At 40.8% G+C, this 57,671-nt stretch carries 52 protein-coding genes (1 of these 52 running past the window's edge); 27 read left to right on the forward strand and 25 right to left on the reverse strand.

Annotation, left to right across the window (positions count from 1 at the left end):
* Positions 1-99: 99 nt before the first annotated feature.
* Positions 100-444 (reverse strand): rhodanese-like domain-containing protein, encoded by a 345-nt coding sequence (locus Q1A31_RS10795; protein WP_299876214.1) that lies wholly within the window; start codon positions 442-444, stop codon positions 100-102.
* Positions 445-643: 199 nt separating this feature from the next.
* Between Q1A31_RS10795 and Q1A31_RS10800 the strand changes: the two genes are divergently transcribed.
* Both Q1A31_RS10800 and Q1A31_RS10805 read left to right on the forward strand, forming a co-directional pair.
* Complete coding sequence (locus Q1A31_RS10800; protein ID WP_299876215.1) at positions 644-2,068, forward strand: M48 family metalloprotease; 1,425 nt, start codon at positions 644-646, stop codon at positions 2,066-2,068.
* 282 nt (positions 2,069-2,350) lie between these two features.
* Entirely contained in the window at positions 2,351-3,001 is a 651-nt protein-coding gene (locus tag Q1A31_RS10805) for a protein-L-isoaspartate O-methyltransferase (protein WP_299876216.1), read from the forward strand.
* A 29-nt stretch (positions 3,002-3,030) separates the two neighbouring features.
* Here Q1A31_RS10805 and Q1A31_RS10810 read toward each other — a convergent pair whose 3' ends face one another.
* From Q1A31_RS10810 to hemC, 4 genes are read right to left on the reverse strand one after another with little or no spacing between them, the layout of a single operon-like run.
* Positions 3,031-4,344 (reverse strand): heme biosynthesis HemY N-terminal domain-containing protein, encoded by a 1,314-nt coding sequence (locus Q1A31_RS10810; protein WP_299876217.1) that lies wholly within the window; start codon positions 4,342-4,344, stop codon positions 3,031-3,033.
* Entirely contained in the window at positions 4,344-5,507 is a 1,164-nt protein-coding gene (locus Q1A31_RS10815) for a uroporphyrinogen-III C-methyltransferase (protein ID WP_299876218.1), read from the reverse strand. The genes Q1A31_RS10810 and Q1A31_RS10815 overlap by 1 nt, the downstream gene beginning before the upstream one ends.
* A 2-nt stretch (positions 5,508-5,509) precedes the next feature.
* Entirely contained in the window at positions 5,510-6,295 is a 786-nt protein-coding gene (locus tag Q1A31_RS10820; protein ID WP_299876219.1) for a uroporphyrinogen-III synthase, read from the reverse strand.
* A gap of 7 nt (positions 6,296-6,302) precedes the next feature.
* On the reverse strand, positions 6,303-7,232 hold the full coding sequence (gene hemC, locus Q1A31_RS10825; RefSeq protein ID WP_299876220.1) for a hydroxymethylbilane synthase: 930 nt from the start codon (positions 7,230-7,232) through the stop codon (positions 6,303-6,305).
* Positions 7,233-7,443: 211 nt separating this feature from the next.
* Between hemC and Q1A31_RS10830 the strand changes: the two genes are divergently transcribed.
* On the forward strand, positions 7,444-7,947 hold the full coding sequence (locus Q1A31_RS10830) for a thioredoxin fold domain-containing protein (RefSeq protein ID WP_299876221.1): 504 nt from the start codon (positions 7,444-7,446) through the stop codon (positions 7,945-7,947).
* A gap of 60 nt (positions 7,948-8,007) precedes the next feature.
* On the opposite strand, the gene Q1A31_RS10835 is transcribed toward Q1A31_RS10830, so the two are convergent.
* Together Q1A31_RS10835 and Q1A31_RS10840 are read right to left on the reverse strand one after the other, a co-directional pair.
* Positions 8,008-8,751, reverse strand: coding sequence for a LytTR family DNA-binding domain-containing protein (locus Q1A31_RS10835; RefSeq protein ID WP_299876222.1), 744 nt, complete (start codon positions 8,749-8,751; stop codon positions 8,008-8,010).
* A gap of 2 nt (positions 8,752-8,753) precedes the next feature.
* Entirely contained in the window at positions 8,754-9,806 is a 1,053-nt protein-coding gene (locus Q1A31_RS10840; protein ID WP_299876223.1) for a sensor histidine kinase, read from the reverse strand.
* Positions 9,807-10,018: 212 nt separating this feature from the next.
* On the opposite strand from Q1A31_RS10840, the gene argH reads away from it, so the two are divergent.
* The gene (argH, locus tag Q1A31_RS10845; protein WP_299876224.1) at positions 10,019-11,443 is read left to right on the forward strand and encodes an argininosuccinate lyase; all 1,425 of its coding nucleotides are present in this window, start codon (positions 10,019-10,021) and stop codon (positions 11,441-11,443) included.
* A 313-nt stretch (positions 11,444-11,756) separates the two neighbouring features.
* Positions 11,757-12,488: an SDR family NAD(P)-dependent oxidoreductase gene (locus tag Q1A31_RS10850; RefSeq protein WP_299876225.1), complete on the forward strand. Its 732-nt coding sequence runs from the start codon at positions 11,757-11,759 to the stop codon at positions 12,486-12,488.
* A 197-nt stretch (positions 12,489-12,685) separates the two neighbouring features.
* Here Q1A31_RS10850 and Q1A31_RS10855 read toward each other — a convergent pair whose 3' ends face one another.
* On the reverse strand, positions 12,686-13,696 hold the full coding sequence (locus Q1A31_RS10855) for a thioredoxin fold domain-containing protein (RefSeq protein WP_299876226.1): 1,011 nt from the start codon (positions 13,694-13,696) through the stop codon (positions 12,686-12,688).
* 223 nt (positions 13,697-13,919) lie between these two features.
* Here Q1A31_RS10855 and ftsE point away from each other — a divergent pair, with 223 nt between their 5' ends.
* The 4 genes from ftsE (at position 13,920) to clpB (ending at position 19,318) form a co-directional block, all read left to right on the forward strand.
* A complete protein-coding gene (gene ftsE / locus Q1A31_RS10860) occupies positions 13,920-14,600 on the forward strand; it encodes a cell division ATP-binding protein FtsE (RefSeq protein WP_299876228.1) in 681 nt (226 codons plus the stop codon).
* Positions 14,590-15,546 carry a permease-like cell division protein FtsX gene (ftsX, locus tag Q1A31_RS10865; RefSeq protein ID WP_299876230.1) on the forward strand — a complete coding sequence of 319 codons (957 nt, stop codon included), beginning with the start codon at positions 14,590-14,592 and terminating at the stop codon, positions 15,544-15,546. The genes ftsE and ftsX overlap by 11 nt, the downstream gene beginning before the upstream one ends.
* Positions 15,547-15,559: 13 nt before the next feature.
* A complete protein-coding gene (locus Q1A31_RS10870) occupies positions 15,560-16,312 on the forward strand; it encodes a sulfite exporter TauE/SafE family protein (protein WP_299876233.1) in 753 nt (250 codons plus the stop codon).
* A 402-nt stretch (positions 16,313-16,714) separates the two neighbouring features.
* Positions 16,715-19,318, forward strand: a complete 2,604-nt coding sequence (clpB, locus tag Q1A31_RS10875) for an ATP-dependent chaperone ClpB (protein ID WP_299876235.1) — start codon at positions 16,715-16,717, stop codon at positions 19,316-19,318.
* A gap of 144 nt (positions 19,319-19,462) precedes the next feature.
* Here clpB and Q1A31_RS10880 read toward each other — a convergent pair whose 3' ends face one another.
* From Q1A31_RS10880 to Q1A31_RS10905, 6 genes are all read right to left on the reverse strand, one after another.
* A complete protein-coding gene (locus Q1A31_RS10880; RefSeq protein ID WP_299876237.1) occupies positions 19,463-20,224 on the reverse strand; it encodes a cell division protein ZapD in 762 nt (253 codons plus the stop codon).
* Between the two features lie 113 nt (positions 20,225-20,337).
* Complete coding sequence (coaE, locus tag Q1A31_RS10885) at positions 20,338-20,952, reverse strand: dephospho-CoA kinase (protein WP_299876239.1); 615 nt, start codon at positions 20,950-20,952, stop codon at positions 20,338-20,340.
* Between the two features lie 30 nt (positions 20,953-20,982).
* The gene (locus Q1A31_RS10890) at positions 20,983-21,306 is read right to left on the reverse strand and encodes a DUF2853 family protein (RefSeq protein WP_299876241.1); all 324 of its coding nucleotides are present in this window, start codon (positions 21,304-21,306) and stop codon (positions 20,983-20,985) included.
* Between the two features lie 94 nt (positions 21,307-21,400).
* Positions 21,401-23,368, reverse strand: a complete 1,968-nt coding sequence (locus Q1A31_RS10895) for an acetoacetate--CoA ligase (RefSeq protein WP_299876243.1) — start codon at positions 23,366-23,368, stop codon at positions 21,401-21,403.
* Positions 23,368-24,183, reverse strand: a complete 816-nt coding sequence (locus Q1A31_RS10900) for a 3-keto-5-aminohexanoate cleavage protein (RefSeq protein ID WP_299876245.1) — start codon at positions 24,181-24,183, stop codon at positions 23,368-23,370. The genes Q1A31_RS10895 and Q1A31_RS10900 overlap by 1 nt, the downstream gene beginning before the upstream one ends.
* A 53-nt stretch (positions 24,184-24,236) precedes the next feature.
* Positions 24,237-25,589 carry an aspartate aminotransferase family protein gene (locus Q1A31_RS10905; protein WP_299876247.1) on the reverse strand — a complete coding sequence of 451 codons (1,353 nt, stop codon included), beginning with the start codon at positions 25,587-25,589 and terminating at the stop codon, positions 24,237-24,239.
* Between the two features lie 156 nt (positions 25,590-25,745).
* Here Q1A31_RS10905 and Q1A31_RS10910 point away from each other — a divergent pair, with 156 nt between their 5' ends.
* Both Q1A31_RS10910 and Q1A31_RS10915 read left to right on the forward strand, forming a co-directional pair.
* A complete protein-coding gene (locus Q1A31_RS10910; RefSeq protein ID WP_299876248.1) occupies positions 25,746-26,648 on the forward strand; it encodes a LysR substrate-binding domain-containing protein in 903 nt (300 codons plus the stop codon).
* A gap of 135 nt (positions 26,649-26,783) precedes the next feature.
* Entirely contained in the window at positions 26,784-27,218 is a 435-nt protein-coding gene (locus Q1A31_RS10915; protein ID WP_299876250.1) for a GFA family protein, read from the forward strand.
* 24 nt (positions 27,219-27,242) lie between these two features.
* On the opposite strand, the gene folE2 is transcribed toward Q1A31_RS10915, so the two are convergent.
* A complete protein-coding gene (folE2, locus tag Q1A31_RS10920; RefSeq protein ID WP_299876252.1) occupies positions 27,243-28,217 on the reverse strand; it encodes a GTP cyclohydrolase FolE2 in 975 nt (324 codons plus the stop codon).
* Positions 28,218-28,455: 238 nt separating this feature from the next.
* Here folE2 and Q1A31_RS10925 point away from each other — a divergent pair, with 238 nt between their 5' ends.
* Genes Q1A31_RS10925 through Q1A31_RS10950 form a run of 6 tightly spaced genes read left to right on the forward strand, consistent with a single transcriptional unit; the run spans position 28,456 to position 36,010 of the window.
* Positions 28,456-29,460: a MoxR family ATPase gene (locus tag Q1A31_RS10925; protein WP_299876254.1), complete on the forward strand. Its 1,005-nt coding sequence runs from the start codon at positions 28,456-28,458 to the stop codon at positions 29,458-29,460.
* A 2-nt stretch (positions 29,461-29,462) separates the two neighbouring features.
* The gene (locus Q1A31_RS10930) at positions 29,463-30,575 is read left to right on the forward strand and encodes a DUF58 domain-containing protein (protein WP_299876256.1); all 1,113 of its coding nucleotides are present in this window, start codon (positions 29,463-29,465) and stop codon (positions 30,573-30,575) included.
* The gene (locus Q1A31_RS10935; protein ID WP_299876257.1) at positions 30,576-31,073 is read left to right on the forward strand and encodes a DUF4381 domain-containing protein; all 498 of its coding nucleotides are present in this window, start codon (positions 30,576-30,578) and stop codon (positions 31,071-31,073) included.
* Position 31,074: 1 nt separating this feature from the next.
* Positions 31,075-32,112 carry a VWA domain-containing protein gene (locus Q1A31_RS10940; protein WP_299876259.1) on the forward strand — a complete coding sequence of 346 codons (1,038 nt, stop codon included), beginning with the start codon at positions 31,075-31,077 and terminating at the stop codon, positions 32,110-32,112.
* Positions 32,112-34,184 carry a VWA domain-containing protein gene (locus Q1A31_RS10945; protein ID WP_299876260.1) on the forward strand — a complete coding sequence of 691 codons (2,073 nt, stop codon included), beginning with the start codon at positions 32,112-32,114 and terminating at the stop codon, positions 34,182-34,184. The genes Q1A31_RS10940 and Q1A31_RS10945 overlap by 1 nt, the downstream gene beginning before the upstream one ends.
* 11 nt (positions 34,185-34,195) lie before the next feature.
* A complete protein-coding gene (locus Q1A31_RS10950; protein WP_299876262.1) occupies positions 34,196-36,010 on the forward strand; it encodes a BatD family protein in 1,815 nt (604 codons plus the stop codon).
* Between the two features lie 145 nt (positions 36,011-36,155).
* Here the strand turns inward: Q1A31_RS10950 and Q1A31_RS10955 are convergent, their stop codons facing one another.
* The 3 genes from Q1A31_RS10955 to Q1A31_RS10965 form a co-directional block, all read right to left on the reverse strand.
* The gene (locus Q1A31_RS10955) at positions 36,156-36,851 is read right to left on the reverse strand and encodes a sulfite exporter TauE/SafE family protein (RefSeq protein ID WP_299876264.1); all 696 of its coding nucleotides are present in this window, start codon (positions 36,849-36,851) and stop codon (positions 36,156-36,158) included.
* A gap of 12 nt (positions 36,852-36,863) precedes the next feature.
* Positions 36,864-37,184: a heat shock protein HspQ gene (hspQ, locus tag Q1A31_RS10960; protein ID WP_299876266.1), complete on the reverse strand. Its 321-nt coding sequence runs from the start codon at positions 37,182-37,184 to the stop codon at positions 36,864-36,866.
* Positions 37,185-37,418: 234 nt separating this feature from the next.
* Positions 37,419-38,651 (reverse strand): multifunctional CCA addition/repair protein, encoded by a 1,233-nt coding sequence (locus tag Q1A31_RS10965; RefSeq protein ID WP_299876268.1) that lies wholly within the window; start codon positions 38,649-38,651, stop codon positions 37,419-37,421.
* 272 nt (positions 38,652-38,923) lie between these two features.
* On the opposite strand from Q1A31_RS10965, the gene Q1A31_RS10970 reads away from it, so the two are divergent.
* On the forward strand, positions 38,924-40,195 hold the full coding sequence (locus tag Q1A31_RS10970; protein ID WP_299876270.1) for an NAD(P)/FAD-dependent oxidoreductase: 1,272 nt from the start codon (positions 38,924-38,926) through the stop codon (positions 40,193-40,195).
* Positions 40,196-40,338: 143 nt separating this feature from the next.
* Complete coding sequence (gene nadC, locus Q1A31_RS10975; protein WP_299876272.1) at positions 40,339-41,169, forward strand: carboxylating nicotinate-nucleotide diphosphorylase; 831 nt, start codon at positions 40,339-40,341, stop codon at positions 41,167-41,169.
* Between the two features lie 78 nt (positions 41,170-41,247).
* Here the strand turns inward: nadC and Q1A31_RS10980 are convergent, their stop codons facing one another.
* On the reverse strand, positions 41,248-45,549 hold the full coding sequence (locus Q1A31_RS10980; protein WP_299876274.1) for a DEAD/DEAH box helicase: 4,302 nt from the start codon (positions 45,547-45,549) through the stop codon (positions 41,248-41,250).
* A gap of 131 nt (positions 45,550-45,680) precedes the next feature.
* Between Q1A31_RS10980 and Q1A31_RS10985 the strand changes: the two genes are divergently transcribed.
* The 3 genes from Q1A31_RS10985 (at position 45,681) to Q1A31_RS10995 (ending at position 47,684) form a co-directional block, all read left to right on the forward strand.
* On the forward strand, positions 45,681-46,697 hold the full coding sequence (locus Q1A31_RS10985) for an ion transporter (RefSeq protein WP_299876276.1): 1,017 nt from the start codon (positions 45,681-45,683) through the stop codon (positions 46,695-46,697).
* Positions 46,672-47,136 (forward strand): hemerythrin domain-containing protein, encoded by a 465-nt coding sequence (locus Q1A31_RS10990; RefSeq protein ID WP_299876278.1) that lies wholly within the window; start codon positions 46,672-46,674, stop codon positions 47,134-47,136. Before Q1A31_RS10985 ends, Q1A31_RS10990 begins: the two co-directional genes overlap by 26 nt.
* A 125-nt stretch (positions 47,137-47,261) precedes the next feature.
* Positions 47,262-47,684, forward strand: coding sequence for a cytochrome c (locus Q1A31_RS10995; protein ID WP_299876280.1), 423 nt, complete (start codon positions 47,262-47,264; stop codon positions 47,682-47,684).
* Between the two features lie 112 nt (positions 47,685-47,796).
* Here the strand turns inward: Q1A31_RS10995 and Q1A31_RS11000 are convergent, their stop codons facing one another.
* Positions 47,797-48,369 (reverse strand): alkylphosphonate utilization protein, encoded by a 573-nt coding sequence (locus Q1A31_RS11000; RefSeq protein ID WP_299876282.1) that lies wholly within the window; start codon positions 48,367-48,369, stop codon positions 47,797-47,799.
* 80 nt (positions 48,370-48,449) lie between these two features.
* Entirely contained in the window at positions 48,450-49,064 is a 615-nt protein-coding gene (locus Q1A31_RS11005) for a DUF1131 family protein (protein WP_299876284.1), read from the reverse strand.
* Positions 49,065-49,393: 329 nt separating this feature from the next.
* On the opposite strand from Q1A31_RS11005, the gene Q1A31_RS11010 reads away from it, so the two are divergent.
* Positions 49,394-49,996 (forward strand): 3D domain-containing protein, encoded by a 603-nt coding sequence (locus tag Q1A31_RS11010; protein ID WP_299876286.1) that lies wholly within the window; start codon positions 49,394-49,396, stop codon positions 49,994-49,996.
* Between the two features lie 117 nt (positions 49,997-50,113).
* Here Q1A31_RS11010 and Q1A31_RS11015 read toward each other — a convergent pair whose 3' ends face one another.
* The 3 genes from Q1A31_RS11015 to Q1A31_RS11025 all read right to left on the reverse strand — a co-directional run bounded on the left by Q1A31_RS11015 (position 50,114) and on the right by Q1A31_RS11025 (position 52,296).
* Complete coding sequence (locus Q1A31_RS11015) at positions 50,114-50,686, reverse strand: YggT family protein (RefSeq protein ID WP_299876288.1); 573 nt, start codon at positions 50,684-50,686, stop codon at positions 50,114-50,116.
* 74 nt (positions 50,687-50,760) lie between these two features.
* Positions 50,761-51,576, reverse strand: coding sequence for a pyrroline-5-carboxylate reductase (gene proC / locus Q1A31_RS11020; protein ID WP_299876290.1), 816 nt, complete (start codon positions 51,574-51,576; stop codon positions 50,761-50,763).
* Positions 51,577-51,606: 30 nt separating this feature from the next.
* The gene (locus Q1A31_RS11025) at positions 51,607-52,296 is read right to left on the reverse strand and encodes a YggS family pyridoxal phosphate-dependent enzyme (RefSeq protein ID WP_299876292.1); all 690 of its coding nucleotides are present in this window, start codon (positions 52,294-52,296) and stop codon (positions 51,607-51,609) included.
* A 161-nt stretch (positions 52,297-52,457) separates the two neighbouring features.
* Here Q1A31_RS11025 and Q1A31_RS11030 point away from each other — a divergent pair, with 161 nt between their 5' ends.
* From Q1A31_RS11030 to Q1A31_RS11045, 4 genes are all read left to right on the forward strand, one after another.
* A complete protein-coding gene (locus Q1A31_RS11030; RefSeq protein WP_299876294.1) occupies positions 52,458-53,504 on the forward strand; it encodes a type IV pilus twitching motility protein PilT in 1,047 nt (348 codons plus the stop codon).
* Positions 53,505-53,620: 116 nt separating this feature from the next.
* Positions 53,621-54,784 (forward strand): PilT/PilU family type 4a pilus ATPase, encoded by a 1,164-nt coding sequence (locus tag Q1A31_RS11035; protein WP_299876296.1) that lies wholly within the window; start codon positions 53,621-53,623, stop codon positions 54,782-54,784.
* Between the two features lie 65 nt (positions 54,785-54,849).
* Positions 54,850-55,980 (forward strand): PilT/PilU family type 4a pilus ATPase, encoded by a 1,131-nt coding sequence (locus Q1A31_RS11040; protein WP_131904930.1) that lies wholly within the window; start codon positions 54,850-54,852, stop codon positions 55,978-55,980.
* Between the two features lie 206 nt (positions 55,981-56,186).
* On the forward strand, positions 56,187-56,732 hold the full coding sequence (locus tag Q1A31_RS11045) for a DUF937 domain-containing protein (protein ID WP_299876299.1): 546 nt from the start codon (positions 56,187-56,189) through the stop codon (positions 56,730-56,732).
* A gap of 189 nt (positions 56,733-56,921) precedes the next feature.
* On the opposite strand, the gene hemW is transcribed toward Q1A31_RS11045, so the two are convergent.
* A protein-coding gene (gene hemW, locus Q1A31_RS11050; protein WP_299876301.1) for a radical SAM family heme chaperone HemW crosses the window boundary here: on the reverse strand, positions 56,922-57,671 show its 3' portion. 390 nt of this gene lie beyond the right edge of the window; 750 of the gene's 1,140 nt are visible here — the last part of the coding sequence; the start codon falls outside the window, past its right edge — the gene reads right to left on this strand; its stop codon occupies positions 56,922-56,924.

The following is a 57,671-nucleotide window of genomic DNA, read 5'->3' on the forward strand; positions in this document are numbered from 1 at the left end:
TGACATACTCCTGATATAAAAATCAGGAATATCTCATAAGTTATTTGAAATTAACAATTTTTAATGCGTTTGCCCTGGGGGGTGACCTTAATTATAGAATTAACCGTTCGCTTGCATCTCATCAGGACGGATAATTTCATTACCTGATTGGTACCAGGAAATAATACCACCACGAAGATTCAAAGCTTCGATGCCTGCATTTTCGGCAACATACATACATGCCTGAGCAGATCTTGCGCCACTGCGACAATAAAAAACGATTGTTTTATCTTTTGGTAAGTCGTGCATTTTTACTGGAATTGTATGAAGCGGAGTAAATTCGCCGCCTTTAATGATGCCTTGTGCATATTCAGCTTGTGAACGAATATCATAAAGACAAATGTCTTCACCATTATCCATCATTTCTTTTAGAGCAGTTGCGTCGATTTCTTTTATAGACATCATTATTGAAAATACCAATATAAGTTAATACTAATTTACTTATATTACAATTACCTCGTATATTAGTCAAGATCATTGTCTTTTTGGGGGTGTTTTTTAGAGCTTTTTCAGATATCAAATCGGTAATTAATCAAAATATTTAGTCGGGTTTTTTAATCAAAGCCTTAACGGAACTAACTAACTGCGTTAATATCTTAAGAGTATGAATAAAATAAATGCATTGTTATTTTGCTTGTTGTTAACTGCTCCCGCCTTGATGAGCACATCAGTTAAGGCAGATTTAAACTTAGAGTTACCCGATTTTAATTTGCCTCAGCTTGGAGGGAATACAGGCGGTATCGCCGCGTCCATCAAGGAGCGGGAAACGGGTCTTGATGTTTTACGTAATCTCAGGGCGCGTGGACTATTGATCGAAGATCCTGAAGTAAATTTATGGATTCGTTCCCTAGGAAACCGTTTAACTGCACGCGCACCAACATCGCCCAACCCTTTCTATTTTGTTGCCGCAAGAAATTCTGACATCAATGCATTTGCTACTTTAGGTGGTGTGATCGTTATCAATTCCGGATTAATTTTAAGCACCAGTACGGAAAGTGAATTAGCTGCAGTTTTAGCGCACGAGATTGCACATGTTACGCAGCGACATATTCCTCGAATGATAGCAAAAGCCGAGAGTAATAAATTTGCTACTGGTGCGGCTTTGTTGGCAGGTGTAATAGCGGCCACTAAGGATGCTGAAGCAGGTAGTGCGATTATTAATGCAACCTTGGCGACGACTGCTCATCAGCAATTAGCATTTGGGCGTGAAGCGGAGTCTGAAGCAGATCGTGTAGGGCTTAGAATACTCGCAAGTTCGGGGTTAAACCCTCAAGGAATGCCACGATTTTTACAGAAACTAGAAGAGTATGGTGATAGTAAAACCGCAGAAATCAGAGAGTTTTTGCAAAACCATCCGCTTACCATAAAGCGTGTCAGCGATACCTCTGTCAGGGCCAGTCAACTAGGTGTTTTTAGAGGCAAAGAAAATATCAGTTATCAGTACATGCGAGAAAAAGTAAGAGCGCTTATTAATTCTAATTCGCATGCACCGGTGTCAGTGCCACCACAGATTAAAAACTATTCGAAAATTCTTCAACTCAAAAAGCAAGGCGCTTTCCAGCAGGCTTACAATCTAGCTAGCAGTCAACTATCGAGTAATAAAATATCTGAAGCTATTTTACTGGCAGAATTAGCCATTAAACAAAGACAATTTAATAAAGCGATTTCAGTGCTCACTCCATTATCTAAAATATACCCAGGAAATGAATCAATAGCGATTCCCATGTCACAAGCCTATATATCTTTGGGACAGATTGAGCCTGCCTGGAAAATAATCAACGAAGTACATACCTCTGAACAAACCACTCTAGAGTTCTTTGAAGTACAGCAAGAGTTATCAAGGCTTCGTGGAAATACATCTTATGCCTATCGCGCAGTAGCAGAACGAAATATACGTACTGGTCATTATCAAGCGGCGAGAATTCAACTAGCTAAAGCGATGAAGTTACCTGGTTCAAACGTCAATGAACTGCAGGAAATGCGACAAATGCTTGATCAAATAAAGAATAAAAAAGTTAAGAAAGGTTAGTTTAAAAACGCATAGATCGGCATAAATTCTATTTACGTTTTTAACAAACAAAAAAGATTCAAACAGAGTAAGACAACAATCTGGTTTTTTGAAGTTGATCCAAAGGGAAGGCAAAGCCGCATAAAAGTGACTTAAAGTAGGGGGGTGACTTAAATGAATTGTTGTCTTGTATTTATTGGAAGGGCATTAGAGCTCTCGCTTCAATTTTAAATACTTGCAATTAATTTACCGTACCTTAAGATAAATCCAGATTTTCTTATCTCTTAAACTTGGGGTACTACCATGAATATGGAACAAGCACGTTTCAATATGATCGAGCAACAAATTCGTACGTGGGAGGTTCTGGATGACACTGTCTTAAGAACCATGGGTAGCGTACCTCGTGATATTTTTGTTCCTGAATCATTAAGCACACTTGCTTACGCCGATATCGAAGTACCCTTGGGTCATGATGAAGCGATGATGTTTCCGCGTGTTGAGGGACGTATGCTTCAAGAACTTGAGATAGATATTGATGATAATTGCCTTGAGATAGGTACCGGCAGTGGCTATGTCACAGCGTGTATGGCGAATATGTCTAATCATGTACATAGTATCGATATTTATGATGATTTTCTGGAAGCTGCCCACAAGAATCTGGCTGAAGTGAATGTGCCGAATGTTCAATTAGAAAAGAAAGATGCCTTCTCGAGTTGGGAAGAAAGTAAAAAGTATGATGTGATTGCCATTACCGGTTCTATTCCTGAATATCTACCGATGTTTGAAAACTTGCTAAAGCCAGATGGACGCCTATTTGTCGTCGTGGGGAGCAATCAAGTTGCGCATGCCATGAAGGTAGTCAGGGAGGATGACGAATTTATCCGCTCGAGCTTATTCGAAACGGAGCTCAAGCCTCTAGTAGGTAAAGAGGCTAAACCTACGTTTCATTTCTAATATTTTCCTATTATTTTTAAATAAAAATATTAAATAGGATAAGTATCGTTTTCGTCAGTTTCAGGGACAATTGATAATTTAGGATTATCTGCTGAACGCTGTCGTGATTGACTATGATTCATATGTTGCTTCAGGGTTAGTATTTCCCCTTTCTTATGAATGCTGTAGTTTAATCCCATTTTATAACAAGTCTGCGCGTTTTCATCTTCCTTAAGCTCTTCCAGAAGACCAGCCAGTTCCAGATAAACTGCGGCTGATGGCGAGAAGTTTAAACTCGTATTGTAGAAGGTTTTACTCTTGCCCCAAAGTTGGTATTTTCTATTTAAACGTGCCAAAGCTAATAACAGCATAGGGCTTCTTTCGTTGCTTACTAGCCACTTTTCAGCCTGTTTGATGGCATCACCTATAACAGGGTGTTCAATTAGCCCGTAACGCTCTATCAGCTTTTCATCAAATTCTTTATTCAGATGCGAAATCAATAGTTTGTTGCTGGTATTCTCATCCCCAGCATCTGCAAGTGCTTCGCAATATAAAAGTACTGCTTGCGGGTTTTCTCGCAAATTTCCTGGTAATTTCTTCCATAAAGCGTTGAGACTTGAAATGTCTTTCTTGTGCGAAAGTGTATGAAAAATACCGGATAATGCGGTTGTTTGATATTTTTTCTGATCTTTCTCTTTAATTAATGAGAGTTTCTCAAGATCAGGTAATAACTCGAATAAGTTAGCCCAGTCTTCTTGTTGATAATAAACCTTGGCTAATAATTTAATCGCATACGGATGCTTTGGTGAAACCTCGAGTACATGAATTAAAGTAGCTCTACATTGTTCCAATTGATCACTGGTGAATTGCATTTCAGCTTGCGAAACGGATACCGCAATCTGTGCATCTTCGCCTTGCTCACTAGCCACTTTTAAATAGCGATCTCTTCTGTCATAAGCACCCTGCATATGCGCCGCTCTTGCCGCAGCCAGGTAATTGATTAGTGGTGATTCAGAATGATCAACATTATTCAATAAAGTGTCTTCAGACTCTGCCCAATGCCCCTCGGTAAAAGAGACAAGTCCTTTGGTGAGTTCTTGATTCGCTTTAGCCGCTAGTTTCGCTGCTTTTCTTTGTTTTAAACGCTTGCGTAATCCAAACAGGAATTTAGATACCGAAAATAGAATGTATAAACCAATCAAGCCAACAATACCCGCTATAAGCAGAGTTGTGCTCGTCAAACTTACGCTAATCGGGTTTTTATCCCATTGGTAGTTTATGGTGACATCCGATGAATGTTGAACCGCGAAAATACCTAACCAGAATGCAGCAACAACCATAAAGAAGAACAGTATATATTTCATTATTCAGTGCCTTTTTTAACCGTTTCGGCTGGCTGATTGTTTTTCGTCGAATTTACTTCGACCATCAGCTTTTCGAGTAATTTTAATGACGATGAGATATCCGGGACACTTGGTGCTAAATTCACATCTGCAAGCGCATCCAGTTGTTTGTTGTATTCAAGTGCATCCGATTCAGAATAGTATTTTTCTAATAAGATTTTTATTCTATCAACTTGTTTATGGAAATTTTCATCGTCACCTTGAAGCAACATAATGCGTAATGTTTCAAGGCGTAAAGAAAATAGCTGGAATAAATTTTCTTTGGCTTCTGCGTTCATTTCTTCTTGCAGTGGTTTATCAAATTTCTTGATAATGACTGCATTATTTATGCTGTTTTTAACTCTGGTAACGATTGAAGGTTTTTCTTTTTTCGTGACTGCGTTGGTGCCAGGTTGATCTTTGTCGTTTTCATTATTTGTATCAGTTGGAAGTAACTCAACCTTTTCGCCAGCCTCCACGATCTTATCTTCAACGGGTTTTAACTTTAGCATTAAGTCATCAATTTTTTGAGAGAGTAAACTCACATCAGCAATCTCGAATTGATTCACTGTAGCTATATCGTTACTTATTTGTTTACGCACAGGCAGCAGATCTATCGACCCTCTTTCCAGGAGTAAATTATCTGCAAGTTTGAGTGCAGCAATTGCACCCGACTTATCTTTTTTCAATTCAAAGTTTTGTACAGCGGTTTGCAGAAGAAAGTGGACCTCGCCTAATGACCAGTCATTTATCGTCGGTGTTTGTACTTTTAATGGGGCCTGTTGCTTAGTAAGTTGTTCAACTTGAACATAAACGGTTTCAGCGATGTGTTGTGTACTGTCTTGAATGCTGCGTAGCTCATGTAACGCTTCATCAAGATGCGTTTTATTTTCTTTAATATTCTCGTTAATTTCTTTTTCGAGAAACTGGACCTTGGATTTCTGAGCGAAATCAGGTATTTCACCTCTGATTTCTACGATCTGTTTCAAGCTTAATTTCGCTTTATCGTGAATACGAAGCCAGTTTTTATAACCCGCAGCAATACCTACAGCAGTAAAAAATAGCGCTAGCCATGCTAAAAATTGAGTAAATCGAGTTCGTCGATTGATCTTTTTCAGTAATTTTATTTGTTCTTCGTCGTTCATAGTTAATTATCAATCGTTAACTCTTTTAAGAGTGTGTCGTCATTCGGGTCTTCGGCAAATATTACTTTGCCTTTAAAATTATCGGGTATGTGTTTTTTCAATCTGTCACTACCCAGTAACACAGTGAGTGAATTCATCCAGCTATTTTTGGTAACAGCAGACTCAGAATTTTCATCGGCTAGTGTAAAAAAGTTATCAACACTAAAACCGCTCGTAAGAATGATTATATCAAGCTCTTGGTGTTGTTGGTGAGTTTTCAAAAGATCTAAATTATGTTGCGGGCAAGTTCTGCGATAAACAGCAATACTACTAACCTCACCCCCCCACTTTTGAAGGCTTTTTTCGAGTAGATCTCTGCCACCTTCGCCTTTGATCAGTGCTATTTTTTTACCGGGTATAAATTGTTGGAATTCGTCTAATGCCAACAGTGCTTCACTGTTAAAAAAACGCTCAGGACAAAAATCAATATCAAGTCCAAATTGCTTTAGAGCGAGCCCCGTCTTTTTCCCCACACAAGCTAATTTGATATTTTTAAAAACACTCGGATCTATTTTATTAAATGTTTGCTCTACCGCATTGGTGCTAATAAAAATAGCGAGATCATAATCTGCTAAAGAGGCCAATTGCTGCTCAACTTTCACTAAGTTCTCTGGTGCTTCAATATTCAGTAATGGAAAACGAATAACGTGAGCACCAGCGGCAATCAGCTTTTCATTTAACGGCTGAGCTTGATGCTCAGCTCTGGTATTCACCACCCACTTATTTTGTAACGGCAGAGACTTTTCCATTTGAGGGCTAGGTATCTATTCCAAGCTGTTTCAAAATCTCATCACCACCTTGAGCCAGTAAGTCTTCAGCAACAGCAATTCCAAGGCTTTCAGGATCACTTTGTGGCCCTGTTTTTTCACAGCGATAAATTTTTGATCCATCCGGGAAGCCGATCAAGCCACTTAAGTGGATATTGTCATCTTGTAGGGTTGCAAAGCCCCCAATCGGTGCCTGACAGCCTCCATTTAAACGAGTATTTAGTGCTCTTTCAGCATAGATTCGGGTAGCTGTTTCTTCATCATGGAGTGGTGCGAGCAGCGCATTCACTTCATCATCATCGCTGCGGCACTCAATACCTACAGCGCCTTGTCCAGCGGCGGGTAAACTTTGTTCAACCGAAATTCCATGCTTGATGCGATCTTTAAAACCTAATCTGATCAATCCTGCTGAAGCGAGAATGATTGCATCGTAGTCGCCATTATCCAGCTTAGCCAAACGTGAATTCACATTGCCACGCAAGTTGAGAATTTTGATATCAGGTCTTTTTTCGACGAGTTGCGTTTGACGTCTTAGACTGCAAGTACCCACTTTTGCGTATTGTGGTAACTCATCTAAAGAAGCTACAGTATTGGAGACGAAAGCATCAGTAGGATCTTCACGTTGCATAATGACTGATAAGTGCAATCCATCTGGCAGTTGCATAGGTACATCTTTCATCGAATGCACGGCGATATCTGCGCGACCTTCGAGCATGCCTGTTTCAAGCTCTTTTACGAATAGGCCTTTGCCACCAATTTTGGCTAAAGGTGTGTCTAAGATGATATCTCCCTGAGTAGTCATTGTGACTAATTCAACGTCAAGATCAGCGTGATGGAGTTTTAATTGTCGTGCAACTTCCTCTGCTTGCCATAGGGCGAGTGGGCTTTTTCTGGTTGCTATACGTATTGTTTTCGTCATATATTAATTCTGTAATTAGGCAATAATTTTTACTAGGTCATTGCTAGTTTAAGGCGAGATACGACTCATGTTGCATCTGGCTCAAATTAAATAATGCAACTAAAGTTGCGACATTCTACCCCCGAACTTTACGTCAATTAGACTGTATAGGCAAAACTAGAGAAATAAATCTAGACAAATAAACAGGGGAAAACCGAGGAAAAAACAGTCGATGAAATTCTTTATCTCTTTTTTACTTTTTTTTATATCCGTAAACAGTTTTGCAGAAAATGACAGCGTTGTCATAGAAGAAAACGATTTTCAAAAGCTTGCCCAACAAATGAAGCAAGAAAATCGCGGGTTAGTCTTGATGCTGCATGCGGAACATTGCCCCTATTGTAAGCAAATGGACGAAGAGATTTTGTCGCCGATGGTATTAAGTGGTGAATACGATAAACGTGTTTTTATCAGAAAGTTACAGATTGATGAAGCGAGGGATGTGATCAATTTTTCCGGTAAGGAAGTAGAACCTTCGGATATTTCAGACGAATACAATGCGATGTTGACGCCTACTTTGGTCTTTCTGGATTATAACGGTAAGGAAATGGCAAAGCAGATGGTAGGCATTAATACTATCGAATTATTTGGTGCTTATCTGGATAATGAAATTGATGACATGATGAAGAATTTGCGTGGTGATGATTCTAAACAAGCCAAACAAGAAACGACCCAATAATTTGGGTCGTTAGCGGATAAACAAATTTCGTTTTAACTAACGAAAATCCGTTTAACAGTTTTAACGATTTCGTACAAAGCGACGAATTTCCGCCACGTGACGACGACTTACTTCTAGTTGATCGTCAATCTTTTCGATTTTAACTTGTACTCGACCGATATTATTCTTAGCTAAACCAGTAATACGGCTCTTAGCTACTAATGCATTTCTGTGAATGCGAATAAACTTATCCGCTAAATCCGTTTCCAAAGATTTAAGTGATTCTTCAATGATCACCTCTCCCGACTTGTGTCTAACCGTTACATACTTCTGATCAGCCTGGAAATAGTAAACATCTTCAATCGGAATTAATTCCAGATTGCCGCGCATTCTTGCACAAATATGTTTACGTCCTGCGCCTGTTACTTCGTTATCATCCAGTACTTTCGATCGTTGTGCTCGGTTAAGTGAGCGGGCCGATTGCAGACTTTTTAATAGTTGTTCTTGTCTTATTGGTTTCATGAGGTACCCTGTTGCTTTGGTTGAAAAGGCTTCTAATGCATACTCCCCATATGCAGTAGTAAAAATCACGGCTGGTGGATTTGGCATTCCTGATAGGTGTTTTGCCACTTCTAAGCCATCCATCACAGGCATAGAAATGTCCAGCAAAATTAAATCAGGTTGATGGCGCTCAACCATCATCAGTGCTTCAGCTCCGTTTTCTGCTTCGGCACAAATATTGTATTCAGAATTTTCCTGAAGTAAGCTTTGTATTCTTTGTCGCGCAAGTTCTTCATCGTCAACGACTAGGATGTTCATTGTCATTATTATGTCTCCTTTGGTATAGAAAATGAGACTCGGTATTGGTGTTCGCTTTTTGTTATTTTTAGATTGGCGCGATCACCGTAAGCAAGTCTCAGACGATTCTTTAAATTTTCCTGGGCGATGTGATTGCCCTTTTGGTGTGAATTTGTTCCTACAGGTGGCACAGGATTCGTTACTACCACGTCTAAACGAGGTCCTGCGTCATATAAACTGATTCCTAATGTACCGCCATCTTTACAAGGTTGAATGCCGTGATAGATAGCATTTTCAACTAATGGTTGTAATAACAGTGGTGGTATTTCCATATTGAAAGGAAGTGTTTGACGATCCATATCCCAAACAATGTTTAATCTGCGTTTTCCTAATCGTAAACCTTCCATACGTAAGTAACGCAATGTCACATCAAGCTCTTCGCCTAATGAAATACGGTTACGGGTATCAAGGGTCGATCGGAAAATATCAGCGAGGTCTAACAAAGCATCTTCAGCTTTATTTTGGTCAACTTGAATCAGTTGAGCGATACTGTTTAAGCTATTAAAAAGAAAATGAGGACGCATTCTAGATTGAAGTGCATCGTATTTAGCGCCTGAATCAGCACTTAAAAGCTCAGCTCTTTGGCTATGCACATAAAAATAATGCAAGGTCATAAGAGTGATAACCAGAGCCACAAATACATTTCTAAAGATGAAAGGTGTATCCCAAAAGTACATCACGTTAACTTTCTGGTAACTATCCATCATAATGGCAAGAATAGAAGCACCAATCGTAAATATAACTACGATTCCACTTACCGCTGCTGCAAATTTAATAACAGGTAATTTTTTGATCTTATTAGATAAAAGACAAATACTTAAGGTTGAGCTTAATGCAACCCATTGAACAAATAATGACGTTAAACCGAGACGTAATATTGACGCTTGATAAGTCGCCGAAGAACTCGTTAAAGCTAACACTAATGCCAACACTTCAGCACCAACCATAACGCGAAGCACTGCCTGTGGCGTGCAAAGCTCTGGTAGGAAACCAATAGAGTTTTCAGTAGTGGTTATATTCATTTATTATTATTAACTTATTTATTAGATCTAACGGCTACAGGCTTTGCTATAATGCTGAGCTTGAAATAAACACCTTAAATCTTATTTTTATATTAAGTAGCTATTCAAAACTAAAGACGCTACGACTATCTTATTTTTTATTATTTTCGTCGCTATTTTTGTAGCGTTCGTCATATTGTATGTAAACCTTACTGACTGGAAACTGAACAACCATGCCTGATAGCAAAAATTCTTCAAATGATCCACAAAATGATGGAAACAAAGCCGCAGATAAACTCTGGGGCGGGCGCTTTACCGAATCAACTGATGCGTTTGTAGAAGCATTTACGGCATCTATCAATTTTGATCAACGTTTATACAAGCACGATATCGCAGGATCAAAAGCACATTCTCAAATGCTGAATAAAGTCGGTATCCTGACTGATGAAGAGATGAATGATATCCATCAAGGTCTTGCAGAGATTCAGGCAGATATCGAATCAGGCAATCTAGAATGGTCAATACAGTTAGAAGATATTCACATGAATATCGAAGCACGCCTCACTGATAAAATTGGTATTACGGGTAAAAAATTACATACTGGGCGTTCAAGAAACGATCAAATCGCCACAGATATTCGTCTATGGTTGCGTGAAGAAATTGATGGAATCTCATCTGAATTAAAGCGATTACAAAACGGCTTACTGAAATTAGCAGAACAAGAAGCAGAAACAATCCTTCCAGGATTTACCCATTTACAAGTCGCACAGCCGATTACCTTTGGACATCACATGCTGGCTTGGTACGAGATGCTAGTAAGAGATTACGAGCGTCTACAGGATTGCCGTAAGCGCGTAAATATCATGCCACTAGGTTCAGCAGCATTGGCAGGTACAACGTATCCTATCGACAGAAACTACACAGCTGAACTACTAGGTTTTGATAGACCGTGCAACAACTCACTAGATGGCGTGAGTGATCGTGACTTCGCGATAGAGTTTCTATCAGCGTCGTCATTAATCATGATGCACCTGTCACGATTTTCAGAAGAATTAGTACTGTGGACATCGGCGCAGTTTAACTTTATCAATCTACCAGATCGTTTTTGTACCGGCTCATCCATCATGCCGCAAAAGAAAAATCCAGACGTACCAGAGCTGGTACGTGGCAAAAGTGGAAGAGTGTTCGGCAGCTTATTCTCACTACTCACATTAATGAAAAGCCAGCCATTGGCTTATAACAAAGACAACCAAGAAGATAAAGAGCCACTGTTCGATACAGTAGATACCTTATTAGGCAGCTTGCGAGCATTTGCCGACATGATGCCAAACATCACCACCAACAAAGACGCAATGCGAGCAGCAGCGATGCAAGGCTTCTCAACAGCGACTGACCTGGCAGATTACCTCGTAGGCAAAGACATGCCATTCCGCGACGCACACGAAGTCGTAGGTAGTGCAGTAGCTTTTGGCGTAGAGCAAGGTAGAGACCTTAGCGAAATGAGTCTCGAAGAATTACAAAAATTCTCAACAGTCATCAATCAAGACGTATTTGAAGTATTAACGCTAGAAGGTTCAGTCGCAGCGCGTAATCACTTAGGTGGGACTGCACCAGAGCAAGTTAAAGCGAGAGTGGCTGAAGCGAAAAAGAATGGATAACCTGAGCTATATCGTTGCAGCGATTATGTTAATTGCTACGTTTGCGATTAGTTATCTTTGGCTGTTTGATTAGATCATTAGGCACTTTTAAAAAAAGTGCCTAAAAGTAGGGGGGTGACTTTTAGTTATTTAATTAACACTTAATCTATTTTGACTATTGTACATCGATGGTTACTTATGCAATCTACGATGGTCTTTTCTGGCTCTTGGTGAGCTTAGAAAAGTCACCCCCCTACTTATAGAAGGTTTTTTGCCTAAATCTGTTTAAACATTTATAACAAACTCACCTAAATGTATTTAACAGGATAGTCCTTTGGAAGAGCCAACTAATTTTCTCATCGCTGGTGCTACAGGCGGAATCGGTAAAGCATTGTGTGAAGCAATCGCGATTCGTTATCCAGATGCGACCTTGATTAGAATGGCGCGTGACCCAGAAAAATTAATGGGGTTGAATTGTAAAACAATCGATTTTTCGTTTGATCTCGCTGATGCACATTCTTTACAGCAAGCAATGGAAAAAGTACCCACGGATATCAATATAGACTGGGCGTTTATCGCTACAGGTTGGTTGCACGATGAAACCACACAGCCAGAGAAAACCTATAAAAGCCTGTCGGCTGAGCAACTTGCTCAGTCATTTAACTTAAATACCATCGGCCCGTCACTACTCGTTAAACATTTATTAGAAAGAAACGATAGGAAACACCCGCTCAAAATAGGCGTGTTATCCGCACGAGTAGGCAGTATCAGTGATAATCGTCTGGGTGGTTGGCATTCGTATCGCGCCAGTAAAGCGGCTTTGAATATGCTGATAAAAAATTACGCGATAGAACTTACTCGGATGAAAAGGCCAGTAGTGATTGTTGGCTTGCAACCCGGAACCACCGATACCTCGTTATCCGCGCCTTTCCAACAAGGTGTTCCAGAAGGGCATTTACAGACACCTGAATATACTGCCAATAAACTTGTCGATGTTCTTGGCGATTTACAGTTAGATGATAGCGGTTATCTTTTTGATTTTCTGGGTGAGAAATTCGAGCCTTGAAGTTAGTGCACTCTTTTTATATATGTAAGTAGCGTAAATATAACTTTCAAAATTAGTTAGGTCACCCCCCTACTTTAAGGCAGTTTTTTAAACATCTGGGTTAATGCAAAAAGTACCTAGCTCTGCATAAATTCTATTTAGGCTTTTACAAAACAAAAACACAATATCATTCAAAAGTATGGGGTGTGTGAATTCATTTAATAAGCAAAGATATCGACATCCTTACCTTCTTCCCTAATTTTCTCCGCTCGGGCTGATATATATCGCTGAAAATTTTCTTCCGTTTTAAAAGCTCCAGAAATTACGTAATCAAAAACGGATTGAATATGAAAAGTTCGAAGTTGAGCATCAACCCGCATAACTTCTTGGCCTTTGTTATCAAAGAACAGAATAGATGGAAGATATGATATTCCTAACTGGTCTGCCCAGTCCTTCGATGAGAGTTTTACGTTTGAAGGCGTTGTTATTTTATCTTCAGAAAATCTATCTAATTGAATTGATGTGAATTTTTTAGCTAATTCTCGGGTTGCTTGATCTTTGAGTGTTTTGTTATGTAATAGATCGCAGTTGGGACAATTCGCTTTTTCAAAATATACCGCTAGATAGCTACCTTCCTTTGAAGTTTTCTGGCTTAAATCCATGCCTGTTTTATCAAAGAAGTCTTCTGCAATAAGTCCCCTGGAATGACCACTGTTTTCTGATTCTTCTTTATCTGCATTCGCTGAAACATATTCACCAAATGTTTGTGAGGTTTCTTTTTTATCAGCCACGTAGCTCATGCTTTGCTGGAATTCTTTTGCAGGAATATAGCCATTAAGTCGATGCACGAGTTTCTTGTTTTCATTAAAAAACAAGAGTGTTGGGGTATATTTAATTTTTAATGCAGAAGCAAATGACTTCTCGGTGTAATCCTTTCCAGCGACACTAATAACTTCTCTGTCTCCCCACATATTCATCGCAACAATGTCGAAGTTATCTCTAAATTCTTTAACAATTTCCTGTTTAGAAAAATTTTCTTCCCAAAGTTGATTACAATAGGGGCATCCAGGTTGCCAAAAATATAGCACAAGGCGCTTATTGTTCTCTGTTGCGTCGTTTATATCTTCTTCAAAATCAAGAAAACTTTCTTTAAACCATTCAGGGTGGGTTGCTGTTTTAGCGCCAAAATATTCACCTAGCTTCTTTTCTTCTGCGTGTATTGAAAACATAAGGAAAGTGCCACATAGCAGCAAATAACAGGTAATTTTACTCATTTTCATCATAGTATTTTCCAACAAATAATTGTTCTTATTTGAAAAAGCACCAATTGCGTTCATCACTAAAATAGGTACACTGTATCGTTAAAGGAATTTATGAACAATCTAGTAGATTTTAACAAGGTTATTCGAAACTTTCTGAAATGGGCCACTAATCTAATAAAAACTATATTCAATGATTGAATTTAACGCGGTAAGTAAACAATACCCTACTGGGCAGTTGGCGCTTTATAACGTCAATTTGAAGCTGAATCAGGGAGAAATGGCATTTCTAACTGGGCATTCAGGTGCGGGAAAAAGTACCTTGTTAAAGCTAATTGCTTTGTTAGATGAGCCTTCGTCTGGTGAAGTTATTGTAGCAGGCCAGAATACTAAAACCATAAAGCATAGAAAGACGCCTGCCTTCAGACGTAATATTGGTATGATCTTTCAGGATCATCACTTGCTGCTCGATCGAAGTGTTTTCGACAATATTGCGCTTCCTCTAAAAATTGAAGGCATGCGCCATCAGGATATTAAGCGAAGAGTTAGAGCGGCTCTGGATAAAGTAAATCTATTATCCAAAGAAGATCAATTTCCAATGATGCTGTCTGCCGGTGAAAAACAACGTGTCGGTATTGCGCGTGCGGTGGTAAATAAGCCAGCAATTATTCTGGCCGATGAACCAACGGGTAATTTAGACCCTGATTTGGCGAGTGATATCATGCACACGTTCAAGCAGTTTAATGAATATGGCTCTACGGTGTTAATAGCCAGCCATGATCATGCACTTATCAAAGAAATGAAAAAGCGAATCATTGTTTTACGTAAAGTGAAGACAACGAATACAACAGCTGGATTAAAAAATGGGCGCTAAATACCACCATTCAGGCTCATTCTTAGGAAGCTTGATGGGTCATCATAAAGAGGCAATTGTATATAGCCTTGCGAAACTCTGGCAATCTAACTTATCTACCTGGATAACCTTGGCAGCGATTGCGATTGCTCTATGTTTGCCAGCGAGTCTGCATCTGTTACTACAAAATCTAAAATCATTGACTGACGATAAACGTGAAGTACCGACGATTTCGTTGTTTATCAAACAGGATATCTCAGAGCAGCGTGCGCGTGATCGTGGTGAACTTTTAGAAGAATTATCGCAAATTGATAAAGTCGTATTAGTACCGCGTGATGAAGCGCTAAAAGATTTTCGCAAGATAACAGGCTTCGCTGAAACCTTAGAGACGCTCGACGAAAACCCTTTACCGCATGTGTTAGTAGTAACTCCTCATATTAATCTTATCGGCAATCCTGAAGAGGATATGGAAAAGCTCGCCGCTAAGCTCAACACCTATCCTGAAATCGATTTAGTCCAGATGGATATAGAATGGGTAAGACGTTTGCGAAGTATTTTGCGCATTGCAGAAAGGGCTATATTTGTAATTTCGGCATTACTGGCATTAACCGTTCTGTTAGTTATTGGAAATACCATAAGACTGAATATTGAAAACCGAAAAGAAGAAATTAAGGTCTCTAAATTAATCGGTGCAACAGCAGCTTATATTCGACGGCCATTTTTGTATACGGGTGTTTGGTACGGCTTGTTTGGCGGAGTCATGAGTTTGGTTCTGGTTCATCTCGCACTTTTATGGTTTGTTGGGCCCGTGAATGAATTGGCTCGGTTATACGGAAGTACCTTTGTTATTAGTGGCTTAAGTGTCGCTACAACGTTCTTTATTTTATTCGCCAGTAGTTTACTCGGACTTGTTGGTGCCTGGATTGCTGTAGGTAGTCATCTTAGAAGTACTAAACTAGAAGAGTAAAGCAGTTTTTCTGATGATATTTTCTGATCCTGTAAGCTTTATTATTTTAGCTGTCGTAGGTGCCGTGGCTGGTTTTTTAAATGTACTGGCTGGTGGTGGTTCTGCGCTAACGATTCCTTTAATGATCTTTTTAGGATACGACGCAACCGTTGCGAATGGTTCTAATAGAATCGCGATTCAGGTAGAAGCTTTAACGGCAGTGGCTGCCTATAAAAAGAATAAGCATTCCGATTTCCCCCTAAGTTTAAAACTATCGTTGATGACACTTCCCGGTGGCATTCTGGGTGCATTTTATGCGGTAAAAATTGATGATGCACTATTCACTAAAGTGCTCGGTGTAGTGATGGTGCTAATCATTTTCACCTTAATGTTTCCCAAATCAGAAGTCATAGCACACGCTAAAAATCATAAGTGGAAAAAATGGCTCGCATGGCCAGTGATGTTCGCCGTAGGCTTTTATGGAGGATTTATTCAGGCTGGCGTGGGCTTCATCATTATGTCGGCTTTATTGCACTTGTATGGCATGGACCTAATAAAGGTCAATATGCACAAAGTATTTATCGTGATGGTTTTTACTGTGCCAGCAGTCATTGTTTTTATTGTAACGGGTAATGTTGATTGGTTTGCTGCGGTGGCGCTATCTGTGGGAATGGTTCTGGGTACTTTTATTGCGGTGAAAGTTTCTTTGAAAAAAGGCGAGAAATTTGTTCGTCTTATTTTGGGTATTTCACTATTGATTATCGCGACAAAACTATTTTTGATTTAGTGCAAAATGGCTTTATAGATAAAAGCTTCATGCAAAAAATCAAATAAAAACCCAAGCATTCGAATCAATCAAATGCTTGGGTATATGACGACCTGCAGACATCTAATTATCAACTACGTGAGGTTAAAATAAACGGATGCTATTTATCTGCTTTTTCTGATTATTTCCTCAAATTATTTCTTCAAAGCCAATCAGGCTTTACACCCCCCTACTTTAAGTGACTTTTTATTTTGTTGTTTATAATGAGCCAAGTCTTTTTTTAAGAGTTATATCCTGACTTGATATATGTCACTAACTAGTATAAGAATCTTGAATATAACTAATGTAGTCCACATGATGTTTGCATCAAGTGAGTAATTTAAAGAAATTAATGCCCACATAAATTTAAAAGTAGGTACGACTATGAGAACAGATAAATTAACCAGTAAATTTCAACTGGCACTACAAGATGCTCAGTCTCTAGCATTAGGGCGTGATCATCAGTTTATAGAACCCAATCATTTAATGCTGGCATTGCTCGACCAGGAAGGCGGCAGTGCACGCGGATTATTAATGCAAGCAGGAGTGAATGTAAATTTACTTCGATCACAATTAGGCGAAGCGATTGATCGCATGCCGAGTGTGTCTGGCGGTGACGCTGGAGATGTGCATATATCAAATGATCTTTCGCGCGTATTAAATGTGACGGACAAGCTGGCGCAGAAGAGAAATGATCAATACATTTCGTCTGAGCTTTTTATTCTAGCGGCGTTAGAAGATAAGGGTGAGCTTGGCACAATATTAAAGAACAATGGCGCAACCAAAGCCGCCATAGAGCAAGCCATTGATGCAATGCGTGGTGGTCAATCTGTGGACGATCCAAATGCAGAAGATCAGCGTGAAGCTTTGAAAAAATACACAATCGATCTAACCGAACGTGCGGAACAAGGCAAGATAGATCCAATTATTGGTCGCGATGAAGAAATTCGCCGCATGGTGCAAATATTACAGCGCCGAACTAAAAACAACCCCGTAATAATCGGTGAGCCAGGTGTAGGTAAAACTGCATTGGTAGAGGGTTTAGCTCAGCGTATCGTAAATGGTGAAGTGCCTGATAGCGTTAAGAATAAGCGCCTATTATCTTTGGATTTGGCTGCGTTATTAGCGGGTGCAAAATTCCGAGGTGATTTCGAAGAGCGTTTGAAAGCCGTGCTTAGCGATATCGCAAAATCAGAAGGCAATGTCATTCTGTTTATCGATGAGCTTCATACTATGGTTGGCGCAGGTGCGTCGGAAGGCTCTATGGATGCCGGTAATATGTTGAAGCCTGCTCTAGCACGTGGGGAACTTCACTGTGTGGGTGCTACAACGCTGGATGAGTACCGTAAATACATTGAAAAAGATGCGGCCCTCGAGCGTCGTTTCCAGAAAATTATTGTTGATGAACCAACCGTTGAAGACACGATTGCAATTCTTCGTGGTTTGAAAGAAAAGTACGAAGCGCATCATGGTGTAGAAATTACCGACCCTGCGATTGTGAGTGCTGCGGTACTGTCACATCGTTATATTGCGGATCGTCAACTACCGGATAAGGCAATCGACTTGATTGATGAAGCTGCATCACGTATTCGTCTTGAAATTGACTCTAAACCAGAGGCAATGGATAAGCTTGAACGTAAGCTGATTCAATACAAAATCGAAAGAGAAGCGTTGAAGAAAGAATCTGACGATGCATCGAAAAAACGCCTCGATGAGTTACAAGAAAAAATCGATGATCAGGAAAAAGAATTTTCTGATCTGGAAGAAATCTGGAAGTCTGAAAAGGCAGCCGTTCAGGGAACCGCGCACATCAAAGAAGCACTCGATCAAGCGCGTATTGAGCTTGAAACAGCACATCGTGCGGGTGATCTACAGCGTATGTCTGAGTTGCAATATGGACGTATTCCTGAGTTAGAAAAGCAGATTCAAGAAGCCGGCGATGCGGATGTCACAAAAGAATTCCAGTTACTTCGAAATAAAGTAACGGAAGAAGAAATTGCTGAAATCGTGGCACATTGGACAGGAATTCCTGTGTCTAAAATGCTCGAAGGTGAACGCGATAAATTGCTCCGTATGGAAGATGAGTTGCGCAAACAGGTTATCGGGCAGGAAGAAGCAGTGATTGCGGTATCGAATGCAATAAGACGTTCACGTGCCGGACTTTCAGATCCTAATCGTCCGAATGGTTCTTTCTTATTCCTCGGCCCAACAGGTGTCGGTAAGACAGAGTTAACCAAGGCATTGGCAACATTCTTGTTTGATACGCCAGATGCGATGGTTCGTATTGATATGTCTGAGTTCATGGAGAAGCATTCTGTGGCTCGTTTGATCGGTGCGCCTCCAGGTTACGTTGGCTATGAAGAAGGTGGTTACTTAACGGAGCTCGTTCGTCGCAAGCCATACTCAGTTGTATTGCTGGATGAGGTTGAGAAGGCGCATCCTGATGTGTTCAATATCCTGCTTCAAGTGTTGGATGATGGTCGATTGACGGATGGTCAAGGTCGTACTGTAGACTTTAAAAATACTGTTATTGTCATGACTTCAAACATGGGTTCTGATGTAATCCAGAGAATGGCGGGTGAAGAAGGTTACGCTGAAAATTACGACGAGATGAAAAATGCCGTAATGGAAGTCGTTGGAACACACTTCCGTCCTGAGTTCATCAACCGTATCGATGATAGCGTAGTATTCAGACCATTAGGCAAAGCTGAGATTCGTCAAATAGCAACGCTACAACTTGGTATTTTGAACAAGCGTTTGGAAGAGAACGAATTGCATATTGAGTTTACTGATAGCGCGCTTGATTTACTCGGCGAAGAAGGATTTGATCCAGTTTATGGTGCTCGTCCTCTTAAACGTGCGATTCAAAGTGAACTTGAAAATCCATTGGCGCAAAAATTATTGGCAGGCGAGTTTGTTGCTGGAGATACAATTTATGTAGATACCAAGGATGGCAAGCTAGTGTTTGGAAATCAAACGCTGCACTAAGTTTGATTGATAAGCAATTTAGTCACTTTGTAAAAAAAAGCCCTATAAGTAGGGGGGTGACTTTAATAAAAAAAAGGCCGGTTTAGTTTTCTAAATCGGCCTTTTTTTATCTTTAATGTAAGCAATAAGAGATCTATAAAGTCTTTAGAAGCTATATAGCTTTAATTTGAAGTTCACATCTTCAATGATTTGTTTGCCTTTTTCTTCAAGGGTACTGGCATCAACAAATCGAACGGAAAAACGTTGTTTGCCTGCACTGATTTCTGGATAAATTTCGGCACTTTCATCTAGTTCGATGCTGAGTATTTGATAGTCAGTGTTTGGGCTTAGCGTTGCCTGAAAGAAGCCACCTTTTGCAACAGCTTCGCTTTCTTCTTTGCCTTGATAGATTAAGTCCATCAATAGTTCGATTGCTTCAAATGCAATCTCATAGGGTCTGCCCCAACCTTTTAAATCTCTAACTCTTTCTTCTTCGCCTTTGTTAAGCCAGTAATTAAACAGCGGAACGTCAATATCATTGATGCCGCCGGCGATAGAGGCGCGCTGTTTTAAAATATTGAGAAAGTTGTGTGATTTAAGTTGCTGACCGAGTTGTCCACGAAAGCTATATAGGCGTTTGCTTTTTTCATCGAGTTTCTCGAGTATTCTTTGTGCGCGGGAACTATCCACGCCTTGCATGCCTTCAACCTGTCTGACAGCCTGTGTTTGAATATCTAATACATGAAGCGCCGCATTTTTTACATCTAAGCGAGATGACAAGTTATAGAGTTCTAGCAGCACCATGATGGCTGCCTGACAATTTGCAGGTGTTGGGTCTTCTAAATGTGTATTAAACCGCTCGATAAGATAACTTAACCTCATAAACAGGCGAATTTTTTCATTTAAAGGTTGTTGATAAACGGCCATAGTTGTTAGTAATTAAAACCCACTCGATTTAATTTTAGAATTGTTGCAATAGGACATCTCTGTTTTGATTTAGTTGTTTAAAGTTTCCTAAATCAAGTAACTTTTTTAGTATATCAGAGCTGAGGTTTGGATAAACCGAGAAAATTTTTATGCAGTGATTTTATTTGTTCTTGTAAAAAGTCGGGTGATTCAGAATTATCCAGTATATGCGTTGCATGTTTGATGCGTTCTTCTCGACTGGCTTGTGCTTTTATGATGTTTTTTATCTGTTCATTGCTGAGATTGTCGCGTTTACTCACTCTTTTTATTTGTTGCTCTGGCAAAATATCTACAACAATGACTTTATCGAACATTTCCTGATAGTTTTTTTCAACGAGTAATGGAATGTCTACGATTACATAAGCAGCTTCAGAGGTTTCTGTCGCTTCGACAATTTGTTTCTGGATTTCTTGTTTAATGCGTGGGTGAAGAATATCTTCTACTTTTTGCAACGCAGTTTCATCTTCAAAGATTATATTTTTTAGTTGTTGCCGATCTAGTGCACCCAGATCAGTCAGTACTTTGTCGCCAAAATGTTCTGCCAACTCGTCAAGAGCTTTACTGCCAACTTCTACCATGTCTTTAGCGATTTTATCGGCATCGATAATGGGAATGCCCAAAACGCAAAAGGCATCGACAGCTGTACTTTTGCCACTGCCGATGCCTCCTGTAAGACCTACTATTAGCATTTTAAAAACTAAGCGTTAACAACGTTAGGTTTATGCATATACAGATTCTTTTTTAAACTTTTTACAAAGAAGGTAATAGAAAGTTACACGCGACTTGATGCGGTCCTCTTTCATCGTCTCACAGACTTCTTTGATTGCTGCATCTAGCTCTGGTCCGTCTTTAAGACCTAGCTTTTTCATTAAGTAATTCTTTTTAACTGTTGCTAATTCTTTAGGGTCCGAACAAGCTACTGAGCTTGAGTCTCTATTGTGAACAGATGGGCCTAAGCCCTTAAATACTGCAGTTATTAATTTATCATCAGCACCTTTGTCGAATTTTTTTACGTTTTCGATAGCGCTTTCTACATCTGCCATTTTGTATCTCCTTAGATATACCCGGAAAATCCGAGCGAATAAAATCCAAACAACACCTTGATTTTAAATGGGTGATAATTATTAATCAAGGCACTTAGCTTTGCAGCTCTTCCCTTGATTTGTAGAGCTCAAGCGCTTCTGGGTTCGCTAAAGATTCAATATTTTTTACACTATCTCCATGGACGATATTGCGTACTGCCAATTCTACAATTTTTCCACTTTTGGTGCGCGGAATATCTGTCACTTGAAGGACTTTTGCAGGTACGTGACGAGGCGTGGTGTTACTTCGGATTTGCTTTTTGATCTTGTCGATTAACTCGTCGTCTAAGCTTAAGTCGCCCGTAAGTTTTACAAACAATACAACACGAACATCATCTTGCCAGTTTTGTCCTATAACAATAGATTCCTGAACTTCATCCAGTTTTTCAACTTGACGATAGATTTCAGCCGTTCCTATTCTGACACCGCCCGGGTTTAATACCGTATCTGAGCGACCGTAGAAAATTAATCCGCCGTTTTCGGTCTCGGTTACATAATCGCCATGACACCAGGTGTTTTCATAAGTAGCAAAATAAGCATCGAAATATTTTTTACCATCGGTATCATTCCAGAAGCCAATAGGCATACAAGGGAAAGGCTTGGCACAAACCAGCTCGCCTTTTTCATTGATGACGGGTTGGCCTTTGTCATCCCAGATTTCTACCTGCATGCCGAGACCCTTGCACTGAAGTTCTCCGCGGTAAACAGGTAACACAGCGCAACCGAGTGCAAAACAGGACACAATGTCAGTGCCACCTGATATGGATGATAAGCATACGTCAGTTTTCACTTTTTCATAAATATAGTCATAACTTTCAGGGGCTAATACAGAGCCCGTCGATAAAATGCTATTCAGGCTTTTAAGTGAATGAGAGCTTTTTAAATCGACATCATCTTTGCGCAATACATCGATATATTTTGCAGATGTGCCAAATACATTGATCTCTTCCTGATCGACATAATCCCATAGAATATTTTCATCAGGATAGAATGGTGAACCGTCATAAAGCATGAGAGTCGCACCTGTAGATAAAGCGCTAACTAGCCAGTTCCACATCATCCAGCCACAAGTAGTGAAGTAGAAGATCTTATCTTTTGGCTTCAGGTTAACGTGCAATAAATGTTCTTTTAAATGCTGGAGTAAAGTTCCGCCAACGCCATGTACAATACATTTTGGAACACCTGTCGTGCCTGAAGAGTACATAATGTAAAGGGGTTCGTTAAAACCAACGCGAGTGTATTCAAGCTCTGCATTCGCATGTGTTTCTAGAATATCAGGGTAATTAACAGCATTTTCTAATGTTGTTGAATCCGCATAGGGAATCGTGATTAACTGTTCAACAGAGGTTAGCTTTTCTGAAATCTCTTTCACCTTGTCCAGGCAGTTATGCGTTTTCCCATTATAGAAATAAGCATTAGCGGCAATAAATATCTTAGGTTCTACTTGTCCGAAGCGGTCTACTACACCTTGAACGCCAAAATCAGGTGAGCAAGACGTCCACACTCCACCTATGCTGGTTGTCGCCAGCATGCAAATCACCGTTTCTGGTACGTTTGGCATAAAGCCTGCGACCACATCACCTTGTTTAAGACCGATGCTTTTCAGGTATGCTGCCATGCTGGCAACTTGAGATTTTAGATTAGCGAAACTTAAGCTTCTTTTGACTTGATCTTCGCCCCAGAAAACAATCGCGGTTTGATCAGGGTCGTTGTTATTGCTTCGTTCAAAATTATTAAGAAGATTTTCAGCAAAATTTAACGAAGAATCAGAGAACCAGACAGCACCTGGCATTTTGTCTTTATTTTCAAGTACAAATTCGCCACGGTCTGCGATGACATGTGAGTAATCCCAAATTTGTGACCAGAAATTTTCCGGGTGTTGTATAGACCAGGCATGCAACTCTGCAAAATTTGTAACGGATGCCAGATAGTTTTTATTCACTAGCCCGATGAATTCTGTCACATTAGCGGAATCTACTGTGTCTTGACTAGGTGTCCATAGTGCTTTTTTACTTGTTGTCATTACCAATCTGGCCTCATTATTTCTATCGCTTGTTGATAGTTGGCAACAGCGATGTTTTCAGAAGCCAAGTAATTTACCATTTGTGAGATCAGTTCTGCATTGTTTTTTGCAATACTTCCGTTAGCTAGTTCACAATTGTTCTCAAAACCGAGTCTTATGTGGCCCCCTAATTTAGTCGCTAATTGTCCTGCAGGGTATTCATTAGGACCAAATGCACAAATCATCCAGCTTGATGCAGGTAGCTTGTCAGTAATTTCAGCGCTAAGTACGCCGTTGTCAAAAGACCCTTCAGGGGTTTCTTTACCGATGACTAAAAGAATAGGGTAAGCCTTTCCAGGAATGACTTTTCTTTTTACCCAATCGTAATACATGTTTAAATCATGGTCGTTATAGAGAATCAACTGGGGAAATGTGTCAGCTTCTCGCATTTTATGAAAATGATCGGTAATGATGTGTTCGTCTAAATCTCGTATCTCCCTGAGCCCAATCGATACCGCATTAGGTTTGAGTACGTGAATCATTTCAAATTGATGTTCGGCAGAGTAAATGCCAACGGCTTCAGAAGTAACTTGTATGAAGATATCAGGTTCTGCTTTTTGGATTTCTTGTATCGCTTCTTTGTAGGCACCGACAGATAGGCTGTGTCGATTGTTTTCATCTCTTACGTGTAAATGAATCATCGAAGCGCCAACCGCAGCACAATTTAGTGCTGTTTCAGATAGCTCTTCTGCATTTAACGGAATCTGCGGATGATCTGTTTTTAGTTTTCTTGCGCCATTCGGAGCAACCGCTATAAGTAGGGGGGTGTCTTTCATTTTATTGGTTCTAATTATTGAGATGTTTTGTCCGTTATGGGCTTAAGTTTAGGTTATTTCACAGAGAGAATCGCTTCTCTAACAGCCTTATTTAAGCGTTCGGCAATTTGAGCCACGTTTTCTTCATCGATAATAAAAGGAGGTGCGATGAGGATATGGTCCCCATTGACGCCATCTAGTGTTCCGCCCATTGGATAAACCATTAATAAATTTTCCATGGCTTTCTTTTTGATGTGTTTATGTAGCTTAAGTGCCGGGTCAAAAGGTTGTTTCGAAGCTTTGTCAGCAACTAATTCAACGCCTAAAAAGAGCCCTCGACCACGGATATCACCAATATGTTCACTCACTAAGGCATCTGTATCAAAGCTTTCTTTAAGGGCTTTTTTGAGATTAGACCCTTGTCGTTTGACATTATCCAGTAAATTTTGCTCTTGAATTTCTAATTGCGTGGCGTAGCCTGCGGCACACCCTGTAGGATGCCCAATATAAGTGTGACCATGCTGGAAGAAGCCAGTACCATTATCAATTGCATCAACAATTTTTTTGCTGATGAGCACAGCGCCAAGTGCCTGATAACCTGCCGCTATACCTTTTGCAATCGTTTGTAAGTCACCTTGCACGCCTTCTTGTTCACACGCATGCAATGTGCCTGTTCTGCCCATTCCGCACATAACTTCATCAAGAATTAAAAGCACATCATATTGATCGCAGATTTCCCGGATACGTTTAAAGTAACCTTCGGGTGGAGTTAATGCCCCAGCTGTTGCTCCTACGACTGTCTCTGCCACAAAGGCGGCTACATTCTCTTCGCCAAGGTCCAGGATCATGGTTTCTAATTCATTGGCAATACGTTGGCCATATTCGAAATTCGTTTCTGATTCTCGTTGCTCTCGATATTCATAACAGGCTGAAATATGATGGCCTTCAGCAAGTAGTGGATCAAAAGGTTTACGTCTCCATAGATTGCCGCCAATTGCTAATGCGCCTAGCGTATTACCATGATAGCTTTGCTTTCTGGCTATAAAATATTTTTTATCGGTTTTTCCTTTTTCCAGAAAATATTGTCTGGCGAGCTTCAATGAGGTTTCCACAGCTTCAGACCCACCAGAAACAAAATACACCTGAGAAAAATCACCTTCAGAATGTGCAATCAAGTGTTCGGCGAGTAATTCTTGAGAATCATTGGTGAAAAAACTGGTGTGTGCATAAGGCACAGCATTAATCTGATCGATTATTGCTTGTTTGACACGTTGATTGGAGTGTCCTAGGCAAGAAACTGCAGCACCACCGCAAGCATCAAGGTAGCGATTATTTTGCTTGTCTATTAAATAAACCCCTTCACCCTTTGCAATCGTCGACAGTTGGGGGTTGCTGGTTCGTTGCATGATGTTGGAATGCTTGTTCATGGTGATTTCCTGGTTAATACATCAGTTATTATCAGTAGAGAGTTTTTGACTATTACATTGTTTTTGCATTGATGAATTTGTCTAGATTAAATTTACACCGATTCCTATTGGGTGGATAATATAATTTTCTACGCTATCCATGCCTAAAAGTCATATATGATTTATCACCAATTGCCGCCATTAAATTCTGTCAAAGCCTTTGAGGCAGTCGTAAGAGAAGGTTCTATCAGTGAAGCGGCTAGAGTGTTGTTCGTTAGTCAGAGCGCCGTGAGTCGCCATATCGCCAAGCTGGAAGCCTTTTTGGATTGCAGGTTGTTTAAACGAGGTAAGTCAGGAAGCGTGCCTACTGAAGCGGGCAAAGAGTTTTATATTCACATTAGCCCTGCGTTGAATAGTATTCTGGAAGCGACTAATAAAATCCGTGCTACACAATCGGGTGTCAATATTATAAAAGTAAGTTCTCTATCGAGCTTTGCGTTGAAGTGGTTAGTGCCTCGTTTGAAACAGTTTCAAGAGGCTCATCCAGGCATTATTCTGGATTTGTCCATATCCGACGATCGTCCGGACTTTGAATATACCCAAATTGATTGTGCAATTGTTTCTGAAGTATCGCCTTTATTTGAAGAAGGTGACGATATGCTTTTTTCGGAACAGCTTATTGTAGTGGCTTCGCCGAGTATTCTGAGTGGGCAAACATTCAAAGACCCGACTGATATCAAAGCTTTCCCCTTAATTCACACCAAAACTCGAATAGAGTTATGGAAAGAGTGGTGCACTGAATTTGAGGTAGACAATACTCATGGATTATTTGCCGGATTAAATTTTCAGGATTTTTATATCTCGATCGCTGCTTGTATATCAGGTAACGGAATAGCGCTTGTTCCCTCATTTCTAGTTAGACAAGAGCTGGCAGATGGGAGTTTAGTGCAACCTGTTCCTCAAACTTTACTATCCGGGAAAAAATATAGATTCGTTACGCCGCAACTTAAGAGGCAAAATAAATCAGTGATAGCGCTCAGAGATTGGCTGATGCATGAAACAAAAAATGAAAATCTGTAAAAATTGATTAGCCTGCTCTGAAATACCAGGCTGGAATTATTTTTAGAAACATACTGACGGTTTAATATCGAATCAAATTTTTTTTCTCAGCTTTATTCATTGATATGTACTAAGTTTTTAGCTGAGGAGTGATTGATGTCTAAAACCAAAGTAAAGAAAACTAAGGGTAGTTGTCTGTGTGGGGAAGTGAAATATGAAATCGCCGGAAGTTTAGGTGTATTTCAATATTGTCACTGCTCGCGTTGCAGAAAATTCACTGGCAGTGCTTATGCAGCCAATATCATCGTTGCACCAGACCAGTTTAAGTGGATATCTGGTGAAGAGTTATTAGGCCGTTTTGAATTTCCCGAAGCAAGACATTTTGCCACATCCTTTTGTAGAAGCTGCGGCTCATCGTTACCGTGGAAGACAAATAGTGAGAAAGCAGTAGTGATACCCGCAGGTACCTTAGACGGTGATCCTGAATTGAGACCATTTCAAAATATTTATTATGGATCTAGAGCAGACTGGTACGAAGATGCCAGTGATCTCATTCGCTATGATGAGCTGCCCTTAAAGAAAAAGGGCTAGCTTAGTTTCATCTTTGCAAAAAATTTAATGCGGAAACTCTCGCGGATCATCGCGGTAACCATCTTTCAGTCCTTTAGTCACAATTGCAACCGCATCGTGTGGGTGTAAGCTTTCCATGTGATTCACGCGAATCCAGAAGTCTTCGAGGGTATTGTCAGATTCTAATGCTGCCTGGACACGTCTTGCCGCATCTTCACAAAACATCAGATTAGCCGCATTTAAGCGTGCAAATTCCTGCTCATCTTCACGTTTTACTGCTGCTTGCACAGGTGTTGATAGCGCATCTTCAATCTGATCAATCAAACGCGAGATTGGCATGTCTTTAACTTGATCTGTCAGTTTTACTCTGACTTGAGCAATGCTTCTTTGGCTATGTGGGGTCGCTGAAATGCCTTCTGTCGTGCCTAACCACTGGTGAACCTGACTGGCATCAATTTGACCGTTATTCCCAAACTTGGTTTGGAAACCTTGCTGAATAATATCGCGTGCTAGTGCCGCTGAGCATGGGCAGGTAGATGAATAAGGGACTTCAATGCTTAATTCGGTGGTTAATTCACCTTGGCGAAGTGAAGAAATTGCCCTTACCGGGTAACTTTTCCAGCCAGTATTATCGCTTTTTAGGGAGTCTCTGCGCTCAAAGAAGTTAAAGCGACACTCAAGATAAGCACTGTCACTCTTGCCATCTTGAGAGTTAGCAAACTGCTCTACAACGGTGTGTAGAAGATCTGGAGTGATTGTGTGGTCACTTAGGATCTGGTCAACCGCTAAATATAAGCGCGACATATGAATGCCTTTGCTCTCTGGGTCGATCAAATTCACATACGCCTGTACACTGGCAACTGTCTGAATTTCTTTGCCTTTTCCGGTTAACATGTGCACGGGCAATTCTATCTCACTCATGCCCACCCAATTTAATGTGGCATTAGGTCCAGAATGTGGTTCATTCGTAACATCCGGTAAATTGCAGCTGTTGTCGTTACAGCCTTCGCTTGCACTCATGGCAAATCCATATATATGATAAAACAGACGCGCGATTATACAGAAACCTACGCACAATAGAATAGATACCCTATTACTGTTGTTAGAATGCAATAATCCCTGCATACATAGCTATATATAGCCATGCACAGTGAGTTGGGGTGTTTAGATTAACTATAATTAATTTTTTCCTGGGTGCTTATAGGTGTAATATATTCATCAATCATTATTAAAAAACAATTCAAAATAGAACACAGATATGAGCGTAGATACCCTTCCAGAAGAAGTTCAAAGTGTAAGTTGTTACGATGCTTTTAGTAAAGTGCGTAAGCATCTGCAAACCAAAATAATTGGGCAGACTTTATTAGTGGATCGATTGTTGATTGCACTATTGGCCGATGGGCACTTACTCGTTGAAGGGGCTCCGGGCTTAGCTAAAACAACAGCAATCAAAGAGCTATCTGCTGTATTAGAGGGGGATTTCCATCGTTTGCAGTTTACCCCTGACCTTTTGCCCGGTGACTTGACAGGTAGTGATGTCTATCGACCAGAAACAGGCGAATTCGTGTTCCAGAAAGGCCCTTTATTTCATAATCTGGTTTTAGCCGATGAAATCAATCGTGCGCCTGCAAAAGTACAGTCAGCATTATTAGAAGCGATGGGTGAGCATCAGATTACAGTGGGTGGAACAACCTATAAATTACCTAGACCTTTTCTGGTGATGGCAACTCAAAACCCGATTGAGCAAGAAGGAACTTATCCTTTACCAGAAGCACAATTAGACCGCTTCCTGATGCATGTTTTCATCGATTACCCCGATGCTAAATCAGAAAAATTAATACTCGAACTGGCGCGTCAACAAGCACGACAAGAATATAAAAAAGTCGCTAAAACCTCATTCAATTTGAGTAAGGCGGATGTTGAGGAAGCTCAACAAGCTGTGTTATCTATTCACATGGCAGAGCCTGTTCAAGAGTATCTGGTTCAGTTGATTCTTGCGAGTCGCAAACCAGCGGCTTATAGTCAGGAATTAGCACGCTGGATTAGTTACGGTGGAAGTCCACGTGCGACTATCTCCTTAGATCGATGTGCGCGTGCGCATGCGTGGCTACAAGGTCGTGATTATGTTTCACCTGAAGATGTTCAGGCAGTGGCTTATGATGTATTACGTCATCGCTTACTTATTTCATACGAAGCCGAAGCCGAGGGTATTACTGCTGATAACGTTATTGAGGAACTGATTCAGCAAGTACCGGTCTCATAACTATGAGTATGCTTAAGCGCTGGTTTCAAGGTCTGAAACGTTCTGAAACAGAGCCCGTTGAGATCGCGCCTGTAGGCACAGGAACGCATATTACTGCCAAAGAACTGATTAGTTTACAGCAACAGGCACATAAACTGGACATGAGTCGTCGAAGTTTCGCGCGATCATCAACCACCGGAACACATCACTCTTCATTTCGCGGTCGTGGAATGGATTATCAAGAATCCAGAATCTATCAGGCGGGAGATGATATCCGCAATATGGATTGGCGTGTGACTGCGCGTGCTGGTCAGCCACATACAAAGTTGTACCAAGAAGAACGAGAACGTCCAGTAGTGCTGTTGGTAGATTTTAATCCCGGCATGTTTTTTGGCTCGATCAAATCTTTAAAGTCGGTAGTTGCTGCTAAAGCAGCGACCCTGATTGCCTGGTCTGTCGCTTCTCGTGGAGATAGAATTGGTGCATTAATCATCAATTCCAGTCATCACGAATTACCGCCAAAAACAGGTAAGCGCGGTGTTTTGCAGCTCATTCGTGAATTGGTAATACATAGCGATCCAGTGCAAGGTTTGGCAACAGAGCAAAGTCACACCAGTTTGAATGACGAACTTAAACGCTTAAGGCGAATTGCTCGTCCCGGTTCGCTGGTTTTTTTGATCAGTGACTTTTACGATATCGATCAGGATACTGCGAATCATATTCAGTTTATTTCGCGCCATAGCGATATTCAGGTGATCCAGATTGTAGATCCTTTGGAAATGGTTCCACCGCCACCCGCTCGTTATGTAATGACTAACGGAGAAGACACGGGAGTGTTAAACACTCGAACGAAAAAAGGCAGAGATGATTTTCGTGAATTTATCAATCAGCACCATCAGGATATTCAGCAGCTCACGCGCAAATATAATATTCCACTGATTCAGCTATCAACTGCGGATGATGTGTTACTGGAACTACAGCGCAATTTTGGCAACAGCAAAAGAAGATCGCCGATAAGCACATCTATTAATACACAAAATGATTCGCAGAATAAGACAGCAGAAAAACCGCCTAAAAGTAGGGGGGTGACCTCCACTAAATCCTCCAACGCATCAATTAGTAATAAGGTTGCGTAAATGGATCCTCAAGAAGCTTTACAACTGAAAGATATTCATCTTCCTGGGAGTCCAGATTTCTGGCCTCCGGCAATCGGTTGGTGGTTATTATTAACGATTATCTTTTTAGCGTTATTCTGGATATTTACGGTTTTAAAAAAACGAAAACGTTTAAGAAAAAGACGAAGAGAATTACTTGAAACGTTAAGAGATCTGGAAGACAAGTTGAGAAAAGATCCAAGCAGCGAAGCACTGGCTGAGGTGAATATTTTATTGCGCCAACTAGCCGTTAATTATTATCCTCGTTCAGAGATAGCGAGTCTTACGGGTGGCGATTGGCTGCATTTTCTGGATCAGTCTGGGGAAACGCATGGATTCAGTCGAGGGGCAGGTCGAGTATTGATCGAAGCGCCTTATCAAACAGGCAAAGTCCAAAATTTCAATATCGATGAATTTATTCCTCTGGTAAGACATTGGGTCAAAAAAACGGCTCAAAGTGGGGGGGTGTCATTTGATTAATATGTTATCAAATATTGAATTCGCATCATTGTGGGTTTTCTGGTTATTACCATTGCCTTTAATCGCGCGATTTCTATTGCCGGCGGCACCGGTAAATAGCACTGCTGCTCTCAGGGTTCCGTTTTATAAGCATTTATCACCCAATCTACAAGCGAGTAAAAAAGGGCCGTCATGGTTGCGAGTGTTTCTGGCTGTTATTTGCTGGATACTTTTAGTCACCGCAGCTGCGAGACCACAGTTAGTTGGCGATACAGTACGTCAGCCTGTAACAGGACGCAGTTTGATGATGTCTGTAGATATTTCGATGTCGATGGATGAACCAGATATGATTATTTCTGGCAGACGAATGACGCGAATTTCTGCCGTAAAAGCGGTGGCCAGCGACTTTATTCAGAATCGTGAAGGTGACCGAATTGGTCTCATTTTGTTTGGCAGTCAGGCATATTTACAAGCGCCATTAACTTTTGATCGAAAGACCGTTTCAACACTACTCGAAGAATCCTTTCTGGGTTTGGCAGGAAGAGCTACTGCGATTGGCGATGCGATCGGTCTTGCGGTTAAACGATTAAGAAATGAAGATGAAAAAAATCGAGTACTTATTCTTCTTACGGATGGTGCAAACACCGCAGGAAATGTAGAACCACTTAAAGCTGCTGATTTGGCAGCTCAGGAAAAAGTGAAAATTTACACCATCGGTGTAGGTTCAATGAGAAGTCGAGATCTGGATGAGCCAACGCTTCAAGCCATAGCAGAAAAGACGGGTGGCAAATATTTTAGAGCGCATGATGTTGAAGGTTTACTGAAAATCTACAAGGCATTAGACGAGATAGAGCCAGTATCAAAAGATGAATTGAGTTACCGTCCAGTGGAAGAGCTTTTTTACTATCCTCTGGCAATCGCATTAGGATTAAGCAGTTTAATTGTCTTGTTTAGTAGCAGTTTTATGGGTGGTTTAATCGCACCATTGCTGGCTTTATTACCCGGGTTTAGAAAGAGAAAATCTGTGCAATCTTCTGTGAAGCGAAGGGAAGTGAGCTGATGCTAGAACAGTTCCATTTTACTCAACCACTTTGGCTATTCGCACTGATTCCACTATTGCTTTTATTGCGACTATGTTTTAACGCTGCCTCGTCCTCAAAGACCTGGGATAAAATTATTGATCCCAATCTGCTGCCGGTTTTACTCCAAGGTAAGCAATCGGGGTCTGGAAGATTTGCCAAATCATTGCTCGCCCTAGGCTGGATGATTGCTGTCGTTGCACTCGCCGATCCGGTTTGGGAGAAAATACCCCGTCCTATTTTTCAAACCAATGCTGCCAGAGTCATAGTGCTGGATTTATCAAACTCGATGTTGGTCGATGACCTCAAACCCAATCGTTTAGCTAGAGCAAAATTTAAAATAGAAGACATTCTTTCTATGGATGAAGAAGGCCAGACAGGGCTGGTACTTTTTGCTGGTGATGCGTTTACAGCGTCGCCACTTACACGTGATGTTGAAACGATTCGTTCTTTGTTAAAAATATTAACGCCGCAGTTAATGCCAGCACAGGGTAGTCGTGCTGATTTAGGTTTGGTAAAGGCTCACGAACTGTTCAAGCAATCGGGAATCGCAAATGGTCACGTGTTGTTGATTGCTGATGGTGTAAGTAAAAGCGCGGCTGCGATAGATGCTGTAAAAGATCTTAAAAAGGATGGCCACACAATCTCTGTATTAGGCGTTGGGACTGAGGCAGGCGGTGAATTGAGATTTAGAAATAATCAGAATGTATCAGTAAAGCTGGAAGCGGATAAACTCGCTGAAATAGCTAAACAAGGTGGCGGCAAGTACCATTTGATAAGCACTAGTAGTGCTGATTTGTCTCAAGTCTTAATCGCACATGAAGCAGGCAATGACGCCACAGAAAATACTTTACAAGAACAAGATATTAACAATGAGGAATGGTATTCAACCGGTCCGTTAATAATATTGTTATTGCTACCTTTAGCGGCATTAGCCTTTCGACGTGGTTGGTTACTGAATATTGCATTTGTGGCGATAAGTGGGGGGGTGTTATTACAACCTCAGCCAGTCATGGCTTTCAGTCTGGATGACCTGTGGACGACCTTGTCTCAGAATAAAGAGCAACAGGCAGATGCTGCGCTTCGAACTCAGCAATATGAAAAAGCAAGCAAACTGAGTCAGGAGCCATTGCGCCGAGGAACGGCCGATTACAAGCAAGGTAAGTTTGAAGATGCGCTAAAGAGCTTTAAAAAAGCAGAGGGTGCTGATGCGCGTTATAACGAAGGTAATTCACTCGCTAAGTTAAAAAAGTATGAAGAGGCGATTAAATCCTACGAACAAGCACTCTCGTTAAATCCAGATATGGAAGATGCAAAGGAAAATAAAAAAGCCATTGAAGACTTATTGAAAAAGCAAAAAGAGCAGAACCACTCTGAAAATGAATCTAAGCAGGATTCAAAAGAGAATCAGCAAGAAAATTCTGACAGCGATTCTAAGTCTAAAGATAAAAAAGATCAGCAGAACTCAGAGGGTAAAGAAGGCGAGAACAAAGGTGAGCAAGGCGAAGAATCATCGGACAAAAGCCAGAGTGGTGAAGATCAACAGGAAAGCAAACAAAAGTCGGATAAACCGAGCGAAGATGGCAAACAAAAAGGGAATGAAAAAAATCAGTTCTCAGATGCCAATAAAGCGTTAGACGAAAAACAAGATAAAGAGGAACAAACTCCAGATTCGGAAAGTAAGCAACAAGACAATGCTGACAATGAGAAAAAATCCGAGCAAGAAGGCAATCAATCAGGCGAGAAAAAAGATGAGCAAATGAGCGCTGATCAGGACGCTAAAAAAGATGGAGAGCAATCCACTCCAGAGGAAGCTGAATCACTTGCAGAACAAGAAAAGGCTCAAAAAGAACTCGGTGAAGAAGCTAAGCAAGCTGTTTTAAAACAAACAGGTGAGAAAAAAGCGGATGACCTCACAGAAGAAGAAAAAATGGCGGCGGAGCAATGGTTAAGGCGTATCCCCGATGATCCCGGTGGATTGTTAAGAAGAAAGTTTAGAAGTCAGTATCAACAGCGTAGAGGAAACGCCGATAATTCGGAGCAACCTTGGTAATGAACTTGGCCATGAAATTTAGAATATTCATAAAATCACTTTTACTAGCTTTAGTGGTGGTAGTTTTAATTCCTGCTCATGCAGCGGTAAAAGCCACTTTGAATCAGTCTACAGTATTTGAGGGTGATCCGATCACCCTGATTATTCAGAGTGACCAGAATGATAATGCTCAGCCTGATTTAAGCTCGCTTCAACAAGATTTTGAGGTGCAAGGCAGCAGTACCAGTTCTCAGATCAATATTCTCAATGGCACTCGTAGTTTCAAGAAAACCTGGACCATTGAGTTGATGCCAAAGTCTGTGGGTAAGCTGGAGATTCCAGAGATTACCGTTGGCAATGAAAAAACCAATTCCCTGACTGTCACCATTGCTAATCTACCACCAGAAGTTGCGGCAGAAACCAGTAAACATATTTTTGTAGAATCTTCAGTTGATCTGGATAATGAAGAGACCTATGTCCAACAGCAGATTCCCTACACGGTAAAGCTTTATTATGATTCTGCGATGCAGACCGGTGAAGTCTTTTCGCCGCAAATCAAAAATGCCAATATCAGGGCATTAGGCAATGATAAAAAATATCAGGTGGTGCGTGCGGGTAAGAAGTATGTCGTCGTAGAAAAGCGCTTTGTAATATCGCCAGAAAAAAGTGGCGTGTTGCATATTCCACCAACCATTGTTAGAGGCCGCATCGCGCTCTCAGGCGGAGACTCTCCAAACCTCAGAAAACGCATGGATGAGACTGATATGCTCAATCAGTTTTTTGGTGGGCAAAACAAGAATCCATTCTTTAATACGCCATTTGATGAGTTTTTTGGGCGTCGTTCAATAGGCCCGAGTCGTCCGTTTAGTATTAGCGGCGAAGCAATGGATGTAAACGTATTACCCGTTCCGGAAAGCTTTAAAGGTGCCGCGTGGTTACCTGCTGAAGAATTGATCATGACTGATAGCTGGACCGAAGCTCCTCCTGAACTAAAAGTAGGCGAACCCGTTACCAGAAAATTAATACTGCAAGCGAAAGGTCTTGCAAGTTCGCAGATACCGGATATCAATATCTCAAAGCCTGAGGGGATGAAGGTTTATACCGATCAAGCTAAATCTGAAACGCCCAACGACGGTAGTACGATTTATGGTATTCGCCAAATTGATATCAATTACATTCCCAGCAAAGCAGGCAAAGTGATTATTCCGGAGATTAATGTCGATTGGTGGGATGTGAATAACAAAGAGCAGAAGACGTTTACTCTGCCAGAATGGAATTTAAACGTCACTGGAAATCCGATAGCTGCGATTGAAAATAATAACCCACTACCAGCTGTAACTAAAAACACCGATACAACGAATAGCATTTCTGATCAGATCGAAACGATTAAGATGCCGATGTCCTGGGGCTGGAAAACGCTGGTATTATTATTCCTTGGCATTGGGGTAATACTGTTTGTCATGTTTGGTTTTAAACAGCGTAGAAAAAAGACTAAAAATTCAGCCGTGAAGCCTCAAAAAGCAGTTCAATTAGTCGATATGGAAGCGTTAAAAAATGCGCTTGCAGAAGCTTGCAAATCGAATGATAAACATATGGCTGCAAGGACATTGCTTAAGTTAGTTAGGGCGCAATGGAATGATCAATTAATACAGAACCTGGGTATTCTTGCGCAAGAATTAGGTAATGGAAGTGAAGTGATAGAAGAGTTAGAAAAAAGCTTGTATTCGGCGGATTCGAGCGACTGGGATGGAAATGAGTTGGAAAAATTAGTTACTCAGGGATTCTATAGAAAGTCTGTGCCTTTACCTCAAAAACAAAATGGTTTGGAGCCTTTGTATCCTGTTTAGTTTTTTGTTTAATCTAATTCAATTAGGTGATGTTTTAATAAAAAGTGCCTAGCTCTGCATAAATTCTATTTACGTTTTTTAAAAACAAAAACGGAATATCATTTAAAAGTAGGGGGGTGACCTTTTAGATATAACGTTTTACATTTTAAAAGATTAAAGCTCTTTGCAATGTATAAAGGCCCATCGCGATAACTAATAAGCCCGCACCTATTCTAACGGCGGGTAGTTTTACCCATCTGGATAATCGAGCGGCAATAACACCCATCGCGAGTAAATTAGGTAATGTGCCTAAGCCAAAAAACAACATGATTAAAGCGCCCTCTAATGCGCTACCTGCTGATAATGTCCAGATCAGTGCCGTGTACACTAAGCCACAGGGTAACCATCCCCAGATAAAGCCTAACGGCACTGCTTGCCTAAAATTGGTGACAGGGATAAACCGTTTACCAATCGGTTGCAGATGCTTCCAGAATTTTTGGCCGATGATTTCAATTTTGGCGAGGCCGCTCCAGAATCCTGCCAGATATAAACCTAAAGCCACCATAAACACAGCGGCGATGGTTGCGAGTACTTTTTGAGCTGTTTGTAAGCCGGTTAATTCAATAAGAGATGAGCCGATAAAAGCAACGATTGCCCCGGCAAGGGTGTAACTGGTGATGCGGCCAAAGTTGTAGCCGAGTGAAATGATAAATGCAGATTTTTGTGAGGCGTTATTATTGCCTACATTGCCTAAGCTGAGGGCTCCGACAATACCCCCACACATGCCAAAACAGTGAACGCCACCCAGCAACCCAGTAATAAAAGCAACCAGGTACTGGGAGTGGTTTAGCCATTCTGGCATGTATGGCTAGGATTAATTGATGGTTTGGCGTGGCATGTAATGCCCAGCTTCATAGTCTTCGAAGATGTCATCCACCATAGGGTGCTCAACTTCCATATTCGAAGAATCTGTATAAATATTCTGTTCTGAAACGTAAGCCATGGAGCCTTCTTCGTCGACAAGAATATGGTACCAAGGTGCATCTTTTGAAGGTTGGTTGGTTGTGTATTGATCGTACCAATCATCAGAACCCTGGAAATCGGCATCGACGTCTACGATGACCCCACGGAATTTCTGATTTCTATGAATGATTACATCACCAATATTGAATCCTGCTGTTGTTAATATGCTCATGTCATGCCCCTGTTGTTGATGTGTTATTAATCTACCGTTATGTGTACAGTTTTTTTGTTGGTTTAATCTAATCTCACAACTACTTACACAGTTAGTTATTAATACTAACGTATGGTTCTTTTATTTGGTTTCAAGTAGGCCTTATGTAAATGCCTAAGGAACCTTTTCTTATAAATTGATTATCAACTAATTGTAATTATTTTTAGAGAGATCATTGTTTGCATAATTCTAGCGTTATGTCTGTTCGACACTCTCTCTTAAGCATTTTAACGCATTTAGCCTGCGTTTATAAAGCTCTTCCTTGATTTTTTCTCCACTATAGCCTTCTTTGATTATTTCTTGTACGTCCACATCAGCGGCAGTTTTGCGGGCTAAACTAAAAAAAGGAGCTTGTTGATAGTCATAGTCTTCATAGCCTGGGCGGCCATGACTATCTGCAGTACAGGCGAGTAAAAATTGTTCGAAGCGCTCTGGTCTGCGAAATGCATCCGTGTTATTCAGCACTTTCAGTAATGTTTTAGCTTTTACTTCAAAGGCTCTATGTACATGTGTGTGATAGCGTGATGTTATCTCTGCTAACTGCCTGAACTCATTTGGTATGCGGTAACGCTCACAAAGTTCTTTAACTAAGTAAAAGCCTCTTTCTTCATGATCATAGTGATGTGGCAATATATCTTTGGGTGTTGTGCCTTTGCCTAAGTCGTGTGTCAATGCAGCAAACCGAACCACGGGATCATCACTAAGAATGCATGATTGTTGCAGAACCATCATCGTATGAACCCCAGTGTCAATTTCTGGATGATGCTCCACAGGTTGAGGCACACCAAAAAGTCGGTCAATTTCCGGGAATAAAACCTTAAGTGCGCCACATTCTCTCAAGACTTCAATAAAAACGTCTGGGGAAGGTTCGGCTAATGCCCTCACAGTTTCTTGCCAGACACGCTCGGCAACCAAAGAATCTACTTCGCCTTCTTTTACCATTTCACTCATGAGTTTCATGGTTTCGTCAGCAACGGTGAATCCCAGTGTTGAAAAGCGTGCAGCAAAGCGAGCTATTCTGAGTATTCTTACAGGATCTTCCTTAAAAGCGGGAGAAACATGCCGAAGTATTTTATTTTCAATGTCAGCCAAACCATTTACATAATCAATGACTTTGCCGTTTTCATCTTCAACCAAGGCATTGATGGTTAAGTCTCGTCTTAAAATATCATCTTCTAGGGTGACGTTTTTATCAGCGTGGAATTGAAAGCCAGTATAACCGGCTGCTGTTTTTCTTTCGGTACGTGCAAGGGCGTATTCTTCAGCTGTTTTGGGGTGCAAAAAAACAGGGAAGTCTTTGCCTACAGGAGTAAAATTTTGCTCTATCATTTCTTCTGGGCTCGAGCCGACAACAACCCAGTCACGATCTTTGACGGGAAGTCCTAATAATTTGTCTCTTACGGCGCCGCCGACTAAATAGGTGTTCATAACGAAATTATACCCGAAAAAATTAACTCGCCTCACGATGTTTATTTAGGGTGATTTTTTAATTGCCTAAGTACTAATACCTATTAAGTAATTCTCACGTTGTTTTAAATTGACTGTCAGAGTTTATTGTGATTTTATTGATAAATCCCCTAGGATTTGTGGGTAATCTCCATTTCAATGAACAAAGCTTTGTAAAAGCTGATATACCCTTTGTCAATTACCATGAGTTCTTAGATAAACTATCTATTGAAAATAATAAGGAGCATAAAACTATGGCGCATATTGTTGTGTTAGGAGCTGGAACAGGTGGAATGCCAGCAGCTTACGAATTAAAAGATGAGTTAGGTGAAGGCCATGAAATAACTCTCATTAACGAAAGAGATTATTTTCAGTTTACACCTTCAAATCCATGGGTAGGAGTAGGTTGGCGAACGAGAAACGATATCACCTTCTCTATTGAAAAATATGTAAGTAAAAAAGGCATCAAATTTATCGCAGGTCGAGTGGATAAAATTGATGCTGCAAATAGCGCAGTAACGATGGAAGGTGGCGATACCATTAATTATGACTACATAATTATTGCGACTGGCCCGAAATTATACTTTGACGAAGTTGAAGGCAGTGGTCCAAAAGGGTTTACTCATTCTGTATGTACCGTTGACCACGCTGAAGCATTTTATGTGGACTACCAAAAGCAAATCGAAAAAGGTAGCGGTCATATTATTGTTGGTGCGATGCCATTCGCAAGTTGTTTTGGTCCCGCTTATGAGTTTGCCTTAATTGTAGATACAGATTTACGTAAGCGTAAAATTCGCGATAAATTTAATATTACGATGGTTACATCTGAGCCTTATATCGGTCATTTAGGTCTTGGTGGTGTTGGAGATTCTAAAGGTATGCTTGAGTCTGAATTAAGAAGCAAGCACATTAAATGGGTAGTTAACGCTAAGACGACTAAGGTTGAAGAAGGCAAAATGTTCGTTGAAGAACTTGATGCCAAAGGTGAGATTTACGAGAACCATGAGATTGATTTTGATCTCGCCATGATGCTTCCATCATTCTTCGGTGTTGATGCAGTTGCAGCTGTTGAAGGTCTTTGTAATCCACGTGGTTTTGTTATGGTTGATGAGTTCCATCGTAACCCAACGTATCAGAATATTTATTCAGCGGGTGTATGTATTGCTATTCCTCCTGTTGAATCGACGCCAGTGCCAACAGGCGCACCTAAGACGGGATATATGATTGAGTCTATGGTGACTTCTGCCGTACACAATATTAAGGCATCTTTAGAAGGTAAAGAGCCTTACGCGAAAGGTACATGGACGGCATTATGTTTAGCTGACATGGGTGATACTGGTGCTGCATTCCTTGCTATACCTCAAATACCACCACGTAATGTGGCTTGGTTTAAGAAAGGTAAGTGGGTACATCTAGCGAAGATCGCATTTGAGAAATACTTCATCCGTAAAATGAAGAAGGGTAGTTCAGAGCCTTTCTATGAGAAGTCTGTACTTAAAATGATGGGAGTTACGCGTTTAAAGTAACTAATTCAAACAACGAAAAGTTGTTAAATGTACAAAACTTATCCTAGTTTATAGGAAAAGTAATTTGGTAGAATAGACGGGGAGCTTTGCTTCCCGTTTTTTGTGGAACAAAACAGATATTCTGATTAACAAAAAGGATCTTAATGAAACTTCCTGAAAATATTTCTTCTCATGTAAATCTCGCATTGCAAGAAGATATTGGTAGTGGCGATGTGACTGCTGACTTAATTCCCAGAGAAAACCAATCCAAAGCCAATGTTGTTTGCCGTGATGATGCGACACTTTCGGGAATTCCCTGGTTTAACGAAGTATTTCATCAGATCGATCCTGATGTGGAAATCACATGGAATTATAAGGATGGTGAAAAAGTTGATGCTAATGAGATCATTTGCTCACTATCAGGCAATTCCAGATCAATCCTTAGCGGTGAGCGTGCAGCATTAAATTTTCTGCAAACTCTATCTGCTACAGCAACGCAAACACAAAAATTTGTATCGGCAGTAAAGGGTACGAATGCTCGAATATTAGATACTCGCAAAACTATACCAAATCTGCGTGATGCTCAGAAATATGCGGTACTTTGTGGTGGTGGTAAAAATCACCGTATAGGTTTATACGACATGATTCTGATTAAAGAGAATCATATTATGGCTGCAGGTTCGATTACAGAAGCAGTAAAGCAGGCGAAACAGTTACATCCAGATATCAAAATTGAAGTCGAAACTGAAAATTTTGAAGAATTCAGAGAAGCAACTAAAGCAGGCGCAGATGTCATAATGCTAGATAATTTTGATTTGAAAACGATGCGAGAAGCAGTACTGGAGAATGACGGGCGAATCTCTCTAGAGGCTTCTGGTGGAGTTAATCTGGACACTGTAAGGGGAATCGCCGAGACAGGCGTAGACTTTATTTCCGTTGGTCAGATTACAAAGGATATCGCAGCCGTTGATCTTTCAATGAGATTTGAATTGTAATATAGGTAGGCAATTCAATGAAAAAGTAAAATTCATTTTCCAGAGAAAAACACTTCATTCTGATTGCTCTAAAAACTGTCAATTAGCTATTTTGAAGTTTGATGTAGCTTCCGGAACTCCATTTGTAAATGATATTTTGCTTAGTGGTGTCACTGGAATTTTATCCCCAGGTAGAAGAATGCCGACCAGATTTAACGGGTCCGCCGAAGAAATCGTAATCGATTGATCTGTTTTATTCTTTTTGCGGGATTTTCGCAGTACATTGAGCGCTTCGGGTAAAGCGAACTGCTCGCCACTGACACCGTTTACAAAACGTCCGCCACGAATTTCACCGCGCGCTTCCATACGCCAGTAAACGCGTAATAAATCACGCCATTGCGGTAGGTTATTTTCGCGTTCTAACACTTTGCGGAAGATGACGCCGTAACGATTCAGTAGCGTCCATGCGATGAATTCTATTTCATCCTGATTCAGTGAGGCTTGAGTTGTTTCTGTGTTGTTGATTTGTCTGATCAAACTCCAGCGGCCGGCATTATCGAAAGGTGACACTTTGGCGGTGCTTCTTCCACGCCGTGCGTGAAACTTAGGACGTTTGGCTGAAGGCGTAATCAATGCGCGCAAACCTACGTAGGCGTCTGACGTGACTAATCCCCAGTTGACTAATTCACCCAAAGCATCTTCGACTTGAGTGCGCAAAATACCTGTGTGTTGAACAATGTCGAAGAAGAATAACGCACCATGATTGCTTAACGCTTCAGCGACTTTTTCTGCATAGGGGCTGAGTTTGTATTCGTCGGGTTTTCCTGCGAGTTGCTTCCATTGGGGAAGATGGCTTCGTTGCAATAAGGCAATGGGAGTATTCTTCACGGGTGATTTCTTCTTGGTAAGTTTTTTACTTGAAGAGGCGACATTCAAGCGTAGCCAGTTAATTCTTCCAGAAATACACAGGCTATCTAACATATCGATACTGAAATTTTTGATGCGCGCTGGCAATACGCCTTCTTGCCACGCAGCCGCGGAAAGCGAAATACCCTCCAGCTGTTCGAGTACATGAGCAAGGGATTCAGTACCTTCGCCTTTATCCACCAAGCCCTGCCATTCAAATAAGAATGACATATAGTTGGCCAGCGAAACGGGTTCAATTTCACGGCGTAGTCGAGAAATAGTGTAGCGATGGATGCGTGCGAGCAGTCTGCGCTCACACCATTCAACTTCGCTATTTTGTCGGGTGAAGTGACCTTGAATAACGAAGCCTTCCTGTTCAAGCGCGAGTAAAACCTGATTGGTTTTATTTGCATCGATTCCTAATGGTTGACCTAGTTGCTCGGCAGTGACAGGACCGAGCCCTTCCAGCCTACTGCGTAAAATTTCCAGTAATGGGTTCTCTGTAGAAAAAGTGCCTGTAAGTGGGGGGGTGACATTTTGTTTGTTATTAGTAGATTCGAGGCTAGTTATTTCGCGGTTTGATTCAGGAATAACCGCCAGAAACTCGTGTAACCGTTCTGCAGCAACCCATAATATATCTGCATTACTATCAGAGTGGATTATCTTAATTTTATGCGCACGACTTTCATTGGCGAGCTCATCAAACATGTGTTGCCAGCCACAATTGCTAATCACATCGACAGCGCTATTCGATAATACTTTGCCTTGCTCAGTTTCGAGAATAAAACCCAATACCATCAGTGCATCGTGTAATTCATCGGCAGTGCGCACAATCGGCCAGGCTTCTTCGCGTACTTTCTCTATCGCTGCATTATCTAATTTGCGTAATGAGGCGGCATCCTCAGTGCTCATAAATGGCTGAGATTTAATCGCCATGGTGCGGCGTTCTTCAGCCTCGCCATCGTCGAGGAATGCGTAAGGTTTTGCGGTAATCACTTCTTGAGAAAGCGGTGATGGTGAAGTTAAATCACAACAGGTGATATTGATTTTGCCCGTTTCGATCTTCTGTAAGACTTCGATTAAACCATCGATATCCATGGTTTCATTCAGGCAGTCTTTGATGGTTTGTTCTACCAAAGGATGATCAGGAATTTCGCGTTCGCCAGCGATATTCTCCAGACAGGCAATCTGATCGGGAAACACCACGGCCATTAAATCTTCGGCATCAGAGCGCTGAAAGTAGGGGGGTGACCTACGGCCAAAACGATTGCGCAAAACGGCCAGTGAAATCGTCGCATTCCAGCGCCAGCGTGTCGGGAATACAGGAGCATCTAACATCGCCTGAATTAACACTTCACGCACCGTTTTCGAATTTAGGTAGCGGGCGACTTCCTCCATGGGAAAACTATGGGTGGATGACAATGACAGCACAATACTGTCTTCCAGCGCGGCTGCTTGTAATTCGAAATTAAACTTACGGCAAAAGCGTTTTCGTAAAGCCAGACCCCACGCTTTGTTGATGCGTGATCCAAAAGTGGAGTGAATCACGAAATGCATATCGCCCACTTCATCAAAGAAGCGTTCGAAAAGAACATTGCTTTGTGTCGGCAGTAAACCTAACGCCGCTTTGGCAGCAGCCAGATAAGCAACCAATTGTTCGGCAGCACTTCGTGATAAGTGATATTCAGCACGCAAAAAAGCAATTGCGCATTCTTCGCTTTCGTCGAGTAATTCATCGACCGTTTCACGTAGGGCGGATACGGTTCCTGATAATTCATCGGTACGCCCCAATGCATCACCCACCCAGAAAGGAATGTTAGGTGGTTGACCATCCGCGTCTTCGACAAACACTTTGCCGATTTCTGATTTTAATATTCGATAAGAGCGATTACCCAATTGGAAAATATCTCCGGGCAGGCTTTCAAAGGCAAAATCTTCGCCCACGCTTCCAATACGATAACCCTCAGGTTGCAATACCACATCGCAATCGAATTGATCGGGAATTGCACCGCCATTGGTTAGCGAAATAATGCGCGCGCTTTTGCGGGGACGAGCAAGACGGTTGATACCATCATAATGTATGTAGGCACCGCGTCTTCCGCGTCGTGTAGAAAAACCATCCGCTAGCATCTTTATAATGTCATCGAAGGTTTTTTGCGTAAGCTCAGCGTAGGGTAATGCTTTTTTAAATGTCTGATAGAGTTCATCGACGTTCCATTCGCGCGCACTAACTTCAGCAACGATTTGTTGTGAGAGAACATCCAGCGGTTGTTTGGGAATAATAACCCGATCTAAATCATCCTGATTTGCGGCATGTAATAATGCCGTGGTTTCAACTAGCTCATCGCGACTTAATGGGAAAATGCGCCCCTTAGGCGTTGCCCCAACAGCATGACCTGAACGTCCAACGCGTTGTAAAAATGCGGCAATCGACCGAGGTGAACCGAGTTGCACAACCAGATCAATATCACCAATATCGATACCTAATTCTAATGACGCTGTGGCGACTAAGCATTTAAGATTACCTGCTTTCAGGCGTTGCTCAGCTTCGAGTCGTTTTTCTTTTGCCATACTGCCATGGTGCGCCATGACGTTTTCTTCGCCAATTCGATCAGCCATGCTTTTGGCAACGCGTTCGGCTAAGCGTCGAGTATTTACAAAGATCAGCACCGATTTATGCGTATTGGAAAAGTATTCAAGGCGCGCGTAAATCTCTTCCCAGATCTCATTCGACATGATTGCGCTAAGTGGTGAGGCAGGCATTTCAATGGCAAGATCGCGCTCGCGAGAATGACCTGTGTCGATAATCGCACACTCCTCATCACGATCACCGACTAGAAACTTAGCCATGGTCTCGATGGGTTTTTGTGTAGCGGATAAACCGATGCGTTGCAGATGAGATTCTGGATTGTGTTCCTTGGTGAGCGCTTCCAGTCTTTCTAATGAGAGCGTTAGGTGGGAACCACGTTTACTCCCTGCGATGGCGTGAATTTCATCGATGATGACGGTTTGCACGGTGCTTAACATCTTTCTGCCAGACTCAGAAGTCAGCAGAATGTAGATCGACTCTGGGGTGGTGACAAGGATATGCGGCGGTGTGCGAATTGCTTTGGCGCGCTCTGCTTGAGGTGTGTCACCGGTTCTCACCCAGGCGCGCGCATCGACATCGTGCAAACCTAATTCTAATAGTGAATCACGGACGCCTTGCAACGGTTGTTGTAAGTTGATTTGAATATCATTGGAAAGGGCTTTTAATGGTGAGATGTAAAGTACGCGGGTTTCATTTTCCAGCCCGCGTTCGAGCCCTTCTTTTATTAGCTGATCAATCGCAGATAAAAATGCGGCGAGCGTTTTACCCGAACCTGTTGGCGCTGCGAGTAATGTGTGTTTTCCCTGATTTATTGCAGACCACGATTGCTCCTGAACATCCGTTGCTGCTTTAAAGTTAGAATTAAACCAGCGGGTGATGGCCGGATGGAAACTAGGAGAACTCATCTTATGATAATACGCTTTTTGTTCGCTTTTCTCCAGTCTGTAATTAGTTAACACTTCTAAGAGGTATTTAGCTGATCTATGTTTTGAAAAAAACTCGCTAAAAGTGGGGGGGTGTATTGTAGAATAAAGATATGAGCGAACCCCGTCGAAAATGGCTGTATCAAGTATTAGAACAAAATCATAAAGGCGCTTATGGTAATGTCATAAATATTGGCTTGATGGTGTTGATTTTTTTGAATGTGTTCAGCATTGTTGCGGCGTCTGAGCAGAGTATCCATGATAAGTACACTGTATTTTTTCGCTGGATGGATCTGTTTACATTGGTGGTTTTTACCGTTGAATACTTTATGCGTGTCTGGGTTTCTATTGAAAGAGAAACGCACGAAGAACGTCATCCGTTTATGACTCGTTTACGCTATATGTTTACCCCAATGGCAATGGTGGATTTATTGGCGATATTACCTTCTTATTTACTTTTCCTCGGTCATGATTTTCTTATTTTAAGAGCATTGCGTTTAATTAGAATATTTAAATTGACGCGTTATTCCCGCTCGATGGAGTTACTCACAACGGTTTTTAAGCAAGAAGCTGAGACAATTCTCTCGGCAATATTTGTTTTGATGATTCTTATTGTTATTTCAGCTGCGGGTATTCATATTGTTGAAGGAAAAATTCAACCTGAAGAATTTGGGAGTATTCCCAGAGCCTTGTGGTGGGCTACGGTTACTTTGACGACTGTAGGTTATGGTGATGTCGTCCCGGTTACCGGAATAGGGCGTGCGCTTGGAATTGTAATAGTGATCACGGGTATTGGTATGGCGGCGTTACCAGCTGGTATATTGGCTTCTGGTTTTACATCAGAAGTGACGCGTAGGAGAGAGCATTTTAAGACCGCGCTGATGGTTTGGGTAGAAGACGGCACTTTTAGTAAACATGAAAATTCCGAATTTATTGAGTTGAGATTGAATCTCGGCATATCTAGAACAGACGCAGCCATCATGCTGCGTGAAGCCAGAGCAATAAATAAACGGAATAAAGTTAAAAAAAATAACACCAGTGTCAACGTCTGCCCCAATTGCGGATTTGACCTCAATGAGCATGCTGCTGAAGCAGCTAAAGAAAATGCGTTTAGTAAAGATAGAGAATAATCAAATGAAAAGAGCGGAACAATTACAAGACTTGTCGAGAGAGCATCATGGGTCATTGGTGATGGCTAAACGTATTGCTGAAATTGCCGAATCTGGAGATGAGAGCGCCATTACGGAGGCAATCGAAACGGTTAAAGATTACTATGAAAATGAGCTAGAGGTGCATTTTCAGCACGAAGAGCGAACCATTTTCGCTCCGATCTTTAAAGAATATAGAGAGCATATTGGCATCGCTACACAGCTATTAAAAGAGCATGGTGCAATGCGAATGTTAATGCCAAAACTTCATGTGGCCAGTGCAAGAGAAGACCTGGCTGAGTTTGCAAGCATGCTAAAAAATCACACGCGTATTGAAGAAAGAGAGTTGTTCCCGATTGTGGAATCAACCTTTAGTGATGAGCAGCTGGATGCAATCCTGAATTTTGTGCCTTTAGAATAATTAACTTGAATAGATAATTTCAGTTAATTATAAACTAATTAAGAATTGTCACATCTTCTAATCTTTTTCTAAATTATATTCAAACCTGAAGGAGAGGTATCCACAGTATATAGAGGAGAATAGTTATGTTTTCAAAGAAAAAAATTACTGCTTTAGCATTACTTCTAACTACATTGTCTATAAGTAGTTTAGCAAGTGCAGAAGAAGAGTTGATTGGTTCTAATGAATATCGGGTTTCCTGTGCTTCTTGCCATGGTATCGGTGGAAAAGGAGACGGGCAGATGGCCAAGTTTCTAACGGTGAAGCCTTCGAATCTGACCATGCTAGCGAAGAATGCAGGAAATAGTGTTTACCCGTTTTTAAAAGTTTTTCAGGTTATTGATGGTCGTACTGAAGTTTCAGGGCATGGTGATCGTGCGATGCCAGTTTGGGGTGATCGATACAATAAAGAGGCGATCAAGAAATACGGGTCTTTTGGTGGAGAAACAGCAACACGCGCTCGGGTTCTAGAGCTTGTTTATTATCTTCAGTCTATACAGGAAAAATAGTAATTATTCAGCTATTGTCTGTGTAAGTAATGTCATACCCTACGTTTAGAGCTTTATTTCAGTTAACCAAAGCTCTAAATGTTGGGGGGCGGGTTACTCTATTTTAATCTTATTATGCTTTCTTCATATAAGCCGCGCGAAGCACGATACGAGTGCCATTGATACGCCCTTCGATTTGTGAGGTGTCATCAGTAAGTGATATGCCTTTTACTAAGGTGCCGCGTTTTGCGGTGAAGTTTGCGCCTTGAATCACTAAATCTTTAACCAACGTGACAGAGTCGCCATTATTTAATGCTGTTCCGTTAACATCTAGGGTTGGCTCATCATTATCTGCGCCTGGACCAACACCTGCCATTGCCCACTTTTTTGTCTCGTCTTCTAAATACATCATATCTAAAAGATCTTGCGGCCAACCTTCACTTTTCAGGCTATTAAGCAGTCTCCATGCCATCACTTGAACGGCTGGTATCTGACTCCACATGCTGTCATTCAAACAACGCCAGTGATTTGCATCCATGCTGGATGGGTCTTCAATTTGGGATTTACAGGTTTCGCAAATTAAGATGCTGGTATCAACTGTCGGGTTGGTTTCCGGTGGTACTACAAAAACACTCAGATCATTTTCTGCCGAGCATAGTTCGCATTTGCTTTCACTTCGGTCTTTTAGGGATTGTTCTAGGCTCATCTCTCACTTCTCGCAATAGTAATCTGTTTTTAGGTGATGCTAAAAAAACGGGATTATGCCATAGATGAAGAATCTGGTGTTTAGGATTTTGGGCGCCAGATAATGGATTCAAGAGACCAGCCTTGTAAAACATCTGCAGGAGGAATTTTGCCCGTAACTGGGTTATCCCACTTGCCATTAAATACATATAAAATATTTGGCGTATTCGGAGCGTAGCACAGTACTTTTCCAGACATATCAGAATAGCCTGCCTGACATTGCTCATTTTGACCGTAGGTATACACTTTATTGTAGAGTGTCCCAAGATGATGACCCAGACTGTTCTGGATAATGTTGTCCTCAATGATGACTGAGTAGATATTTTTATGTGCCGCATCTGGGATGATATTTAATATGGTTTTTACGCCTTCTGAAATGCGTATTGCTGGAAATGGATTACCATCCTGGAAGTTGACTTCTTCAACAACACTATAATCACTAAATGCCAAGGTCATCTGGTGCATATTGAATGATGTGGTGGCATTGATGGGTCCGATACCATCTGCAGATAAGATTATGGTTTTATCTTCCACTGCTGCTGTTGTGTCTTTTATAGCATCATCATTATCACAAGCTGTTAAGCCTAAAGATAAAATAAGGGTGAATAAGAACACTGTTAACGTATTTTTAGATACGTTTAGGACTGCATTTTCCATAATAAATTTCTATCCATATATAATTGCCTAACTATTGAGCATTCTCTCATAAAGCAATTAGGAGAACAATCAGGCGGGAGTGTATAAGGAGGACTTGAGTGAGGATAAGTTCGATAATTTTGAACTTTATTCGATGTCTGCAAACTAAACTGTTTGTTGTTATTTACACAATTGTTATTTTTTATTCTTTCTTTTTGTTAGAAATGCATAAAAAATAAGCGAGAGAAAGTTTAAATTAAGCTTTATTAGTAAATCATCTTTTGCTAATATGCGCTGAAATTGGCACTTATCCCCCCTTTTTGGAGTGCCTAAATTAGGAAGAAATTAAGATGTTTACTAATAAACCCCTTAGCGTTTATGGATTAACGCTAGCTGTGCTATTGAGTTTTATATTCTCAATGTCAGCAAATGCGAGCCCACGGAATAAGAACAGCGTTATCACTAAAACGAAAACTGCTGAAGAAACCAAGCAATTACAACTAGCTTATAAAGCGTTGATTGCAGAGTTTGATAAAAAAGCAGCTTCTGTCAAAGCTAAATATTCATCAGAAAAGAGCAGCGGAAAAGCCAAGTTAGTTAAAGCGTCTTTAACGGCTGCTAGCTACTCTGATTATGACAAAAGCCTACATGTGACTGCTACGGCCTACACTTCTCATGCTGATCAAACAGATAGCACCCCTAATATTGCTGCATGGGGAGATAGACTGAAGCCCGGTATGAAAGCAATTGCGGTATCTCGTGATCTTTTGAAAGTATACGGTTTAAAGCATAAGCAAAAAGTTAGAATCAAAGGCCTAGAAGGCGAATATGTTGTGCTGGATAAAATGAACAAGCGCTGGCGCAAGAAAATAGATATATATATGGGAATGAACAAGCGTAAGGCATTTAAATGGGGTCGTCGAAAAGTAGAAATACTTTGGAACCAAATCTAATTTATACCCTCTAACGTTTAAAGAACATCCCCTTTGGCCTGCAACTTAGCAGGCTTTTTTTATGCCTGTAAATTTTGTAGTATTTAGGTATTCTGGTATTTGCCCATCATTCTCAAGTTAATGGAATAGATTGTTGGCAATTATTAGCAAAATATTCAATCCTAGAATCGCAACTAACGGCGATAAATCCATCATACCTACAAGTGGAACAACTTTACGAATAGGTCTTAAAATAGGGTTGGTCAGGCTATTAATTAATGGCACCAATGGATTGCCTTGAGTGTTTCCTACCCAGCTCATAATTGCTTGAATAATCAAAGCGATGATATAAATCCAGATAATGGTTTTTACCAATTCACCTAAGGCAAAGAGCAATGTTTCAGGAAACATAATTGCACCTTTACTAATAAGGAACAGCAAACTTAGCTTTACCAAGGTTAAAGTGTAAGCCAAAACAACCGCAGATGTATCGACACTCCCGAAAGACGGAATGAAACGTCTCAGTGGTACTAACACAGGGTTTGTTATTTTTACCAAAAACTGTGAGAAAGGATTATGAAAGCTCGCGCGTGCAAAGCCAAGTAGTAGACGAATCACCACCGCACCGATATATAAAGAAAATACGGTTTCTATTAAAAAGATAACGATTTGAGAGACGACTGAGAGTCCTAATATTGATAAACCTAACACTGATAACTTCTCCAGTTATTATTGGGTGATAATGTCAAAAGGGAAAAAGCCCTCTAAAGTAGGGGGGTGACTTTTTATATTTTACTTAATTCTTTCGAGCGAATTGCAGCTGCAACCAATGCTTCTTCAAAGATACTGGGTAAGCCGCCATCTACAAGCTTTTTTAGAGCTGCTTCTGTAGTTCCACCTTTGGATGTAACTCTTTGACGTAAAATAGATGCATCATCGCTACTTTCTAAGGCTAGTTTAGCTGCCCCAAACGCAGTTTGTAAGACCAGTAAGCGGGCGTCTTCAGCGCTTAATCCCATTTTTTGTGCGGCATCCTGCATTGCTTCCATAACCAGGAAAAAATAAGCGGGACCGCTGCCAGATACAGCGGTAACGGTATCCATTAAACCTTCATCATCTAACCAAAGTGTACTTCCAACTGCGCGCATTATGCTTTCAGCCAGATTCTTTTGTTCTTCTGAAACTTGTTTATTCGCAAAAAGCCCTGTCATTCCAGACTGCACCAGCGAAGGTGTATTCGGCATACAGCGAACAACGGCGGGAGAATAATCTCCTAACCACTTTTCAAGATTTTCTAAATTAATACCTGCGGCTATAGAAATAACTAAGGGATTTTGAGCTTCAAAGACTTCTGCGAGTGGTTCACACACCATCTGCATGATCTGAGGTTTAACTGCAAGTACAACAACATCCGCACCATCAATGGCTTCGGCATTATTTACATAAGAATTTATTGCCGCCCAGTTTGCAGTAATCCCCGTCAATTGTTCTTCATTAGGGTCTGAAATACGAATGTTATGCGTACTGCCGTCTTGAAGTAATCCTGCTATTAGGCTGCGAGACATGTTTCCTGCGCCAATAAAAGTAATCGTTTTTCCCATGCTATTAAGTAATCCCTGTGTGAATGTAATTTAGTATTCGCGTTGACCAAAAATGGCTGTGCCTATTCTAACCATGGTCGAGCCACCTGCAATAGCAGCTTCTATATCATTGCTCATACCCATTGAAAGTGTATCAAGCTCTATCCCTAGTTCAAGGCTTAGTGACTCTTTTATGGCGCTGACTTTAGCAAATACCTCCAGTTGTTTGTCGAAGTTATCTTCAGGAGCGGGAATAACCATCAAGCCTCTCAATGTTAAATGAGGCAGTTTGATAATTTCTTTCGCTACATCTGTTACTTCATCTATTGAAATACCAGATTTACTTTCTTCACCGCTGATATTTAATTGAATGCAAACAGAGAGTGGCTCTAGATTTTCTGGGCGTTGATCATTCAGTCTTTGCGCTATTTTTAGGCGATCAATAGTATGAACCCAGTCTGCAATTTCAGCTATTTTTTTGGTCTTATTGGATTGTAGTGGTCCGATAAAGTGCCATTCGATATCTAAGTCAGATAACTCCTGATATTTGTCCCATAGTTCTTGTACGTAATTCTCGCCGAATGCTCTTTGGCCGCATTCATAGGCTTCTCGTATTTTGGTGCTGTCGTGCTTTTTACTCACGGCGAGTAGTTTGACTGAATTCTCAGTACGATTATATTGCAGTGAATACTTTTTTAGTTTTGCACCGATTATCTGGAGATTGTCACTTATTTGAGTCATATATGATAAATTTGTGGCGTAAATGTCAGTAGGAATAGTTTTTGGCACTGGGGATAGTGCCCTAACTAGCGTCTAAATAACAATGGAAACGATGTTATTAGAATAAAAGAATTTAAATACTGACTCCAATAATTAATAACAATAAATAAAAGTAGTCATTTATGGATATTACACAGTTACTTGCTTTCTCGGTAAAAAACAAAGCATCAGATTTACATATTTCAGCAGGGGAACCACCGATTATTCGTGTCGATGGCGATATGCGTCGAGTCAATATGCCTGAGCTAGAGCACAAAGAAGTGCATAGTATGGTGTACGACATCATGAATGATAAACAGCGTAAAGCTTACGAGGAAAATTGGGAAACTGACTTCTCGTTTGAAATTCCCGGTGTGGCTCGTTTTCGTGTAAACGCATTTAATCAGAATCGTGGTGCAGCAGCGGTATTTCGTACCATCCCCAGTAAAGTACTTTCGTTAGAAGACCTAGATGCTCCGGCAATATTCAAGAAGATTTCTGATAAGCCTCGTGGTTTAGTTCTGGTAACAGGTCCTACGGGTTCTGGTAAATCCACAACCTTGGCAGCGATGATTGATTATAAGAATGAAACCGATCATGGGCATATTTTAACGATTGAAGATCCGATAGAATTTGTACACCAGAGTAAGAAAAGTTTGGTAAACCAGCGTGAAGTTCATCGTGATACGCAAAGTTTTGATGCATCACTTAGATCTGCACTTCGTGAAGATCCAGATACGATTCTGGTTGGTGAGATGCGTGACCTTGAAACCATTCGTTTGGCGCTAACAGCGGCAGAAACAGGTCACTTGGTATTCGGAACACTACATACAACCAGTGCGCCTAAAACCATCGACCGTATTGTTGATGTTTTCCCAGCGGCAGAAAAGGACATGGTGAGATCAATGATTTCTTCATCGTTGCAGGCAATCATTTCTCAAACACTACTAAAACGTGTTCAGGGTGGTCGAGTAGCAGCTCATGAGATACTGATTGGTACAAACGCTATTCGTAGCATGATTAAAGAAAACAAGCTGGCACAAATGCGTTCTGCGCTTCAAACAGGTGCAGCAGACGGTATGCAGACCTTGGATCAAAGTCTACAGAAGCTAATGACCTTGGGTCATATCTCTCGTGATGTTGCTATGAAGAAGGCAGATAATCCACAAGCGATTATGGACAGAAGCTAATTTATTAGCAAAGTACATTATTAGCAAAGTGCATCAAAGTACTGCATAAGAATCGCTTGTTGACACAAAAGCAATCACATTAAGAATAATAACGATTATAAAAGTGAAGAATAAAAATGGATAAAGAAAGCGCGATAAGTTACGTCCACCAGTTGTTAGATTCAACCTTGGAAAAGAATGCATCTGACTTGTTTATTACTTCGATGGCTGCTCCATCAATTAAAGTTGATGGTCAAATGAAGCCTCTGTCGAACCAGAAGCTGAATGCGGAGCAGGCAGGGTTTATCGTTCGTTCGATCTTAAATGATAAGCAAATGAAAGAATTTGAAGAGCACATGGAGTGTAACTTCGCAATTAGTTTGCCAGGAAAAGCCCGTTTTCGTGTAAATACTTTTACACAACGTGGTGCGCCAGGTATGGTTTTACGACATATTCCTGATTATATTCCTTCGTTTAAAGAGTTAGTGTTACCTCCCGTTTTGAAAGATATTGCGATGACAAAACGTGGTTTGGTTATCATGGTAGGTGCGACAGGTTCTGGTAAATCTACCAGTTTGGCTTCAATGATCGATTACAGAAATAAAAACTCAATGGGGCACATTGTTACGATTGAAGACCCGATTGAATTCACCCATGATCATCATCAGTGTTTAGTGACACAACGTGAAGTGGGGGTTGATACAGATAGCTATGAAATAGCGATGAAAAACACCTTAAGACAAGCGCCAGACGTTATTTTGCTTGGTGAGGTTCGAGATAGAGAAACTATGGAGTATGCGATTGCTTATGCAGAAACGGGTCATTTATGTTTGACCACGCTACATGCGAACAGTACCAACCAGGCACTGGATAGAATTATCAACTTCTTCCCAGAAGAACGTCGTGATCAATTGCTAATGGATTTATCTTTAAACTTGAAAGGTGTAGTTTCGCAACGCTTAGTTCGTAAAATAAAAGATGATGGTCGTTTACCAGCAGTAGAAGTTATGTTGAATACACCGATGATGGCTGACTTGATTTACAAAGGGGATATCCCAGCAATAAAAGAGTTAATTTCTAAATCTAACCAATTGGGTATGTGCACATTTGATCAGGCAATTTTCCGCCTTATTGATGCGGGTATGATTTCGGTGAAAGAAGGTTTACGCAATGCCGATTCGGTTAATGATTTGCGTCTGCAATTGAAGTTGAATAGCCGTCAAGCTCAAAAGGGTGACTTCTTTAAAGGTACTGAGTCACTTGCGATGGAAACACTTGATGATTACACACCTAAGCTTTAAGTATTAACGTTAGTAAAAACAAATAAAAATAATAAATTGATTGATCTTTCAAGGCTGAAAACATTATGAAACTAATCCCTTATTTGGAGCTTATGGTAAAAAGAGAAGCTTCTGACTTGTACTTAACTACAGGTGCTTTCGCTTCTATAAAGGTCATGGGTAGCCTTGAGAGCATCTCAAAAAACAAATTAATGCCAGGTGTTATTGCAGCATTTGCCAAAGAGTTGTTATCCGATAAAGAGTGGGCCGTTTTTCATCGTACCAAAGAGATGAATAAAGGTGTTTCGGTCAGAGATCTTGGTCGTTTCCGAGTTAATGTCTACTTTCAGCGTGGCGAAGTATCGATGGTTATTCGTTATGTAAGATCAGATATTTTGGCTCCTGAAGCCTTGGGATTGCCGGAAGTATTAAAAGATTTGGTGATGAAAAAAGAAGGTTTATTCTTGTTCGTAGGTTCTACCGGTGCGGGTAAATCAACGTCGATGTCATCATTGATTCAATACAGGAATCAACGTGCTTCGGGGCATATTCTAACGATTGAAGATCCTATCGAATTTACTTACCGTCATGATAAATCCATTATCGGGCAGCGCGAAGTAGGATTTGATACGCACTCTTACGAAAATGCAATGCGAGAAGCCATGCGTGAAGCACCTGATGTCATCATGGTAGGTGAGATTAGAAGTACTGCAACTGTAGAAGCAGCAATGGGTTTTGCCGATACAGGTCACCTCGTTATCAGTACACTGCATGCAACAAACTCGATTCAGGCATTGGAACGTTTGATTTACTTACTGCCTGCTGATCAAAAGGACCGTGTGTTAATGGATCTATCTTTGAACCTGAATGCGATCATTGCGCAGCGTCTTATTCCAAGTCTGGATGGTCGTTATGCGCTTGCTACTGAAGTGTTGGTGAATTCACCGTTTTCAGCAGAAGTTATTCGAAAAGGACGTATGCAAGAGCTTAAAGATATCATCGAGAAAGGTGGCGCGGATGGTATGCACACCTTCGACCAGTCACTTGCTGAGTTATTTAAAGCGGGTAAAATCTCTCGTGAAAATGCACTTGAACATGCGAGTTCTAAAAACAACCTTGAATGGATGCTTAGCTTTGACGGTAAAGCAGAAGAACAGAATGAGCGTTCTATCAATAGTAAACCTGTATTATCTGGCGCCTTACCAGAGATTTCTTAAACCATTCTTCACTGAGCCTTATTTGGGTGTACTCTGTGTACTCTCAAGAAGGCTCTTTTCTTTTTTTCTTAAGAAATATCACTTACTCAAAAAACACCACTCACTCAAGAAATACCATTAAAGAAACTTTTATTGAGAAATAAAGGTTTACTATCTATAGTAATAGCTCGCTTAAATTCTTTAATACAAAGTACTAGGAGCCTTACTTGAATATCAATGACTTGCTTTTTGATAAAAATAATACAGATGCCATTTCTGAATTTGCCAATAATTTTGGTGTTAATGAATCTGAAGCTAAAGATGCAATCTCATCTTTAGCAGACTCTCTTTCCCGTGGTCTTGGAGCTAATGCACAAGAGATGAAAGGCCTTGATAGCTTGATGGAGGCTCTAGAGAAAGGAAACCATTCCCGTTATCTCGATGATCCCTCTTTGTTAGGTAAGAAAGAGACCACTCAAGAAGGTAATGATATACTCGGTCATATTTTTGGTAATAAAGATGTTAGTCGTCATGTGGCGAAACGTTCATCAAAAGAAACAGGTCTAGGAAGTAGTTTATTGAAGAAGATGTTACCTGTAGTCGCAACAATGGTAATGGCTTCTTTAGGCAAGAAGATGCTGGGTGGTAGTAAAACTGCGCCATCCAGGCAGGAATCTTCGGGCTTTCTGACCAATTTACTCGATGCCGATAAAGACGGTTCTATGATAGATGATGTATTAGGTATGGCGTTTAAAGCATTTATGGCACGTTAAAAAAGTACCTAGCTCTGCATAAATTCTATTTACGTTTTCAAATAACAAAAACGTAATAACATTCATAAGTGGGGAGGTGGTTTTTTCTGGCGATAAAGGCTTTGAAAATAACGAAAGCCACCCCCCTACTTTGGGGCTGTTTTTTTTGTTAAGCCTTGTGTAGCGACAAATGGCTGGATGATTTAATCGTTAAATAAAGCTATTGACGATGTCATTAACGAAATGCCAACCTTTATCTGTTGGTTTATATTTTTCATTGTCGTATTCGATCAATTCTTTTTCTATTAATGTATTTAATTTCTCTTCAACATTGGAAAAAGAAAGCAGCGTTCTGGCCTCAAACAGCTCTTTAGTGAAGCCTTCTTTTAATCGCGCAGCATTCAACATAAATTCAAAATCAAGGTCTTCTGTAGCCAGTTTTTTCTCGCTGGAACGTGCTTTACCATTAATACCTTCATCCATATATTTCTCCGGATGACGATATTTTGTGTGACGTTTAATCTCGCCATCAGGCATGCTGATTTTTCCATGAGCACCAGCGCCAATCCCTAAGTAATCCCCAAACTGCCAATAATTTAGATTGTGTCGACACTGCTTGCCTTCTTTGGCATAAGCGGATACTTCATACTGATAATAACCAGCATCCGCTAGAAGTTTTTGACCTTGTTGTTGCATTTCCCAGAGTATTTCATCGTTTGGAGTAACCGGTGGAGAATGATGAAATAGAGTGTTCTCTTCGATAGTTAATTGATACCACGAGATATGAGTGGGATTGGCATCTATTGCTTGTTTAAGGTCTGCAATGGCTTGATCTATTGTTTGTTCAGGCAAGCCATACATAATATCCAGATTGAAATTATCAAATCCCGCTTGTTTAGCAATTTTAGTCGACTTTTGTGCTTCATCAGCGCCATGAATTCTGCCTAAAGCTTTCAGATG

The organism is uncultured Cocleimonas sp., assembly GCF_947495625.1.
GTDB lineage: Bacteria > Pseudomonadota > Gammaproteobacteria > Thiotrichales > Thiotrichaceae > Cocleimonas.

Bases quoted from the DNA above. Each gene is read 5' to 3' on its own strand.
- Q1A31_RS10835 (WP_299876222.1), bottom strand. From the start codon at position 8,751: ATGACAATGAACATCCTAGTCGTTGACGATGAAGAACTTGCGCGACAA.
- ftsE (WP_299876228.1), top strand. From the start codon at position 13,920: ATGATTGAATTTAACGCGGTAAGTAAACAATACCCTACTGGGCAGTTG.
- Q1A31_RS10810 (WP_299876217.1), bottom strand. From the start codon at position 4,344: ATGAAATATATACTGTTCTTCTTTATGGTTGTTGCTGCATTCTGGTTA.
- Q1A31_RS10965 (WP_299876268.1), bottom strand. From the start codon at position 38,651: ATGAACACCTATTTAGTCGGCGGCGCCGTAAGAGACAAATTATTAGGA.
- Q1A31_RS10800 (WP_299876215.1), top strand. From the start codon at position 644: ATGAATAAAATAAATGCATTGTTATTTTGCTTGTTGTTAACTGCTCCC.
- Q1A31_RS10945 (WP_299876260.1), top strand. From the start codon at position 32,112: ATGCTAGAACAGTTCCATTTTACTCAACCACTTTGGCTATTCGCACTG.
- Q1A31_RS11005 (WP_299876284.1), bottom strand. From the start codon at position 49,064: ATGGAAAATGCAGTCCTAAACGTATCTAAAAATACGTTAACAGTGTTC.
- Q1A31_RS10880 (WP_299876237.1), bottom strand. From the start codon at position 20,224: ATGGCCGTTTATCAACAACCTTTAAATGAAAAAATTCGCCTGTTTATG.
- nadC (WP_299876272.1), top strand. From the start codon at position 40,339: ATGAAACTTCCTGAAAATATTTCTTCTCATGTAAATCTCGCATTGCAA.
- Q1A31_RS10820 (WP_299876219.1), bottom strand. From the start codon at position 6,295: ATGGAAAAGTCTCTGCCGTTACAAAATAAGTGGGTGGTGAATACCAGA.
- Q1A31_RS10950 (WP_299876262.1), top strand. From the start codon at position 34,196: ATGAAATTTAGAATATTCATAAAATCACTTTTACTAGCTTTAGTGGTG.
- Q1A31_RS11000 (WP_299876282.1), bottom strand. From the start codon at position 48,369: ATGAGCCTAGAACAATCCCTAAAAGACCGAAGTGAAAGCAAATGCGAA.
- Q1A31_RS11040 (WP_131904930.1), top strand. From the start codon at position 54,850: ATGAAACTAATCCCTTATTTGGAGCTTATGGTAAAAAGAGAAGCTTCT.
- Q1A31_RS10970 (WP_299876270.1), top strand. From the start codon at position 38,924: ATGGCGCATATTGTTGTGTTAGGAGCTGGAACAGGTGGAATGCCAGCA.
- Q1A31_RS11010 (WP_299876286.1), top strand. From the start codon at position 49,394: ATGTTTACTAATAAACCCCTTAGCGTTTATGGATTAACGCTAGCTGTG.
- argH (WP_299876224.1), top strand. From the start codon at position 10,019: ATGCCTGATAGCAAAAATTCTTCAAATGATCCACAAAATGATGGAAAC.
- Q1A31_RS10805 (WP_299876216.1), top strand. From the start codon at position 2,351: ATGAATATGGAACAAGCACGTTTCAATATGATCGAGCAACAAATTCGT.
- Q1A31_RS10985 (WP_299876276.1), top strand. From the start codon at position 45,681: ATGAGCGAACCCCGTCGAAAATGGCTGTATCAAGTATTAGAACAAAAT.
- Q1A31_RS10830 (WP_299876221.1), top strand. From the start codon at position 7,444: ATGAAATTCTTTATCTCTTTTTTACTTTTTTTTATATCCGTAAACAGT.
- hspQ (WP_299876266.1), bottom strand. From the start codon at position 37,184: ATGAGCATATTAACAACAGCAGGATTCAATATTGGTGATGTAATCATT.
- Q1A31_RS11030 (WP_299876294.1), top strand. From the start codon at position 52,458: ATGGATATTACACAGTTACTTGCTTTCTCGGTAAAAAACAAAGCATCA.
- Q1A31_RS10890 (WP_299876241.1), bottom strand. From the start codon at position 21,306: ATGGCAGATGTAGAAAGCGCTATCGAAAACGTAAAAAAATTCGACAAA.
- Q1A31_RS10910 (WP_299876248.1), top strand. From the start codon at position 25,746: ATGATTTATCACCAATTGCCGCCATTAAATTCTGTCAAAGCCTTTGAG.
- Q1A31_RS10940 (WP_299876259.1), top strand. From the start codon at position 31,075: ATGTTATCAAATATTGAATTCGCATCATTGTGGGTTTTCTGGTTATTA.
- Q1A31_RS10980 (WP_299876274.1), bottom strand. From the start codon at position 45,549: ATGAGTTCTCCTAGTTTCCATCCGGCCATCACCCGCTGGTTTAATTCT.
- Q1A31_RS10915 (WP_299876250.1), top strand. From the start codon at position 26,784: ATGTCTAAAACCAAAGTAAAGAAAACTAAGGGTAGTTGTCTGTGTGGG.
- proC (WP_299876290.1), bottom strand. From the start codon at position 51,576: ATGGGAAAAACGATTACTTTTATTGGCGCAGGAAACATGTCTCGCAGC.
- Q1A31_RS10930 (WP_299876256.1), top strand. From the start codon at position 29,463: ATGAGTATGCTTAAGCGCTGGTTTCAAGGTCTGAAACGTTCTGAAACA.
- coaE (WP_299876239.1), bottom strand. From the start codon at position 20,952: ATGCTAATAGTAGGTCTTACAGGAGGCATCGGCAGTGGCAAAAGTACA.
- hemC (WP_299876220.1), bottom strand. From the start codon at position 7,232: ATGACGAAAACAATACGTATAGCAACCAGAAAAAGCCCACTCGCCCTA.
- Q1A31_RS10925 (WP_299876254.1), top strand. From the start codon at position 28,456: ATGAGCGTAGATACCCTTCCAGAAGAAGTTCAAAGTGTAAGTTGTTAC.
- Q1A31_RS10840 (WP_299876223.1), bottom strand. From the start codon at position 9,806: ATGAATATAACCACTACTGAAAACTCTATTGGTTTCCTACCAGAGCTT.
- Q1A31_RS10990 (WP_299876278.1), top strand. From the start codon at position 46,672: ATGCGTTTAGTAAAGATAGAGAATAATCAAATGAAAAGAGCGGAACAA.
- Q1A31_RS10870 (WP_299876233.1), top strand. From the start codon at position 15,560: ATGATATTTTCTGATCCTGTAAGCTTTATTATTTTAGCTGTCGTAGGT.
- Q1A31_RS10855 (WP_299876226.1), bottom strand. From the start codon at position 13,696: ATGTTTTCAATACACGCAGAAGAAAAGAAGCTAGGTGAATATTTTGGC.
- Q1A31_RS10895 (WP_299876243.1), bottom strand. From the start codon at position 23,368: ATGACAACAAGTAAAAAAGCACTATGGACACCTAGTCAAGACACAGTA.
- ftsX (WP_299876230.1), top strand. From the start codon at position 14,590: ATGGGCGCTAAATACCACCATTCAGGCTCATTCTTAGGAAGCTTGATG.
- Q1A31_RS11035 (WP_299876296.1), top strand. From the start codon at position 53,621: ATGGATAAAGAAAGCGCGATAAGTTACGTCCACCAGTTGTTAGATTCA.
- Q1A31_RS10795 (WP_299876214.1), bottom strand. From the start codon at position 444: ATGATGTCTATAAAAGAAATCGACGCAACTGCTCTAAAAGAAATGATG.
- Q1A31_RS10905 (WP_299876247.1), bottom strand. From the start codon at position 25,589: ATGAACAAGCATTCCAACATCATGCAACGAACCAGCAACCCCCAACTG.
- Q1A31_RS10955 (WP_299876264.1), bottom strand. From the start codon at position 36,851: ATGCCAGAATGGCTAAACCACTCCCAGTACCTGGTTGCTTTTATTACT.
- folE2 (WP_299876252.1), bottom strand. From the start codon at position 28,217: ATGAGTGCAAGCGAAGGCTGTAACGACAACAGCTGCAATTTACCGGAT.
- Q1A31_RS10900 (WP_299876245.1), bottom strand. From the start codon at position 24,183: ATGAAAGACACCCCCCTACTTATAGCGGTTGCTCCGAATGGCGCAAGA.
- Q1A31_RS11025 (WP_299876292.1), bottom strand. From the start codon at position 52,296: ATGACTCAAATAAGTGACAATCTCCAGATAATCGGTGCAAAACTAAAA.
- clpB (WP_299876235.1), top strand. From the start codon at position 16,715: ATGAGAACAGATAAATTAACCAGTAAATTTCAACTGGCACTACAAGAT.
- Q1A31_RS10815 (WP_299876218.1), bottom strand. From the start codon at position 5,507: ATGAACGACGAAGAACAAATAAAATTACTGAAAAAGATCAATCGACGA.
- Q1A31_RS10935 (WP_299876257.1), top strand. From the start codon at position 30,576: ATGGATCCTCAAGAAGCTTTACAACTGAAAGATATTCATCTTCCTGGG.
- Q1A31_RS10995 (WP_299876280.1), top strand. From the start codon at position 47,262: ATGTTTTCAAAGAAAAAAATTACTGCTTTAGCATTACTTCTAACTACA.